Origin of the sequence: Pseudomonas sp. PDM31, from assembly GCF_019218965.1 — a bacterium.
Classification (GTDB): Bacteria; Pseudomonadota; Gammaproteobacteria; order Pseudomonadales; family Pseudomonadaceae; genus Aquipseudomonas.
In genome coordinates, this window is sequence record NZ_JAHUWS010000010.1 from 227043 (window position 1) to 269687 (window position 42645).

General features: G+C 59.6%; 46 protein-coding genes (1 of these 46 cut by a window edge). 15 read left to right on the top strand and 31 right to left on the bottom strand.

What is annotated here, in order from left to right:
- On the top strand, positions 1 to 644 hold the 3' portion of the coding sequence (gene glp / locus KW839_RS20565) for a gephyrin-like molybdotransferase Glp (protein WP_218425338.1). Its footprint begins 583 nt before the window's first position; the window shows 644 of its 1227 coding nt (coding positions 584-1227); the start codon falls outside the window, past its left edge; the stop codon is at positions 642 to 644.
- Positions 645 to 706: 62 nt separating this feature from the next.
- Here glp and KW839_RS27720 read toward each other — a convergent pair whose 3' ends face one another.
- Positions 707 to 1018 carry a hypothetical protein gene (locus tag KW839_RS27720; RefSeq protein ID WP_256352757.1) on the bottom strand — a complete coding sequence of 104 codons (312 nt, stop codon included), beginning with the start codon at positions 1016 to 1018 and terminating at the stop codon, positions 707 to 709.
- A gap of 226 nt (positions 1019 to 1244) precedes the next feature.
- Here KW839_RS27720 and yegS point away from each other — a divergent pair, with 226 nt between their 5' ends.
- Positions 1245 to 2150: a lipid kinase YegS gene (gene yegS / locus KW839_RS20575; RefSeq protein WP_060540975.1), complete on the top strand. Its 906-nt coding sequence runs from the start codon at positions 1245 to 1247 to the stop codon at positions 2148 to 2150.
- On the opposite strand, the gene KW839_RS20580 is transcribed toward yegS, so the two are convergent.
- The 3 genes from KW839_RS20580 to KW839_RS20590 all read right to left on the bottom strand — a co-directional run bounded on the left by KW839_RS20580 (position 2147) and on the right by KW839_RS20590 (position 4668).
- On the bottom strand, positions 2147 to 2806 hold the full coding sequence (locus tag KW839_RS20580) for a response regulator transcription factor (RefSeq protein WP_060540976.1): 660 nt from the start codon (positions 2804 to 2806) through the stop codon (positions 2147 to 2149). The genes yegS and KW839_RS20580 overlap by 4 nt on opposite strands.
- Entirely contained in the window at positions 2803 to 3696 is an 894-nt protein-coding gene (locus KW839_RS20585; protein WP_218425368.1) for a sensor histidine kinase, read from the bottom strand. The genes KW839_RS20580 and KW839_RS20585 overlap by 4 nt, the downstream gene beginning before the upstream one ends.
- Before the next feature lie 504 nt (positions 3697 to 4200).
- On the bottom strand, positions 4201 to 4668 hold the full coding sequence (locus tag KW839_RS20590) for a hypothetical protein (protein ID WP_218425339.1): 468 nt from the start codon (positions 4666 to 4668) through the stop codon (positions 4201 to 4203).
- A 458-nt stretch (positions 4669 to 5126) separates the two neighbouring features.
- On the opposite strand from KW839_RS20590, the gene KW839_RS20595 reads away from it, so the two are divergent.
- The gene (locus KW839_RS20595) at positions 5127 to 6062 is read left to right on the top strand and encodes a chemotaxis protein CheV (protein ID WP_060540979.1); all 936 of its coding nucleotides are present in this window, start codon (positions 5127 to 5129) and stop codon (positions 6060 to 6062) included.
- Positions 6063 to 6369: 307 nt separating this feature from the next.
- Positions 6370 to 7176, top strand: a complete 807-nt coding sequence (locus KW839_RS20600) for an MOSC domain-containing protein (RefSeq protein WP_218425340.1) — start codon at positions 6370 to 6372, stop codon at positions 7174 to 7176.
- Between the two features lie 72 nt (positions 7177 to 7248).
- Here KW839_RS20600 and KW839_RS20605 read toward each other — a convergent pair whose 3' ends face one another.
- The 8 genes from KW839_RS20605 to KW839_RS20640 form a co-directional block, all read right to left on the bottom strand.
- Positions 7249 to 7533, bottom strand: a complete 285-nt coding sequence (locus KW839_RS20605) for a pyrimidine/purine nucleoside phosphorylase (RefSeq protein ID WP_007943304.1) — start codon at positions 7531 to 7533, stop codon at positions 7249 to 7251.
- Between the two features lie 69 nt (positions 7534 to 7602).
- Positions 7603 to 8145, bottom strand: coding sequence for an exonuclease domain-containing protein (locus tag KW839_RS20610; RefSeq protein WP_218425341.1), 543 nt, complete (start codon positions 8143 to 8145; stop codon positions 7603 to 7605).
- A gap of 70 nt (positions 8146 to 8215) precedes the next feature.
- The gene (locus tag KW839_RS20615) at positions 8216 to 10177 is read right to left on the bottom strand and encodes an acetyl/propionyl/methylcrotonyl-CoA carboxylase subunit alpha (RefSeq protein ID WP_218425342.1); all 1962 of its coding nucleotides are present in this window, start codon (positions 10175 to 10177) and stop codon (positions 8216 to 8218) included.
- Between the two features lie 117 nt (positions 10178 to 10294).
- Complete coding sequence (locus KW839_RS20620) at positions 10295 to 11092, bottom strand: enoyl-CoA hydratase/isomerase family protein (protein WP_218425343.1); 798 nt, start codon at positions 11090 to 11092, stop codon at positions 10295 to 10297.
- Entirely contained in the window at positions 11089 to 12246 is a 1158-nt protein-coding gene (gene atuD, locus KW839_RS20625) for a citronellyl-CoA dehydrogenase (RefSeq protein ID WP_060540984.1), read from the bottom strand. The genes KW839_RS20620 and atuD overlap by 4 nt, the downstream gene beginning before the upstream one ends.
- A gap of 25 nt (positions 12247 to 12271) precedes the next feature.
- Positions 12272 to 13888 (bottom strand): geranyl-CoA carboxylase subunit beta, encoded by a 1617-nt coding sequence (atuC, locus tag KW839_RS20630; RefSeq protein ID WP_218425344.1) that lies wholly within the window; start codon positions 13886 to 13888, stop codon positions 12272 to 12274.
- Positions 13889 to 13891: 3 nt separating this feature from the next.
- Positions 13892 to 14776 (bottom strand): SDR family oxidoreductase, encoded by an 885-nt coding sequence (locus tag KW839_RS20635; protein ID WP_218425345.1) that lies wholly within the window; start codon positions 14774 to 14776, stop codon positions 13892 to 13894.
- Between the two features lie 12 nt (positions 14777 to 14788).
- Positions 14789 to 16591 (bottom strand): acyclic terpene utilization AtuA family protein, encoded by a 1803-nt coding sequence (locus KW839_RS20640; RefSeq protein WP_218425346.1) that lies wholly within the window; start codon positions 16589 to 16591, stop codon positions 14789 to 14791.
- Between the two features lie 176 nt (positions 16592 to 16767).
- Between KW839_RS20640 and KW839_RS20645 the strand changes: the two genes are divergently transcribed.
- The 3 genes from KW839_RS20645 (at position 16768) to KW839_RS20655 (ending at position 19264) form a co-directional block, all read left to right on the top strand.
- Positions 16768 to 17394, top strand: a complete 627-nt coding sequence (locus KW839_RS20645; protein WP_218425347.1) for a TetR/AcrR family transcriptional regulator — start codon at positions 16768 to 16770, stop codon at positions 17392 to 17394.
- Positions 17395 to 17484: 90 nt separating this feature from the next.
- The gene (locus tag KW839_RS20650; RefSeq protein ID WP_218425348.1) at positions 17485 to 18303 is read left to right on the top strand and encodes an ABC transporter substrate-binding protein; all 819 of its coding nucleotides are present in this window, start codon (positions 17485 to 17487) and stop codon (positions 18301 to 18303) included.
- Between the two features lie 148 nt (positions 18304 to 18451).
- Positions 18452 to 19264, top strand: a complete 813-nt coding sequence (locus KW839_RS20655; RefSeq protein WP_218425349.1) for an alpha/beta fold hydrolase — start codon at positions 18452 to 18454, stop codon at positions 19262 to 19264.
- Positions 19265 to 19344: 80 nt separating this feature from the next.
- Here the strand turns inward: KW839_RS20655 and dsbG are convergent, their stop codons facing one another.
- The 6 genes from dsbG to KW839_RS20685 form a co-directional block, all read right to left on the bottom strand.
- Positions 19345 to 20112: a thiol:disulfide interchange protein DsbG gene (gene dsbG / locus KW839_RS20660; protein WP_060540990.1), complete on the bottom strand. Its 768-nt coding sequence runs from the start codon at positions 20110 to 20112 to the stop codon at positions 19345 to 19347.
- Complete coding sequence (locus tag KW839_RS20665; RefSeq protein ID WP_060540991.1) at positions 20088 to 20954, bottom strand: TlpA disulfide reductase family protein; 867 nt, start codon at positions 20952 to 20954, stop codon at positions 20088 to 20090. The genes dsbG and KW839_RS20665 overlap by 25 nt, the downstream gene beginning before the upstream one ends.
- The gene (dsbD, locus tag KW839_RS20670; protein ID WP_218425350.1) at positions 20954 to 22690 is read right to left on the bottom strand and encodes a protein-disulfide reductase DsbD; all 1737 of its coding nucleotides are present in this window, start codon (positions 22688 to 22690) and stop codon (positions 20954 to 20956) included. Before dsbD ends, KW839_RS20665 begins: the two co-directional genes overlap by 1 nt.
- A gap of 99 nt (positions 22691 to 22789) precedes the next feature.
- On the bottom strand, positions 22790 to 23497 hold the full coding sequence (locus KW839_RS20675; protein ID WP_218425351.1) for a hypothetical protein: 708 nt from the start codon (positions 23495 to 23497) through the stop codon (positions 22790 to 22792).
- Between the two features lie 61 nt (positions 23498 to 23558).
- Positions 23559 to 24224, bottom strand: coding sequence for a hypothetical protein (locus KW839_RS20680; RefSeq protein WP_060540994.1), 666 nt, complete (start codon positions 24222 to 24224; stop codon positions 23559 to 23561).
- 157 nt (positions 24225 to 24381) lie between these two features.
- Positions 24382 to 25083: a hypothetical protein gene (locus tag KW839_RS20685; RefSeq protein ID WP_060540995.1), complete on the bottom strand. Its 702-nt coding sequence runs from the start codon at positions 25081 to 25083 to the stop codon at positions 24382 to 24384.
- 105 nt (positions 25084 to 25188) lie between these two features.
- Between KW839_RS20685 and KW839_RS20690 the strand changes: the two genes are divergently transcribed.
- From KW839_RS20690 to KW839_RS20700, 3 genes are read left to right on the top strand one after another with little or no spacing between them, the layout of a single operon-like run.
- Entirely contained in the window at positions 25189 to 25347 is a 159-nt protein-coding gene (locus tag KW839_RS20690; RefSeq protein ID WP_156465487.1) for a hypothetical protein, read from the top strand.
- A 41-nt stretch (positions 25348 to 25388) separates the two neighbouring features.
- Complete coding sequence (locus KW839_RS20695) at positions 25389 to 26069, top strand: response regulator (RefSeq protein WP_060540996.1); 681 nt, start codon at positions 25389 to 25391, stop codon at positions 26067 to 26069.
- Positions 26066 to 27391, top strand: a complete 1326-nt coding sequence (locus tag KW839_RS20700; protein ID WP_218425352.1) for an ATP-binding protein — start codon at positions 26066 to 26068, stop codon at positions 27389 to 27391. Before KW839_RS20695 ends, KW839_RS20700 begins: the two co-directional genes overlap by 4 nt.
- Before the next feature lie 62 nt (positions 27392 to 27453).
- Here KW839_RS20700 and KW839_RS20705 read toward each other — a convergent pair whose 3' ends face one another.
- The 9 genes from KW839_RS20705 to KW839_RS20745 all read right to left on the bottom strand — a co-directional run bounded on the left by KW839_RS20705 (position 27454) and on the right by KW839_RS20745 (position 34433).
- A complete protein-coding gene (locus KW839_RS20705; protein WP_218425353.1) occupies positions 27454 to 28365 on the bottom strand; it encodes a metal ABC transporter solute-binding protein, Zn/Mn family in 912 nt (303 codons plus the stop codon).
- A complete protein-coding gene (locus KW839_RS20710) occupies positions 28366 to 29265 on the bottom strand; it encodes a metal ABC transporter permease (protein ID WP_218425354.1) in 900 nt (299 codons plus the stop codon).
- Complete coding sequence (locus tag KW839_RS20715) at positions 29265 to 30110, bottom strand: metal ABC transporter ATP-binding protein (RefSeq protein WP_256352761.1); 846 nt, start codon at positions 30108 to 30110, stop codon at positions 29265 to 29267. Before KW839_RS20715 ends, KW839_RS20710 begins: the two co-directional genes overlap by 1 nt.
- Positions 30107 to 31033: a metal ABC transporter substrate-binding protein gene (locus tag KW839_RS20720; protein ID WP_218425355.1), complete on the bottom strand. Its 927-nt coding sequence runs from the start codon at positions 31031 to 31033 to the stop codon at positions 30107 to 30109. The genes KW839_RS20715 and KW839_RS20720 overlap by 4 nt, the downstream gene beginning before the upstream one ends.
- Before the next feature lie 35 nt (positions 31034 to 31068).
- Positions 31069 to 31641, bottom strand: a complete 573-nt coding sequence (locus tag KW839_RS20725) for a DUF6162 family protein (RefSeq protein ID WP_218425356.1) — start codon at positions 31639 to 31641, stop codon at positions 31069 to 31071.
- Entirely contained in the window at positions 31638 to 31967 is a 330-nt protein-coding gene (locus tag KW839_RS20730) for a hypothetical protein (RefSeq protein WP_060541003.1), read from the bottom strand. Before KW839_RS20730 ends, KW839_RS20725 begins: the two co-directional genes overlap by 4 nt.
- A complete protein-coding gene (locus KW839_RS20735; RefSeq protein ID WP_218425357.1) occupies positions 31964 to 32506 on the bottom strand; it encodes a thiamine pyrophosphate-binding protein in 543 nt (180 codons plus the stop codon). The genes KW839_RS20730 and KW839_RS20735 overlap by 4 nt, the downstream gene beginning before the upstream one ends.
- A complete protein-coding gene (locus KW839_RS20740; protein WP_218425358.1) occupies positions 32503 to 33705 on the bottom strand; it encodes a PepSY domain-containing protein in 1203 nt (400 codons plus the stop codon). The genes KW839_RS20735 and KW839_RS20740 overlap by 4 nt, the downstream gene beginning before the upstream one ends.
- 269 nt (positions 33706 to 33974) lie before the next feature.
- Positions 33975 to 34433 carry a VOC family protein gene (locus KW839_RS20745; RefSeq protein WP_060541006.1) on the bottom strand — a complete coding sequence of 153 codons (459 nt, stop codon included), beginning with the start codon at positions 34431 to 34433 and terminating at the stop codon, positions 33975 to 33977.
- Positions 34434 to 34688: 255 nt separating this feature from the next.
- Between KW839_RS20745 and KW839_RS20750 the strand changes: the two genes are divergently transcribed.
- From KW839_RS20750 to KW839_RS20765, 4 genes are all read left to right on the top strand, one after another.
- Positions 34689 to 34958 (top strand): hypothetical protein, encoded by a 270-nt coding sequence (locus KW839_RS20750; protein WP_060541007.1) that lies wholly within the window; start codon positions 34689 to 34691, stop codon positions 34956 to 34958.
- A 99-nt stretch (positions 34959 to 35057) separates the two neighbouring features.
- The gene (locus KW839_RS20755) at positions 35058 to 35672 is read left to right on the top strand and encodes a LysE family translocator (protein WP_218425359.1); all 615 of its coding nucleotides are present in this window, start codon (positions 35058 to 35060) and stop codon (positions 35670 to 35672) included.
- Positions 35673 to 35877: 205 nt separating this feature from the next.
- Positions 35878 to 37032, top strand: a complete 1155-nt coding sequence (locus KW839_RS20760) for an aminotransferase class V-fold PLP-dependent enzyme (protein WP_060541009.1) — start codon at positions 35878 to 35880, stop codon at positions 37030 to 37032.
- Between the two features lie 60 nt (positions 37033 to 37092).
- Entirely contained in the window at positions 37093 to 38901 is a 1809-nt protein-coding gene (locus KW839_RS20765; RefSeq protein WP_218425360.1) for an aminopeptidase P family protein, read from the top strand.
- Positions 38902 to 38960: 59 nt separating this feature from the next.
- Here KW839_RS20765 and KW839_RS20770 read toward each other — a convergent pair whose 3' ends face one another.
- Entirely contained in the window at positions 38961 to 39551 is a 591-nt protein-coding gene (locus KW839_RS20770) for a 2-hydroxychromene-2-carboxylate isomerase (protein ID WP_218425361.1), read from the bottom strand.
- 36 nt (positions 39552 to 39587) lie between these two features.
- Positions 39588 to 40316, bottom strand: a complete 729-nt coding sequence (locus KW839_RS20775) for an SDR family oxidoreductase (RefSeq protein ID WP_218425362.1) — start codon at positions 40314 to 40316, stop codon at positions 39588 to 39590.
- Positions 40317 to 40420: 104 nt separating this feature from the next.
- Here KW839_RS20775 and KW839_RS20780 point away from each other — a divergent pair, with 104 nt between their 5' ends.
- Complete coding sequence (locus KW839_RS20780; RefSeq protein WP_060541013.1) at positions 40421 to 40981, top strand: TetR/AcrR family transcriptional regulator; 561 nt, start codon at positions 40421 to 40423, stop codon at positions 40979 to 40981.
- Positions 40982 to 40990: 9 nt separating this feature from the next.
- Here KW839_RS20780 and KW839_RS20785 read toward each other — a convergent pair whose 3' ends face one another.
- The gene (locus tag KW839_RS20785) at positions 40991 to 41272 is read right to left on the bottom strand and encodes a hypothetical protein (RefSeq protein ID WP_060541014.1); all 282 of its coding nucleotides are present in this window, start codon (positions 41270 to 41272) and stop codon (positions 40991 to 40993) included.
- Positions 41273 to 41442: 170 nt separating this feature from the next.
- On the bottom strand, positions 41443 to 42330 hold the full coding sequence (gene rhtA, locus KW839_RS20790) for a threonine/homoserine exporter RhtA (RefSeq protein WP_060541015.1): 888 nt from the start codon (positions 42328 to 42330) through the stop codon (positions 41443 to 41445).
- Positions 42331 to 42645 lie beyond the last annotated feature (315 nt).

Here is a 42645-nt window from a genome sequence, read left to right on the forward strand (position 1 = left end):
AATTGATCGAACCGGGACAGGCGTTGGGGCCTGGGCAGATTTACAACAGCAATCGAGTGTTGCTCTGCAATTGGTTGCAGCGCCTGGGTTGTGAAGTCGTCGATGCGGGAATTCTTCCGGACGATCTGCAAACCACCCGTACCCGACTGGGTGAAATGCAGGACGTCGACCTGATTCTCTCGACCGGTGGCGTATCGGTAGGTGAGGCGGATTTTCTCGGCATCGCCTTGCGCGAGGAGGGGGAGTTGTCTCTGTGGAAGCTTGCCATCAAACCGGGGAAACCACTGACATTCGGGCATTTTCGTGGCGTACCGGTGATTGGGTTGCCGGGCAATCCGGCATCGACGCTGGTGACTTTTGCCTTGTTGGCCAGACCCTATCTCCTGCGCCGCCAAGGCGTAAACGACACCGAACCGCTCAAGGTGCGAGTGCCGGCCGGCTTTGACTGGCCGATTCCCGGCAATCGACGGGAGTATTTACGAGGGCGCATGGAAAACGGTCAGGCAATCATCTACAAAAACCAGAGCTCCGGCGTACTGCGCAGTGCCGCCTGGGCGGACGGTCTGGTTGAAGTACTTGAGGATCGCACGCTGGTGCAGGGCGATATCGTCAACTTCATTCCACTGAGTGAAGTCCTCAACTGATGGCTGCCGCCGCCTTTTCACGCAAGCCCGGTGATTGAACCGGGTTTAGCGTTTCTGGTCGCTCAATGACTCAGGATCAATGAAATGATCTGCTCGAATCGGCTATTGGCGATCCAGCCAAGGAGCCCGAGAACAACGGCGGTTCCGCCAGCGGAATAGGCCAGCCTGTATTTGATTGACTTGACGTCGTCATGGAACTCATCCACATCTCTGGATATGTATCTGAGTCGAGTTTCCAGTTCAACGATGCGAGGCTCCAGCGCTGTTTCTTCGATGGCTTTCACATTGTTGCCGGGCTGGTCGTGATGGTCGGGGCGTTTTTCTGCAGGTGTTAAAACTTGCATCACCGGTGACCTGTTGGTTTGGTTTTGCATTGCACATCCTTGTATTGATTTTGCTGATGACTAAAAACTTGGGCCCAAAGTGTACTAATCCCGATTTGTGGTCAATTGAGCCGATTCCTCACGTTTTGTAAGAAAAATCTCGACATCCATATTTCCACATTTACCCAAACGCAAATTATTGGTTTTTTTTGCAACTTTTATAGGGCGCTTCGTGGTCAACATTCTCCGGATGCCCTTCAAACCGGGAGCGACAATGATGAGCGAGCGCAAGGCCTTATTGATTCTGCATGGCAAGCAGGCGCTCAACGACGCGGTTCGTGAGGCGGTCGAAAGCAAGCGTGAGCAAGGTTGGGAGGTGGCCGTTCGATTGACCTGGGAGGCCGGGGACGCGCAAAGGCTGGTCGAGGAGGCCTTGGCTGGCGGATATCGACAGATCATTGCCGGTGGCGGTGATGGCACTCTGCGCGATATCGCCGAGGCCATGGCGTCGCAATCGACCAAGGCCAGCCTGGTGCTGATGCCTCTGGGCACTGCCAATGATTTCGCGCGCGCAGCGGGGGTGCCCCTGGAGCCCGATCAGGCCCTGGAACTTATGGACACCGCGCCCACTGCCATCGACCTTGGGGAGGTGGGCGGGCAGATCTTCCTGAACATGGCCACAGGTGGTTTTGGCAGTCTGGTCACGGCGAACACTTCCGAAGACTTGAAGAAAGTCCTCGGCGGCGCGGCCTATCTGTTTACCGGTCTTTCACGCTTCGCTGAGTTGCATGCCGCTTATGGTGAGCTGCAGGGGCCGGATTTCCACTGGAGCGGCGATCTGCTCGCACTCGGCATCGGCAACGGGCGTCAGGCTGGCGGAGGGCGGGTGTTGTGCCCGCAGGCGCTGGTGGATGACGGGTTGCTCGATATCAGTATCCTGCCTGCGCCGCAGGAAGTCGTCGGCACCTTGAAAAATCTGCTTTCCGAAGGTTTTGGCATCGACAGCATGTTTGTACGCGCCCGGTTGCCATGGGTTGAAATCAAGGTGTCGGAGGGGCTTTTCATCAATCTTGATGGCGAACCGCTGGAGGGCGACAGCCTGAGGTTTGCGGTGCGGCCGGCGGCGCTGCTCGTGCATCTGCCCGAGCGCTCGCCGTTGTTGAGTACGGGTGAGGCCGACTAGTCGTCCAGACTGATGATCTGTTCGCGTACTGCGAAAAGTACCAACCCGGCGACATCGAAAATCTGCAGGCGCTTCATGATCTGTGAACGGTGGGTTTCGACGGTCTTGACGCTCAGGTACAGGCCGCTGGCGATTTCCCGGGTGGATTTGCCGCGGACAATCAGGCGCAGGATTTCCAGCTGGCGCGCCGTCAGATTGTGCGAGTCGGCGGCCTGCGGCGGGTGTTTCTGATTGCGGATCAACGCCTGATTGATGACGGTATGGGCGATGGCCGGGCTCAGATAGCGCTCGTTGTTGCGCAGGGCCTCCAGCGCGTGCTCGAGTTCGGTGGCCGTCGTGTCCTTCAACAGGTAGCCATGGGCTCCGGACTCCAGTGCCTGCATGATGATCGCGGGATCGGTATGCATCGAAAGGATCAGCACCTTGCTCTGCGGGCAGATTCGTTTGAGCTGTAGCAGTGCTTCAAGGCCACCGGTCTGGCGCATGGAGATATCCAGCAGCACGATATCCGGGGACAACTGTTCGACCATTTCGAGCAGTTGCGCGCCGTCATTGGCTTCGCCGATGACCGCATAGCCGGGAAGATCCATTACCAGGGCACGCACGCCAGCCCTGATCAGCGAGTGGTCATCCACCAAAAGTAAATTACAAGTCAATGCATAACCTTATTCGGACTGGCCCGTTCGAGCGCACGAGGCGCCCAGGGAAATAGAGCTTCGATCTGAGTGCCTTTGCCGGGCTCGCTGATAACGGTCAGCGTGCCGCCCAGTTGATCAATCCTTTCCGTCATCCCGGCCATCCCGCGTTGTCCCTCACGGCCTGGGTCGATGGCAGGTGCAAAGCCTTGACCATCGTCGCTGATTTGTAACTTCAGGCCTTGTGGCAGGCGCTGCAGACAGACCAGCAGGTTTTTCGCCTCGGCGTGTCGCAGGATATTGGTAACCGCTTCCTGGGTGATCCGAAAAGCAGCGACGGCCATTTCTTCCGGTATACCGGTCAAGCGCTGCTGGCACTCCAGACTCCAGTGCACTGGCGTATTGGCCAGGGTCTTGAGCAGATGTGCGCGCAGACTGGCTTCCAGGCCCAGGCTGGCCAACTGGCGGGGATTGAGAATGGCCGATACATCGCGAACTTTGGCCAGTGTTTCCTCCAGCGTCTCGCACAGAAGCGAGCATTGCCCCTGAAGGTCCTCGGGCATCCGGCGTTTGAGCCATTCGCTTTGCAGCTTTGCCGCTGTCAGTAGTTGGCCAATATCGTCATGCAGTTCGCGGCTCAATCGGTGACGTTCGCTTTCCTGAACTTGCAGCAGCCGGTCGGCCAGTTCTTGCGGCTCAAACTTGATGGACTTGCGCGAAAGCAGGTATTGCACCCAGACACCGCCCAAGGCGGCAATGTCGAGCGACAGAAGCCCGAGGGGCAACTGCAATGACCGAATGTAGATCAGCAGGCTGCCGAGGCTCGAACAGATGCATAGAAAAAGCGTGAGCCTGCACGCATTTTCCCGGCTGGGCGGCCGCAGGGTTATTGACTTGAGGCTGGCGTGCATAGCGGTTGGAGCCATTGGGTGTTCGCTGACGGGCAGACCGGTCATGCTGATTGACGGTCTCTGTTTTTGTTAGGTGGAGCGTCGACTTCAACGGGGCACACTTTCTCGGCAGCAAATCAGCCATGAGCCTGGTTTGGGCTGTGCTGGCCTGAATTCACACTGCTAATAATTGGCGTCAACTAATAAGCGCCATAATAGCACTTAAGATACCGTCGGTCGCGGTGGGATAGTTGTTCAGATAGTCTGGCTTTTGGCTGGCCTGGATGCCGGTTCCAAAATGGAACGCATGACTGTGTGATGAGCTGGTTGGCTATTTGCGGTCTTTAGTAGTTGCTGCCAGGCAGAACCCTGGACGTTGATGGACACGCAACTACCGAAAGTAATAGTTGTTTGTTCACACATGTCGTTCATGGATATGAAGTATCCAATTGCGACATGTTCGAACGCGAATTTCATAGCAATTGCGACGTCCCGGATACACAACCATGGCGTAGCCGGGTTTGTTCAGGCGTGCAGTTCCGAGTAGGAAACGAGGGCGAGCGGTCTGGTGTTGACCGGTTGAAACCCGCTTTGTCCCACCTGAACGGCAAACGCTTCGATCAGGGTCACCTGTTCACTGTCGTCCAGACTCAACTGGCCAGTGGTCTGGTCAATGAGTTCGAGCTGCCAGGCAATCAGGGTCAGGCAGTCTTTCAGGGCGCTCAGCGCTTCGTCATGCAGGTTAATGTGATTCTGGGCGTGGTTGAGCAGGTCATGGATGTGCAGGGAAAACTCCGAAACGGCTGCCAACGCCAAGGCATCAGCCTTGTTGGCCAGCTTCAGGAGGGTGTTGAGCATGCAGTCGATGGCGTCCCTGTCGTTGCTGATCAATTGCAGGTGGCTGAGGCATTCTTCGGTTTTGGCCAGGAGTGTTTCAGCCTCGACGAGAAACTCCGGGAGCCGCTGAGCCCACTGTGTACGTTCGTTCGGCATACTTACCTCCACAACGTCATGTCAAATGAGGGGATGTCGTGTGTGTCGAGGAGGACGGTCGGGACCTCGCCGTTGTCAGTCAGACCAGGCAACGAGCTGCCGCCAGCCATGGAGCGGGCAGGGGAACACAAGAGGGTGCTAGGCCAATTAGCTGCGATCGCACACAAAAGCCTGACTCCGTTCATGCAATGAGAATGGCGTCACATTAATGGCAATTGGATATTGCGAATATCAGGTTGTAACTGATTGTGGCTAGGGGAATCCCCTACGCAGCGGAACCTGTCGAGCAATCGGTGGTCGCGCGACGGGGGCAGCCAATGAAATGTGCCGCTAGTAAAGCATGATGTCAAAGTGATATCAATGCTTGCGCGTGGCATTTTAGAGCGGATCAAGCTTCGGTGATAACAGCCGATAACCATCTTTAGTGAATTCACCCGAACAAGACCAGGAGCCCATTGATGGCTGGCATTCTCGACACGGTAGACCAACGCACGCAACTGGTGGGTGAGAATCGCCTGGAAATTCTCATGTTCAGGCTCGCCGGACGGCAATTATTCGCGATCAACGTCTTTAAAGTGCAGGAAGTCTTGCAGCTGCCGAAGTTGACCCTGATGCCGCAGCGTCACCCTTTCGTTTGCGGTGTGGTCAACCTGCGTGGCCAGACTCTGCCGGTCATCGATTTGTCCCAGGCCATCGGCATGCGTCCATTGGTTCCGGGGCCTGGCAGCACGATTATTGTCACCGAATACAACCGCTCCGTGCAGGCATTCCTGGTCGGGGGCGTGGACCGCATCGTCAATATGAACTGGGAGGCCATCCTGCCGCCACCCACCAGTGCTGGTCGCCAGCATTACCTGACGGCTATCAGCAAGGTCGATGATCAACTGGTGGAAATCATCGATGTGGAAAAAGTCCTCGCCGAAATCGTCCCCTACAATGCCAAGGTATCCCGGGAAAAGCTCGACGACCCGGTGCTGGAACGTGCCCGTGGCCGCGAAGTGCTGCTGGTCGATGACTCGAATGTGGCCTTGTCGCAACTGCGTGACACCCTGGGTCAGCTCGGGGTGAAGATGCATGTCGCCAGTGACGGCTTGAAAGCCTTGAACAGGCTCAAGGCCTGGGCCGACAGCGGGATCGATATGACCGAAAAACTGCTGATGGTGTTCACCGATGCGGAAATGCCGGAAATGGACGGCTATCGTCTGACCACCGAGATCCGCAATGATCCGCGTCTGCGCGGGTTGTACGTGGTGCTGCACACCTCCCTGTCCGGCAGCTTCAACGAATCGATGGTCAAGAAGGTTGGCTGCGACGATTTCCTCTCCAAGTTCCAGCCGGACAAACTCGTCGACGTAGTGCGCCAGCGTCTGATACTCGACGAAGTGCCAGCCTGATAACCCCGGCTTCTACAGGATAATGCTGTTCACTTAAGCTGGGGCGCACACTTGTGGCGAGGGGGCTCGCCCCCGTTCGGCTGCGGAGCAGTCGTAAAACCACTACACGCGGTATACCTGATACACCTCGGTGGCAGGTTTTGGGGACGCTTCGCGGCCCAACGGGGGCGAGCCCCCTCGCCACAAGGTGTGTGCCCGCTTAAGTGAACAGCATTAGCCTCCTACAGGGGACTTTGGCGCCATCCAGGCTTTGATTCGCCGCTGAAGCTCGTATAGGGTGACGCTTTTGCCTGACAAGGAGCTGGCCATGCTGCGTCTGAGCGCGCTTTATCGTTATCCGTTGAAATCGGGCAAGGGCGAGACATTGGCACAGATCAGTCTCGACAAACTGGGGCTGGACGGCGATCGACGCTGGATGCTGGTGGACGAGGCCAGCGGACGTTTCCTGACCCAGCGAGCGGTAGCGCAGATGAGCCAGCTGTCGGCATTGTGGAATGCTCAAGGGGGGCTGACCCTTGCGGCGCCCGATCATGCGCCGATCAATGTTGCCTTGCCCGGCAGTGCCGCTCAATTGCGCGGCGTGACGATCTGGCGCGACACCTTGCGGGTCCCCGATGCGGGTGATGAGGCCGCTGCCTGGGTCAGCGAGTTCATCGGCAAACCGACGCGGCTGGTGCAGGTGCCGCTCGATCGTGCGCGCACGACCCAGGCAGGCTACGGCAAGGATGACGATCAGGTGGCATTCGCCGATGGCTTTCCATTGTTGCTGATCGGCCAGGCGTCCCTGGAGGAGCTGTCGCAACGGGTCGGGCGTCCCCTGGAGATGTTGCGTTTCCGTCCCAACCTTGTGATCGAAGGCAGCGAAGCCTACGCCGAAGATGGCTGGAAGCGTATTCGCATCGGCGAGGTCGAGTTCCGGGTGGTCAAGCCCTGCTCGCGCTGCATCCTGACCACGATCGATCCGCAAACCGGGGAACGCAGCGATGATCGCGAGCCTCTGGCAACCTTGCAGAAGTACCGTTCCCAGGCGGATGGCGCAATGTTCGGCCAGAATCTGGTCAACGACAGCAATGGTCGACTCGAAGTCGGCATGCCGGTCGAGATCCTCGAGTAGTCCCCGGTAGAACGAAAAATGCCCGCGTTCAGGAACGCGGGCATTTTTTTGTCGCGGTGAAAATCCGCAGGTTTAGCCGCGGTATTCGCACAGGTAGGCAGTATCGACGGCAACCTTGAGCTGGAACTTGCTGTTGGCCGGCACGTTGAACTGGCTGCCGGCGGCGAAGGTTTCCCAGCCGTTGCTGTCCGGCAGTTTGACCGTCAGGGCGCCGCTAACGACGTGCATGATTTCCCGCTGGCTGGTGCCGAATTCGTATTCGCCCGGAGCCATGACGCCGATGGTCGCCGGACCTTCTGCGGTGCCAAAGGCGATCGACTTGACGGTGCCGTCGAAGTACTCGTTGACTTTAAACATGGGCGATTCCTCGAAAAGGGCTGAAAAGGGCCGGCCAGTATGCACAAGGCCCTTGGCGCCGTCACCTGTCTAAAGCGGAAGAACCAGCGGCAGCAGGCGTGCGGTATTGCGCGCATCCTCCAGCGCCCGGTGCTGCTGGCCGGTGAACTGCATACCGGCCAGTTGCAGGGCGCCATTGAGCCCCAGCGGCCGTTCCAGTCTTCGGGCCTTGGCGAAGCGTTGCTTGAGGTTCATGTGGGTCACCTGGGTCAGTACGCTGTCCAGTTGCAGCCGCTGCCATTCCAGGAGCAGCTGTTTGCGATCGTAGTCGCCCCAACTGGCCCAGCCTTCAAGGCGTGTGTGATGCTGGCCGAGCCAGCGCTCGAACGCAGGCCAGACCTCGCGCAGAGGTTGTGCGGCATCGATGCTGGCCTGGGTGATGTGGGTCAGCTCGCGGCAAAACGGGGTCAGCAATGGCCGGCGCAGCGGCCGGACAAAGCGCTGGAAGTGATCCAGCTCACGTCCCTTGCGATCGACCAGAGTGGCGCCGATTTCAATGATTTCCATATCTGTGATTGGCCAACCGCCCTCATCGGTGGTGGCCTCCAGATCAATGACCAGCCAGTGAGGCATCGCAGGGTTCCTGGTATCCGCGTCCTATAGGCGTTGAGCGTAGCTAAACCCGGCCGTTGCGCCTAGCGGCTTATTCGACCTCCAGCAGAATCTGACGGTTTTTCACCTGGTCGCCGACCTGAACTTGCAGCCGTTTGAGTACGCCGTCGATACCTGATTTCAGCGGATGCTCCATTTTCATGGCTTCCAGCACAACCAGCAGTTGCCCCTTGGTGACGGGGCTGCCTTCGCGCACGAGCACGTCGACGATCGCTCCGTCCATTGGCGCCTTGAGGGTGCCGGAGCTGACGTTGGCCAGGCTGCTGACCGGTGCCTGAGTGCGATCCACCAGGCGCAGGCTGCCAGGGCGGGTGAACAGCCAGAGTTGTCCGGCGTCCAGACGGTAGTGGTGGCGTTGGCGAATGCCGTCGATCTCCAGGGTCGCCTGGCGTCCATCGTCGTGGATGACCTGCAGGTCGAGCTGACGGCTGACGGCCTGAATCCGCAACGACCCGCCGGGTTGCGCATGCAATGCCACCGGCCAGACCTGATCTTCAAGACCGATACGGTAGTGCAGCGGTACGCTGGCGTTGTTGCGCCAGCCGGCCAGCGTGGTGTGATGAGTCTGCGCCGAGGCCAGATAAAAAAACGCGGCGGCGATGGCCAACTGTTCGGCGCTTGGTAGAGCCGGGTTGAGGCACTCATGCTCGACGAAATGCTGTGGGATAAAGCCGGTGCTGAATTCGCCACTGGCAAATTGCGGATGTTCCAGCAGGCTCGTGAGTAGACGCTGATTGCTGTGCAAGCCCAGCAATACACTGTCCTGTACTGCCCGCAGCAACTTGCGCCGTGCCTCTTCGCGTGTTGCGCCATGAGCGATGATCTTGCCCAGCATGGGGTCGTAGAAGGGGCTGATGTGCTGGCCTTCGATCAGGCCATGATCGATGCGGATGCCGTCCTGCAGTCCCGGTTCCCAAGCCGTGACTTGCCCGGTTTGCGGCAGGAATCCCTGCGCGGGATCTTCGGCATACAGGCGCACTTCCATGGCGTGTCCGTTGAGCTGTACCTGCTCCTGGCGCAACGGCAGGGGATGCCCTTCGGCGACGTGCAGTTGCCAGGCCACCAGGTCCAGTCCGGTAACCAGTTCAGTCACCGGGTGTTCCACCTGCAGCCGGGTGTTCATTTCCAGGAAGTAGAACTGTCCTTGGGCATCGAGCAGAAACTCCACCGTACCGGCACCCACATAACTGACGGCACGTCCGGCCTTGAGCGCGGCTTCGCCCATGGCCTGGCGCAACTCGGCGGTCATGACCGGGCAGGGCGCTTCTTCGATGACTTTCTGGTGGCGGCGCTGGATCGAGCAATCACGCTCGCCGAGGTAGACCAGGTTGCCATGCTGGTCGCCAAACAACTGGACCTCGACATGGCGAGGGTCGATCAAGGCCTGCTCGAGGATCAGCTCGGCGCTGCCAAAACCATTGAGGGCTTCGGAGCGCGCGGTACGAATCTGCTCGAGCAAATCACTTGCCTCGTGCACCAGGCGCATGCCGCGACCACCGCCACCGGCACTGGCTTTGATCATCAGCGGATAGCCGATGCGTTCGGCTTCGCGGGTCAGGGTCGTATCGTCCTGTTCGGCGCCTTGATAGCCTTTGATGCAGGGCACACCGGCGTCGATCATGGCGATTTTCGACAGGCGCTTGCTGCCCATCAATTTGATGGCTGCAGGGCTTGGGCCGATGAAGGTGAGACCGGCATCCTGGCAGGCGAGGGCGAAGCCGGCGTTTTCCGAGAGGAAGCCGTAGCCGGGATGGATCGCATCGGCGCCGGTGCGGCGGGCGGCGTCGATGATCGCCGGGATGTTCAGGTAGGACTGTTGCACCGGGGGCGGGCCAATGTTGACCGCTTCGTCGGCCATCTGCACATGCAGGGCGTCGGCGTCGGCATCGCTGAATACGGCGACTGTGCGGTAGCCCAGAGCCTGGGCGGTGCGCTGGATGCGGCAGGCGATTTCACCGCGGTTGGCGATGAGGATTTTCTTGATCGCGGGCATGGGGTGGCTCTCTAAATTTGCGATGACTGTTTGGGCCTCATCGCGAGCAGGCTCGCTCCCACATGGGATTTTTGTCGTTCACAAAACCTGTGGGAGCGAGCCTGCTCGCGATGCTTTTTAAGAGGCCCACCCCGGTTTACGTTTCTGCATGAAAGCCATGGTCCCTTCGACACCTTCAGGCCCCGTCACCGCCTCGCTGAACCACTGCGCTGCTTCATCCAGCAGCGCATCGGACGGTTGTCCGGCACTGGCCAGCAACAGCTTCTTGGTCGCCGCATTGGCTTGCGGCGCGCAACACAGGACATGGGCCAACACCTCGTCCAGACGCTCGGCCAATGCTTGCGGGTCGTGTTCGACAAAATGCACCAGCCCCAGGCGCCGGGCCTGGGTGCCATCGAAACGGGCCGCTGTCAGGGCCAGTCGGCGGGCCTGGGTCAGGCCGATTCGCTGCACCACGAATGGCGCGATCTGCGCCGGCAACAAACCCAGGCTGGTTTCCGGCATGCCGAACTGCGCCTGATGGTCGGCCAGGGCAATATCGCTGACGCAGGCCAGGCCGAGGCCACCGCCGAGCACTGCGCCTTGCAGCACCGTGATGACCACTTGCGGCGCGTGTTGAACTTCTTGCAGCAGCGCACCGAATACCCGGTTCAAATCGCGATGTGCGTTCGAACCCTGCGCGCGGGCGTTGGCCATGTCCTTGATATCGCCACCGGCACAGAAATGCCCACCGACACCGCCGATCACCAGTGCGCGAACCCCTGGTTTATCGCGTACCGAGGCCAGCACCGAGCGCAATTCGGTGACCATCTGCAAGCTCATCGCATTGCGGCATTCCGGGCGGTTGAGGGTGATGTGCAGCACGCCGTTGTGCAGCTCCAGCAGCAAGGTCTGACAAACCGGCAGATTGTTCATTTCTTTTTCCCCGGCAGGATGCCCATGAGTTTGCAGATGATCCCCAGCATGATCTCGTCGGCGCCGCCGCCGATCGACACCAGGCGCACGTCCCGGTAGGCCCGGGCCACCGGGTTGTCCCACATGAAGCCCATGCCGCCCCAATACTGCAGGCAACTGTCGCTGACCTCGCGGCCCAGCCGCCCGGCCTTGAGCTTGGCCATGGATGCCAGGCGCGTGACGTCCTGGCCTTTGATGTATTGCTCGGTGGCCTGATAGACCAGCGCGCGCAGGCATTCGATTTCGGTTTGCAGTTCGGCCAGGCGGAAGTGGATCACCTGGTTGTCGATCAGCGCATTGCCGAAGGTCTTGCGTTCCTTGCAATACTCGATGGTGCTGTCGACGCAGTATTCCAGGCCCTTGATCATGTTCGCCGCGCCGAACAGGCGTTCTTCCTGGAACTGCAGCATCTGCATCATGAAGCCCGCGCCTTCATGGCCGATGCGATTGCGCTGCGGCACGCGTACGTTGTCGAAAAACACCTGGGCGGTTTCCGAGCTGCGCATGCCGAGTTTGTCCAAGTGCGAACTCAGGCTGATACCCGGGGTGTTCATGGGCACCATGATCAGCGACTTGTTGATGTGCGGTTTGTCGTCCGAGGTGTTGGCCAGCAGGCAGATGAAATCGGCGCTTGGCGAGTTGGTGATCCACATCTTGCTGCCATTGATCACATAGTCGTCGCCGTCCTTTCGCGCGGTGGTTTTCAGTCCGGCGACGTCGGAACCGGCCCCGACTTCGGAGACGCCGATGCAGCCGACCTGCTCGCCGCTGATGGCCGGTCGCAGAAATTCTTCGCGCAAGTCATCGGAGCCAAAGCGGGCCAGTGCCGGGGTGCACATGTCGGTCTGCACGCCGATGGACATCGGAATACCGCCGCAATGAATGGTGCCGAACTCTTCGGCAGCGACGATCGAATAGCTGTAGTCCAGCCCCATGCCGCCGAACTTTTCCGGTTTCGAGATCCCCAGCAGGCCGAGGTCGCCAGCCTTGCGAAAGATCTCATGGATCGGAAAGCGCCCGGCCTTTTCCCATTCTTCGACATGAGGGTTGATCTCGTGCTCGACGAATTGGCGGACGGTGCGACGCAGTGCTTCGTGTTCCTGGGTGAAGATCATTTTTATTGTTCTCCTTTGATCGCCCTCAGAAGCGGGCTACACCAAAACTGTTGGCTTGCAGCGGCCGCACTTGGGCCTCGTGACAGATATCGAGCAAGTAACCGAGCAAGGTCCGGGTATCGCGCGGGTCGATCAAACCGTCGTCCCACAGATTGGCGCTGCCATAGAGCGCCGTGGACTGGCTGTCGAGTTTCTGCGCGGTGACCTGTTCAAGCATGTCGAGCATTTTCGGGTCGGGCACCAGGCCGTCCTTGGCCTGCTTGGCTTCGGTAACGATGCGCAGCACCTTGCCTGCCTGCGCGCCGCCCATGACGGCGGTGCGGCTGTTGGGCCAGGCGAAGATGAAGCGCGGGTCCAGACCGCGGCCGCACATCGCGTAGTTGCCCGCACCGTAGGAGCCGCCGACCACCACAGTCAGTTTCGGCACCCGTGCATTGGCCACGGCCTGAATCATCTTGGCGCCGTGCTTGATCACGCCTTGCTGTTCCGACTCGGTGCCGACCATGAAGCCTGTGGTGTTGTGGAAGAACAGCAGCGGTGTCTTGCTCTGGTCGCACAGCTGGATGAACTGTGCGGCCTTGCTTGCCCCCTTGGGGGTGATCGGGCCGTTGTTGCCGATGAAGCCGCAGGCGCGGCCCTGAATCCGCAGGTGACCGCAAACGGTCTGTTGATCGAACTCGGCCTTGAATTCGAGAAAGTTCGACGCATCGGCGATGCGGGCGATGATTTCGCGTACGTCATAGGGCTTTTTCGGGTCGTCCGGAATCAGCCCCAACAGTTCGTCGATGGGGTACAGCGGTTCCTCCCAGTGCCGTTGCGCCAGGGGCGGCAGCTGTTCGTTCCACGGCAGCAGGCTGACGATCTCGCGCACCTGGCGCACGCCGTCGGCATCGTTTTCGGCAAGGTATTCGGCGGTGCCGGCCGTCTGTGCATGCATCTCGGCGCCACCGAGTTCCTCATCGCTGGCGACCTCACCGGTGGCGGCCTTGAGCAGCGGCGGGCCGGCGAGAAACAGCTTGGCCTTGCCACGCACCACCACCACGTAATCCGACAAGCCCGGCTGATAGGCGCCACCCGCCGTGGCCGAGCCGTGTACCACGGTGATCTGCGGCAAGCCCATGGCAGACATGCGCGCCTGATTGGCAAAGCTGCGCGCGCCTTCGACGAAAATCTCCGCCGCGTAATTGAGGTTGGCGCCGCCGCTTTCGGCGAGGGTAATTACCGGCAGGCGGTTTTCCATGGCGATCTGTTGCAGGCGCAGGGATTTTTTCAGGCCACTGGGAGAGATGGTCCCGCCCTTGATCGCGCTGTTGTTGGCCACCACCAGCACGCGCACACCGGACACGTAGCCGATCCCGGCGATCAATCCACCGCCGGCCGAGCTGCCGTCCTTGTCGTCGTGCAATTTGTAGCCGGCCAGGCTCGCCAGTTCGAGGAACGGCGCGCCGGGATCCAGCAGCAGGTTGAGGCGCTCTCGCGGCAACAACTGGCCGCGCTTTTCGAATTTAGGCCGGGCTTGCTCCGCTTTGTTCAGCTGGTTCTGCTCCAGCTCGCGGACTTGCTCGATGGCGCTGAGCATTGCCGAGCAATTGCGCGCGAACTGTTCGCTGAAAGGGTCCACTTGCGACTCAATCACCGTCATGGGTTATTCCTTGTTCTGGCGGCCATCAGGCTGCAGCACATCCGGTAAATAGGCACGGTGGAAACCGTTGTACGACTCGCTGTTTTTCGCCTTGTGAAGCGGCCAGGCGCGCCCGCCGAGGCTGGCGGCACCGTCGATGCGTAACGTACTGCCACTGACAAAGGCCGCCGCCGGGCTGAGCAGGAAAACGATCGCGGCGCTGACTTCCGATTCGGTGCCGATGCGCTTGAGCGGTACATGTTCGCGCAAGGTCGGAATCACCGCCTTGAACGCACCTTCGTAGGTGTCCATGCCGCTGGACGCGATCCAGCCCGGCGCCACGGCGTTGACCCGAACCCCGGCATAACCCCACTCGAACGCCGCGGTCTTGGTCAGGTTGTCCATGCCCGAACGGGCGGCACCGGAGTGGCCCATGCCGGGCATGCCGCCCCACATGTCGGCGAGCATGTTGACGATGGCCCCACCGTGTTTGCTCATGGACTGGTTGAACACTTCCCGGGCCATCAGGAAACCGCCGACCAGATTGGTGCGCATCACGGTTTCGAAGCCCTTTTGATTGATCGAGGCCAGGGGTGACGGATACTGGCCGCCGGCGTTGTTGACCAGGCCATGGATGAGGCCGTGTTTGCCGATCAGTTCGCTGACCAGATGTTTGACCGGCTCTTCCTCGCGAATATCGCAAACGGCCCAATCGGCCTGGCCGCCGTCTTCGGCAATTTCAGCCGCGACGTTCTTAAGCTTGTCGGCGTTGCGCCCGACCAGCAGCACGTGGGCACCGAGGGCCGCCAGCTCATGGGCGGTGCAGCGGCCGATGCCACTGCCGCCGCCGGTGACGATGATGTTTTGGCCGGCAAACAAATCGGCTTTGAAAATCGAATCGTAGGCCATGGCGGCAGTCCTCTACTTGACTTGGTCGGCGATGCTTTGTGGCACCGGAATCTGGATTTCCAGCAGTTGCTGGGCGAAGGCCTTGCCCTGTGGATCAATCCGCAGGCTGGCGATACCGCCACCGCCGAGGGCGTTCTCCAGGAGGAAATTCAGGCTGTGGCTGGCAGGCAGATACCAGCGTTCCACCCGTCCGTGGACCGGATCGAGGACGTGATTCATCCAGTCGACGATCACCTCCGGGGTCAACGCTTCGGCGATCCACGGCAGGTATTCGGGCTCGCGGGCCATGACACCTATGTTGCTGTGATTGCCCTTGTCGCCGGAGCGCGCGACGGCGAGTTTGACCAGGGCCACGCTGGCGTCGGCCGGCCCCGCGGGCTTTGGCGGTGCGAAGGGTGCGGGCAAGTCGTTGCTGTCGAGCACATCGAGGGCGGGCAGGGCGCACGGATAGCGCTCACCGCCGAGGTCGATTTCCAGCTGGCAGGCGTTCTTGTCGATCAGGAACGAGAACAGCCGGATCAGCGGATATACCGTCGGCCGGCCACCGACAATCCCGGTCAGCCCCGGCGCCATGCCAGTGGCCGCTTGGGCAATTTCCCGGGAGAACAGGATCAGCGCCTGTTTACTGGCATGGCGCACTGCGATCTTGATCACCACTTCGCGGCTGTCCTGGCGCTGGCCGTGGGGGCCGTAGGTGGCTTCGCTGCCCAGCAACTCGATGTTCACCTCGCTGTACGGCGCCCAGCCGCGTTGACTGAACATTTGCGAGGTCTTGTTGATGATGGCTTCGCTGACCCGGCGTGCCTTGTCGACGGCATCGATACCGGCGATCAGGCAACTGGCCGTGCAGCGAAAACCGTCCGGGCAGGTGGCGCTGACCTTGTATTGGGCGGTAGGTGGCAAGCCTTTGGCACCGTGTACCTGCACCGCGTTCTTGCCCTGTTGCACCAGCCTGACCTGAGTGAAGTCGCACACCACATCGGGCAACAGATAGGCCCGAGGATCGCCAATTTCATAGAGCATCTGCTCACCCACCGTCAGCGGCGTGACCAGGCCGCCTGTGCCTGCGGGCTTGCTGACGATGAACTGACTGTCGGCGCTGACTTCGACGATGGGGAAGCCGATGTGTTCGTAGTCCGGAACATCGCGCCAATCAGTGAAGTTGCCACCGGTACATTGGGCGCCGCATTCGATGATATGACCGGCCAGGGCCGCCTGGGCCAATTTGTCGTAGTCGTGCCACGACCAGTTGAACTCATGCACCAGGGCGGCGCTGACCACGGCGCTGTCGACCACGCGGCCGGTGATCACAATGTCCGCACCCAGGCGCAGGGCTTCGACGATGCCTGGCGCGCCGAGGTAGGCGTTGGTCGAGACGCACAGGGGCGGCAGTGGTGCGCCGCTGAACATTTCCTTGATACCCAGGTTGCCCAGCCGTTTGAACTGCGGTTGCAGGTCATCGCCCAGCAGCACGGCGATTTTCAGCACCACGCCAGCCTTGTCGCAAGCTGCCTGCAAGGCCGCTGCGCAAGCCAGGGGATTGACGCCGCCGGCGTTGCTGATGACGCGGATTTTTTGTTCTACGAGCTGCGCCAGCAAGGGCGCGAGGACTTCTATGAAGTCGCCTGCATAGCCAGCCTGGGGATCTTTCATGCGTGCGCCGGCCATGATCGACATGGTGATTTCGGCCAGGTAGTCGAACACCAGATAATCCAGATGCCCGTGCTCGACCAGTTGCGCGGCGGCGGTCGAGGTGTCACCCCAGAAGGCGCTGGCGCAACCGATGCGAATAGTTTTTGGCGCAGTCCTTTCCATAGCTACCTCCCACCGAAGTGCATTGACATTACCAAGCAAGCGCTTGGTTTGTAAATGGCTGGATTTTCTTCTGCCAAGCGCTTGCTTGGTTGCACCGGTCAGCTTAAATTGCCGGCGCAACCCCAGAGTTTCCGGGGATCCGGCGTCATTGGTTGATCGACTGTAGGAGATAATGGGTGGACGAGCAAAAAGCCCTGAAGGTCATGCGTGAATTGGTGGACAACGGCCAACTGACCGACCCGGACAGCGCCCGCGGCAAGCTGTTGCAAGTGGCCGCCCACCTGTTTCGCAACAAGGGCTATGAGCGCACCACCGTACGCGATCTGGCCGGCGCCGTGGGCATTCAGTCCGGGAGTATTTTTCATCACTTCAAGAGCAAGGACGAGATCCTGCGCGCGGTGATGGAAGAGACCATTCGCTACAACACCGCGTTGATGCGTGCCGCCATCGCCGAGGCCGGCAATGTGCGCGAGCGCGTGTTGGCGCTGATCCGCTGTGAATTGCAGTCGATCATGGGGGGCAGCGGCGAAGCCATGGCGGTACTGGTCTACGAGTGGCGTTCGCTGTCCGAAGAGGGCCAGGCCAAGGTGCTGGCACTACGAGACATCTATGAAGACATCTGGCTTGAGGTGCTGGGTGAGGCCAAGACCGCCGGTTTCATTCATGGCGATGTGTTTGTCACTCGCCGATTCCTCACCGGTGCGTTGTCCTGGACCATCACCTGGTTTCGCCCTGACGGCAGTATGAGCGTCGATCAATTGGCCCAAGAGGCTTTGATTCTGGTGATGAAGGATCAGCAATAGGCTTGTATTGGCCGGCAGGAAACTGGCTAACTGGGCAAAACCGCCTGGCTTGAATGCATTGATGCTGTTTTATTGAGGAGTGGGTTGTTGATGGGTTCGCCATTTCGGCCGGCCGCACGGCTTTTGCTGGCGACGCTAGGGGTGTTCTCACTGGTGCCGACGCATGCTGCGCAATTGGTGCGCATTGGCGCTGCGCACTTTCCGCCCTACACCGTGCGCCCGGAGTCCGGCGTCGACACCGGCTTGTTGCCGCAACTGGTCGAGGCACTCAATACAGTACAAAGCGATTATCGCTTCGTCCTGGTCCCCACCTCTATTCCCCGGCGCTTCGGTGACCTCAGGCAGGGCCGGGTCGACATGGCGATCTTCGAGAATCCTGCCTGGGGTTGGGAAAATATTCCCCATGTCGCCGTTGATATGGGGCTCGAAGATGCGGAAATCTTCGTCGCGCAACGTCTGCCCGAGCGCCAGCAAAGCTACTTTACCGACCTCACCGGCAAGCGCCTGGCACTGTTCAGTGGCTACCATTACGAGTTCGCCAACTTCAATGCCGACCCCCAGCTCCTCGCGAAGAATTACAATGGCACGCTGACCTATTCCCACGACAGCAATCTGCTGATGGTGTTGCGTGGCCGCGCCGACATTGCCCTGGTCACACGCTCCTATCTGAGCGACTACTTGTTGCGTAACGAAAAAGTTGCCGACGAGTTACTGGTGTCCCAGCGTGTCGATCAGATCTATCACCACTACGCCATTTTGCGTCCGTCCGGGCCCATCAGCGGCGAGGCCTTTGCCAAGGTGTTGCAAGACTTGCGCGAGAACGGCCAGATACTGAGGATTTTCCAACCGTACAAGATTGCGCTGGTGCCGGTCCCCCCGATCGAACCTGCGGCTCAGCTCGCGAAGTGACAGCCTTTTCCTGAAACTCTCCTTGTGGCTCACGTCCCATCTGATGGCGGGCTTGCGGTGAACTGTCTTTGTACATCCCCATACACTTGCAGCGTTGACGGTGGAGCGTCGGCGGCTCAGCCTGCTCCATCCAGGTAAGGAGCCACCTATGGCATTCGTGATAATAGATGGACAGCCGCTGCATTACATCGATCAAGGTACTGGCCCGGCAGTGCTGCTTGGCGGCAGCTACTTGTGGGACCTGACGATGTGGGCACCGCAGATTGCGGCGCTGTCACAGCAGTATCGGGTAATCGCTTTGGATTTGTGGGGCCATGGTGAGTCCGGGGCGTTGCCCGCCGGTACGACGTCGCTTGAAGATATTGCACGGCAAGCATTGGCCTTGCTCGATCATCTGGATATCGAGCGCGTCACACTGGTCGGACTGTCGGTCGGCGGGATGTGGGGCGCGCGCCTGGCCTTGTCCGCTCCAATGCGGATCAACGGGCTGGTGATGATGGATACCTATGTGGGCATTGAGCCCGAGCCCACTCGCCTGTATTACTTCTCGCTGTTGAAGCAGATCGAAGAGGCAGGAGTCATCACCCCGCAACTGCTGGATATTATAGTGCCAATCTTCTTCCGACCCGGGATCGATCCACAGTCGCCGCTGTATCAGGGTTTCCGAGCGTCGCTGGCGGCACTGCCGGCCAATCGCTTGCGTGAAAGTATCGTGCCGATGGGGCGCATTACTTTTGGCCGGGCGGATCTGTTACTACGGCTGAGCGAGTTGAACCCGCAAACAACCCTGCTGTTGTGCGGCGATCAGGACACACCGCGGCCACCCCATGAAACCCGGGAAATGGCCGAGTTGATCGGTTGCCCTTATCAGTTGGTACCGGGGGCAGGGCACATTTCCAATCTGGAAAACCCCGAGTACGTGACCGCGGCGCTATTGAAGTTTCTGGCTCGAAAAAACTAGTCGCTGTCTCCAACCCTATCGTCGCAACGCTGCTCGGAGCGGTCGGCTCCAGGTGCTGTTGCGACGATGGGCGTGTGGGATCACTTCGGCCCGAGAATCTCCACCAGCTTATCCGGTGATGGTGCCCCCTGCTGCTGTTGCAATTCACCCTTGGCGTCCATGTAGAAAATCGCCGGAGTGGCCGACAGCTCCAGTTCTTCCATCAGTTGCATGTTGGCTGTGAGTTTCTCCTGAATTTGCGGTGGCACTTCTTTCAAGGCCTTGAGCGAGCTGCTCTTGCCGGCTTTTTCGTGTTCTTCCAGGGCCTTTTGCGGGTCCTTGGCGGCAAGCAGCGCGGCGGACTTGCCGGGGCTGTCCTCACGGATGATGCCGACCATGATGTGCCGCAGTTGCACCTTGCCGGCCTTGACCCAGGGCCGCGCCTGCTCCCAGAACATGTTGCAGTAAGGGCAGTTCGGATCGCTGAACAGGTACACCACGCGCGGCGCATCCTTGTTACCGTCGCCGATCCAGTTGCTCGCTTCCATCTTGGCCCAGACTTCCTTGGACATTGGCGCGTACACCAGCTTTTGCAGGGGGGCGCTGCTCAGGTCGTTCCCTTCGGCATCGTAAAGATTACCCAGCAGTACATGCTTGCCATCCGGCGTCAGGTACAGCGCCATGCCGCGGTTCTGGTATTGCGCGGCATAACCGCGCAACCCGTCCGGTGCGTCGAACTGGCCGACGATTTTCGCGCCTTTGGCTTCGATCTTCTTGATCGCGTCGGGCAACTCTTCGGCCTGCAGCGATGGCAGGTGCAGCAGGGCTGCACCGAGGCTCAGGGTCAGCAGGTGGCGGAGGCGGGACATGGCAGTTTCCTTGAGGTATTGGCCGGTGTGGCAGAATTTGGGGTGTCGAAATTTTCCAGGGCGCGGGCCAGGCTGGCATCCGACAATTCGCCCAGGTGGCTGGCCAGCAGGCGGCCCTCGGGACTGTAGAACAGCGTGGTCGGCAATGCCATGGAGCCAACGGCCTGGCCCAGGCGACCGCCGCCGTCGAACAGCACGTTGGACAGGCTCAGGCCCTGGGTTTCCAGGAACGTTGCGACGCTTTGCATGCTTTCAGCCTGATTGACGAACAGGAATGTCAGGTCCGGCCGCTGTTGCTGGGCGTTTTCCAGCACGGGCATTTCCCGGCGACACGGCGGGCACCAGGTGGCCCATAGATTGATCACCAACGGGCCGCCCTGATAGTCGGCCAGTTGCACGGTTTGTCCGGCAGCATTTTTCAGGGTGACTTGCGGTAGACGGGTGCCTTGCTCGTAAATGCTCAGTGAGAAAGTGGCCAGCAACCAGAACGCCAGTCCGCTGGCCACGCCAAAACCCAGCGGGCGGCGCAGGCCCGGGCGTCGCCAGCCGCGATACAAGGTGGCGAGCAGCACGGCGATGACTCCGGGCCAGGCGAGGAAACCGCCATCGCGCAGATCGATGATTTGCCACGGGTCGCTACGATAGTGTGCCCAGTAAACGGCCACGAAACCGATGCGAGCGGCCAGCATGCCCAGCAGAAAAAGGCTGAACAGCGCCGACTCGGGATTTTCGCCGCCGCGCTTGGCCACTCGCCAACCGACAAAAGTTGCCAGCACCAGCGCACTGATCAACAACAGGTGATTAAGCGCGATGGCAAAGGTGCCGAGGGTAAAGGTCAGCATTAACGGGCGTCTCGGGTAGTGGTCCAGCGTTGCAGGAAAGTAGCGGCATCGACCTCACCGGTGATGCGCTGACTGCGGCGCTCCTCGCCATCGGCGCCGATCCACAGCAGGCTCGGCGGCCCCGGCACCTTGTAACGGCCGAGCAGCTCACGGCTGGCGGCATTGTCGGCGGTGACATCGAGTCGCAGCAAGCGCACATCGCTCAAGGCGTCGAGCACCTCGGCTTTGCCGAATACCCGTTTTTCCATGACTTTGCACGACACACACCAGTCGGCATAGTAGTCCAGCAGCACCCATTGGCCCTGTGCCCGTGCCGCGTCGAGCTCCCGTTGCAGCGCTGCCGGGTCCTTGATCGTAGTGAAGGCGTCGTGGCCGACGGGGCGGGCGACACTGCTCTCGTTCGAGGCACTGTAGACCTGCAATGGCTTGAGCAGATCGTCGCTGCCGCCAGCGGCACCGATCATCAGCAAGCTGCCCCACAACCCCAGCAACAAAGAACCGGCACCGAACACGTGGGCGGTTCGACTGAAACCCGAGGCCTGACGCCAGCTGCTGTACGCGGCGATCACCAGCAAGGCGCCGCACAACCCGATCCACAGGGATTCATCCAGCACCGGGCGCAGCATCAGCAATGCGGTGGCCAGGAACAGGAAGCCGAATACGCCTTTGAGCAGGTTCATCCACGCGCCGGGTTTGGGCAGGAAGCGATTGCCTACGGTTACCAGCAACAACAGTGGCACACCGATGCCGACGCCCATGGCGAACAGAATCAGCCCGCCGTGCAGCGCATTGCCGCTTTGCGCGATATAGAGCAACGCGCCGGCCAGAGGGGCGGTCATGCACGGGCCCACCAGCAAACCGGAAACGGCTCCCAGCACACCCGCACCGACCAGACTGCCACCGCGCTGATTGCGCGAGACATTCTCCAGGCGATCACGAACGGCCACTGGCAATTGCAGTTCGAAGAAGCCGAACATCGGCAACGCCAGTAACACGAACACCGCGGCAAAAGTGCCCAGCAACCAAGGATTTTGCAGCAGCGCCTGAAGGTTGGCACCGAGCATCGCCGCCAGCACACCCATCGCCGCGTACACCAGTGCCATGCTCACGACATAGCTGGCCGCCAGCGCAAAACCACGTTTGGGCGTGGCGCCGCTGCCAACGATCAAACCGGCCAGAATCGGCAACATCGGCAACGTGCAAGGCGTGAAGGCCAGCAACAGGCCCAGACCGAAAAATACCAGCAGACTCCAGCCCAGCGCCCGTTGCTGCAGGCCACTGGCCAAGGCCTGGTCCGGCGCTTCGTCTAGCGCGGAGGTGGCGGCTATTCCACCCAGATCCACGACCTGGGTTTGCGGCGGATAACACAGACCGGCATCGGCACAGCCCTGGAAACCCACCTTGATTTGCCCGGTGGCGCCCGCCGGAATTTTCAGCTCCAGGCCCTGGCGATAGACCTGCTGTTCACCGAAGAACTCATCGCTGTGGGATTCGCCCTCGGGCAATGCCGGCTTGTGCTGCGCGGGTAAACCATCAAATTTCAGGCGCTGCTGGTACAGGTAGTAACCATCGGCGATCTGCCAATAGAGTTGTGTTTCGCCGGAGTCCAGGCGTTCGGAGGTGAAAATGAAGGCTTTTCCGACGGGAAGAAAGTCAGGTTTGGTTTCGAACGGGTTTGTCCCCGCATGGGCCAGACCCGAGATCAGGAGAACAAAAAATAAAAAGAATCGACGCATGGTTGAGGCTTGTCCGTGTGCATGTGAGGTGCACGATGGAGGGTGGCGATTAACCGGTGATTAACCGCCACGCAAGTCTGCCATGGTCTGTGATGAAGCTCAGTCGCGCAGCAGGCCGGGCCATGTCTCGTCGTTGACCGGGTAACAGCCCATGACTCTGTTTTCCGGCATGTTGTAGACGAGGTATTCGTCATTGGTCAGGAAAATGTAGAAGTGACTACTGGCAAGTGTCCGATCATTTTGTGCTGCGGTAATCATTCGATGCTTGTAAGGCTCCAGGCCTCGCCAAGTCATTTCGTTGATGGTTTCAACCGTCAAGTTTCCCCTTTGAAGACTCAGGGAATATCCATTGTCCATAAGGAATCGTATTGGATTAGGTTCTCCTATCCATTCAACGGTGATATCCCACCATGTGCCTGCGATAATGTGATCGAAATACGGAAGAATTGGGTGCCAGTGAGTATCGGCAAGCTTGCGGTCGCTCCATACTTTATCAGTTTCTTGATCGTACTCGCAGACCCGGGGTGTGGTGCCTTGATAATAAAAGAGCCAAAGAATGTCGCGGGATTTGGTTATGTATGGAGTAAGTAGTATGTCAAGTTTAGTGGTAAAGCCAAAGCGCAGGTTTTTTGCATTTACGTGAAAATCATGCCAGGTACTATGGTTGATGGCTTTAGGGAAGCCCATGGCTGCCCATCCCTGTGCAATATCAAATCGAGTGTACGTATTGGTATCTTTGAAGAAGAAATAAATTTTGTCCTTTCCTGAGCGCCAGTCAAAGGCAACAAACTTTTCAAGTTTTGACATGGTCTGATTCCTTTCAGGTGTGGCGAATAATCGAAATGGCTGAGTGAAGGGTTGCCCGTATTCAGTTTGATCTCAGGCCAGGCCAGTTACCTTCATTTACATCGAATGGGCCAGTCAAAGCATCGATGCTCTGGTGCCTGAAATATTGGCCGTTGGTGAGGAAAATGTAGAAAGTGCTGTGGAAAGCAGGGGTGTCGTCCAGCACCGCAGTCATCAGGCTATCCTTGTATTTTTCTAGCTTCTCCCAGCCGGCTTTTTGAAGTGATAGCTTTGTGAGACGATTAAAGAGCACGTTGAAGTCAAGCACAAAATTATCTCTCAATAGCACCCGAAATTGGTTTGGTTCAGATATCCATCTGACTCCAACAATTCGATCGAAGTGAGGATGCAGTGCTGCCCATTTGGTTTGGGAAACTGGTTTACTGGATACAACGCTGTCACTATCCTGAGAATACTCGCATACCATCGGAGTGTTATCCTGGTAATAGAATAGCCAAAGTGTATCTTTTGCATGGCCGTTGCCTGCACCCGTGAATCCAAAACGCAGGTTTTTTACGTGTGGCGCGAATTCCCCCCAGTTGCCGTAGACGCTTTTGGGGTACTCGGGAAGAATCCCATTCGCAGCTATATCAAAGCGAGAGTAAGTTTCGGTGTCTTTGAAGAAGAAGTAAATCTTGTCTTTTCCGTCTCGCCAGTCGACGGCGACGGTGTTCTTCAGTTTTGGCATGGTTTAGTCCGTTTGATTGGGTTATGGGCGGGGTTAATAGTTCAGTAAAGTCAATCAACTCCAGGTTCGTCGTGTTGAGGGTTGTTTGTTTTTGTTTGATAACTGATTGACCCACTTCGTACTTTCCTTTGGTCGACCACTCGTAAAGGGGCAGCCTTCAAATTTGTGGCAGGCCTGGCCAATTCGTGTCATCGACTTTCATTGGGCCGGCCTCCAGGGCGTTGTTCCAAAGGTCGTATCGTAGATATTCATTCTGGGTCAGAAATACGTAGAAATGGCTGTTGGCTAAACTGCGGTCGTTCTGCACGGCGGTAATGATCCGGTGTTTATAGGGTGCCAGTCCGGGCCAGGTCTTTTCACTGATGGCATGATGGATCAATTGTTTTCTAAGTAAATCCAGTTCTATGGCATTTCCGTCGTTCAGGATGAATCTGAATGAGCGCCGATTGAGCGCGCTCTCCCGCCATGTGCCGGCTACGATGCGATCAAAGTAAGGAAGTAACAAGTGCCAGGATGAGTCGGCGACACGATCTGTTCTATTGACCTGACGGGCATCCTGATCGTACTTGCACACCATGGGTACGCCATTGTCAAAGTAGAACAGCCACAATATGTCCGAATCCATTCCAAAATTCCGGGTGGGTTCGAAACCCGTTGTGGTGAACCCGAAGCGCAGGTTTTTCGCATGGGGATGGAAGTCGTGCCAGTCCGCGGCGGTCACTTCCCGAGGGAATCCGTCGGCGACTTTGTCTTCGGCGATATCGAACTCGGAATATGTATTGCTGTCCTTGAAAAAGAAATAGATTTTGTCTTTTCCTGCACGCCAGTCGACGGCGACAAAGTTTTTAAGAATTAGCATGGGTTGAATCCTTTCTTTGATTGGTTGTTGTTGGTGATTGAGTGGGCTGATTGTCAGATGTGCTGAGATGAATAAAGATTAACGCTGAAAGGAACGGTTTTAATAATGTCTTTGTTGGATATTTTATTTCCAATGGCATCAGGCATATTGCGAATGGATGAGACGGTTAAAATGCTTCGTGGTAGTTTCATTGGTAATGCATCATTTGTCGGTATTGATTACGCCTTTTCGCCGGCCATAGCCCTTGCCATAATTGAGGCTTAATCTTCACCTGTTTCACTGATGTTTTCGCTCAGGGAGCTCCCATGCACGTACTGGTTTGCGAAGACGATGAGCTGATTGCCAGTGGAATCGTCGCCGGGCTGAGCGCCCAGGGCCTGACGGTAGAGCATGTGGCCACTGCCTCTGCTGCCCGGGCCATGTTGAAGGTGGCGCAGTTCGACGTCATGGTCCTCGATCTCGGCTTGCCGGACGAAGATGGTCTCAAGTTGCTGCAGCAGCTGCGTCACAACGGCCTGGAGTTGCCCGTACTGATACTGACGGCCCGTGACTCGGTCACTGATCGTGTCGATGGCCTGCAGGCTGGCGCCGACGATTATCTGCTCAAGCCGTTTGATCTTCGCGAGCTCGCCGCGCGTCTGCACACGCTGTTGCGGCGGGTGGCGGGGCGCAGTGTCAACCTTATCGAGCACGGTGCCTTGACGTACGACCCCAGTAGTCGTGAAACCAGGCTCGGCGGCAAAGCGGTGGACCTGTCGCGCCGCGAGCAGTCGCTGCTGCAGGCACTACTGCATAACCGAGGGCGGGTGCTATCCACCGAGCAACTAAAGGACAGCGTCTACGGCTTCAACGACGAGCTGGAAAGCAACGCCCTCAACGTCCATATCCATCACCTGCGGCGTAAACTCGGCAATGGCATTGTCGAGACGGTGCGCGGCCTGGGCTATCGCCTGGGGCCGGCCAATGGCGGAGAAGAATCGAAGTGATGAGCCTGCGTTTGCGCCTGAGCCTGACGCTCGGCGCCGCCTTTGCGTTAATCTGGGCCCTGGCTGCGGCCTGGATGCTCAGCGATCTGCGTAATCAGATGATGTTTTCCCTCGACCAGCGGCTGGTGGCTTCGGCGCGCATGGTCGCCGGCTTGATGGAGCAGTTGCCGCCCGTGTCGAGCAAGGGCGAAGGCACCCATTTCAGTGCCGAACAATTGAACATTCCCGGTGGCATGGCCTGTCAGGTCAGTTCCTTGCGCGGTGAAATCCTCGCGCGCAGCCATATGGATCCGCAACAAGCCCTGGAAGCCGAGAAAATGGGCTTTCACGATCAGATGATCGACGGTGCGCCATGGCGCAGTTTCACCCTGGCCCGTGGCGATCTGCGCATCACCACTGCCGACCGGCAGATCGAACGTGAGGCGTTGAACATGTCGATCCTGCTCGCTGCATCGGTGCCGGTCGGCGTGGCGCTGCTCGGTTGCTTGTGCCTGCTCTGGCTCGGAATTGGCCAGGGGCTGGCACCGCTCAACCGCATGCGCGATGCCTTGATGCGCCGTAGCGCCGACTCCCTGGAGCCGTTGCAGATCCAGCCGCTGCCCAGCGAATTGCAATCCTTGCTCGAAACCCAGAATCAGTTGCTCCAGCGGATCGGCAAGGCCATCGAACGCGAGCGTCGCCTGACCGGCGACGCGGCCCACGAACTACGCAGCCCGTTGACAGCCATCAAGACCCACTTGCAAGTGGCGCGGATGACTGACGGCGCGGCGCGGGATCAGTCCCTGGCCCGGGCTGAAGAGGGCGCGGACCGCATGCACCGGACCCTCGAGCAATTGCTGTTGTTGGCGCGAGTCGAAGGCAGCCTGTCGTTCGATGACGGTGTGCAGTGCAACGCCGAGCAGGTGGCAAAACTGGCGATCCAGGATGCGGCAAGTGGTGACCGCCAGCGCATCAGGTTCCAGTCGCCGAACAAGGTTTCGGGTGCACCGGTGCAAATGCCCGCGGTGTTGTCGATTGCCGCGTTGCGCAACTTGCTCGATAACGCGCTGCGTCATACACCAGCCGACAAGTCTGTCGAGTTGAGCGTGGAAACTGCCGGCAATCGTGTGCAGTTCGTGGTACGCGACCACGGCCCGGGTATCGCTGAGGAAGATCTGCAAAACCTGACCCAGCGCTTCTGGCGCAACGGCCAGAGCACCGGCTGCGGCCTGGGGCTGGCGATTGTGCAGGCCATCGTCCAGCGTTGCGGTTGCACCCTGCGTTTCGATAGTCGCCCGGATGGGTTGCGCGTCGAGCTGACGATGCCGCTGCAGCCCATCTGACAACCACATTTCCCTGCAGGAACTACCGCAGGCTCGGGCTGTGTTCGGATGATCTTTTGATCTTATGTTGCGGGCTTATCGCTAAGCCCCTTGATCAGTGAGTCCACATTTCCTTCCAGCTCCACCACCGGATCTTCGGCGTCGATACTCAACACCATCAACTGACTGCCAGACTCGGCAATCACCGCTTTCACCGCATCCGACGGCTGCCGATGATGCAGCACCACGGCCACCTCATTGTCCTTGAGCGTCGCGCCCAGTTGCTTCAATGCTTCGGGCGTCCATTCGGCATCCGGCCGCGCGTCCAGACCGGCCAGTTCCAGGTTGAGCCCGCCGATCAAGTAGCCGAAGTGATCGCTCAGGCTCATCACGCTGAGGTTGTCTGCCGCAGCCAGCCGCGCCTCGCTGTCGGCGCTGAGCTTGAGCAAGCGCTGCTTGAGCGCTGCCAGGTTGGCATCGATTTTCGGTTTGGCTGCGGGGCTCAGGCGTACCAGATCCGCTGCCATCACATCGGCCATACGCCCCATGTTATTGCTGGAAAGCCATGGCTGGCTGTTCAGGCCATCAACCTGGTTGCCGGGCTGCACGGCAATGCCGGGCAGGGCGCCGTCGACCGGGCGAGCCGCGTCGATTTCGACGATACGGATATTGCTACGGCGCGAGATCGGGTACAGCGGATCATCCGGCCACAGCGAGCGCACGCCGATCACGGCATCGGCGTCGCTCGCCAGTTTCGCCAGCGCCGCCGCGCCACGCCCGGTGAAGTAGGCGGTCTGGCGGCTGCCGGGCAGGTTGGCCGGGGCCGCGCGTTCGAGGCTGACATCGGTGCCCTTGAGCAGCACTTCACCCAATCCATAGGTAATCGGCAACGAGGCCAGCACGCGCAGCGGTTTGCCGCTGTCGGCGGCGCCTGTCGTTGTCGCCAGCCCGCACAGGGCAAGGGCCAGGGTCAGTTTACGAAGAGAAAATGACATTTATCCAAGGTTCCCTTTCAGGCTGGGGACGACACCGCGCGCAATGGCGGCCAGGGCGAAGGCAATACCGGCCACCAGAATGATCGCGGCGCCGGACGGAATCGGCAGGTCGAAGATGATCGGTGCGAGAATTCCGCACAGGGTGCTGACCGTGGCGATCAGTACCGAGCACCAGAAAAAGCCTTTGAGCGACTGGCTGAGCAAGCGTGCCGCCGCGGCCGGAATTACCAGCAGGGCGCCGACCAGAATCGCGCCGATGACTTTCACTGCTGCGACGGTGATCAGAGTCACCAGGATCACGAACAGATAGTCCAGGGACTTCACCGCCACGCCGCGTACCGCCGCCAGTTGCGGATTGAAGCTGGCGAGCATGATGCGGTTGTACAGCGGCAAGGCCAGGGCCATGACCAGCGAGCCGACGATGGCCAGTACCAGCAGATCATTGCCGTTGACCGTCAGCACCGAGCCGAACAGCACGTTTTCCAGAATGTGCACGTTGATCTTGCCCGCCAGAATCAGCAGCAGGCTCGCGCCGAGCGCCAGGGACACTGAAAGAAACACGCCGATCAAGGTATCCGGCGCCAGCCCGGTGCGGTTGCGCAGGTAATTGAGCAGGATGCCGAACAGCAGGCAGTAGCCGAACAGACTGCCGTAAGTACCCGTGTAAGGCTCGCCGAGCAGAATGCCGATGGCCACGCCGGTCAGTGCGGCGTGACCGACCGCTTCGGAGAAAAACGCGAACCGCTTGACCACCACCAGGGTGCCGAGGCCGCCCAGAACAGGGCCGATCAACAGTCCGGCGAGCAGGGCGTTGACCACAAATCCATAGGCCAGCGCCTCGGGCAGATAACCCGACGACGCCCAGCCCTGGACCATCAGACGAAAAGCTTCGTAACTCATCAGGCAAGGCTCCGTGGATGGGTCGAGAACAGCGTCAACAGCCGCTCCGGGGTCAGCGCCTGTTGCGGTGTGGCGTCGAACAGCACCCGGCGATTGAGCCCGGTGACGTGATCGGCCAGGCGTCCTACCGCCTCCAGATCGTGTTCGATCCACAGCACGGTGATGCCCGCCGTTCGCCAGTGCGCAAGCAATCGTTCGAACACCTGGATGCCCGCCTCATCAAGGGCCGACATCGGCTCGTCGAGCACCAGCAATTGCGGCGACGGGATTAGCCCCTGGGCCAGCAACACCCGCTGGCGTTCACCGCCGGACAGCGCGCCCATGCGCCGCTTGCGCTTGTCCTGCATGCCGACCCGCTCCAGGGCCTCGCCGATGGCGGCCGCGTAGTGCTTGCTCAAACCAAGGAACGCCGGGCGCCGCTGGCACATCGCGGCCATAAAATCGTCGACGGTCATCGGCAGGCCCCGGTCGAACTCCAGGGCCTGGGGTACGTAGCCGATGGTGCCAGGCTCGCCGGGCCACTGCAGGCTCAAACGGCCCTGATGCGGCATCTGCCCGAGCAAGGTCTTGATCAGCGAGCTCTTGCCACCGCCGTTGGGGCCGACCAGCGCATGCACACTGCCTGGCCGGACCTGGAAGGTCACCTTGTCGAGGATCGTCGTGCGCCCGAGGGTCAGACTGACGTCGGCAAAGTCCAGGGTCGGACCCGAAACCTGTAGGCGCGGGCTTGCTCGCGAAAGCGGAGTGTCATTCAACGATGTTGCCGACCGACCCACCGCATTCGCGAGCAAGCCCGCTCCTACAGGGGGTTCGGCGTTGGTCAGGATGGTCTCTTTCGACGTCATGCCCCAGACTCCTGAATCGCCCGCACCACAGTGTTGAGGTTGCCGGTCATCTCTTTTTCGTACTTGTCAGCGGTGTATTCGCCGTAAGAAATGTGCGACAGCGGATACAGCTTCACACCGGATTCGCGCTGAATGGTATCGACGTAGGAGGACGGGAAATCCATCTCCGAGAAAATCACCTTCACGTCCAGCTCACGCAGCTGATCGATGGTCTTTTTCAACTGGCTCGGGCTCGGCTCGATACCGTGGGCCGGCTCCACCACGGCGGTCACTTCCAGGCCGAACTCGCGCAGAAGGTAGTCGTAGGCCGCATGCACCGTGGCCACCCGCAGTTCGGCGTTCGGTGCCTGGGTCAGTTTGGCCAGGGCGTCGGCGCGCATCTTGCGCAGGCGCTTGCCGTAGGCGCGGGCGTTCTCGGTGTAGGTCTTGGCGTTGGCTGGATCGAGCTTGCCCAGTTCCCGGGCGATGTTGTTGACCTGGGCAATGGAAGCGCTGATCGACAGGAAGGTATGGGGATTGACCACCTTGCCTGCCCCACGGGCGGCAACGCCAGTGGCGGCCAGCAGGGGCACGTTTTCGTTGGCTTCGATCACCGGGACCTTCGGGGTATCGCTGGCGGCGATCATGCGGTCGGCGAAGTCGTCATGGCCGACGCCGTTGAGCACGACTACATCGAGCCCGCTGATGCGCTTGATGTCTTCGGCGCGGGGTTCGTAGGCGTGCGGGTTGAAACCGGCCGGAATCAGCGGCACCACCTCGGCCTTGTCGCCGACGATGTTGGCCACGTAGCTGTAATAAGGGTGCAGGGTGATGCCGATGCGCAGGCGCTTGGCTTCGTCGGCGCTGGCCTGGGGGGCCAGTACAAAGGCAAACATGCCGGCCAGCAACAGGCGCAGGAAAGAGCGTTGAGATGAATTGGGCATTGGGAAGCGGTCTTCTCTCGGATAAAGGCGGGGGGTCAGTGCCGGTGCTGGCGGGTCACGCCGGCATCGAACTGCGCGACAATCTGCTTCCAGCCGGCGCTTTGCAGAGCGGCGTCGCTGAGGTCTTGCGGTGCAGTGGCCTGGCTGTCGCGGTTGAGCCAGATGTCCGGTGCGACATCGGCTGCAGTCAGGCGCATCAGAAACGAACCGGCGACATCCTGCACTTGGCTACGGCCGAAGTAGGCCCTGGCCTCAATCAACTGCCAGGCATGACCGCCCCGGCTGACGGAGCTGGCATCCTGAGCGAACGGGGCAAAACCTTCCCCGGCGAGGACCTCTGGAGTCGGCAGTGATTGCTGTTCCTGGCGCAGCAGGTGGATTTCGTCGAGCGTCACACGCAGATCGGCGTAGATGCCTTGCTCGGAAGCACTGAGGTCGCGACGGGCATCCAGTTGGTGGCTGCTGACGCTGCTCACCTCATGGATCTCACTGCGCCAGAGCACCACGGAACCTGCGACCGCGAGGATCAGCAGGCACAGCAGCAGGACGTAGAGGGTTTCATGGCCGGCTCCGGCCGGTCGGATCACCTGGGTGGTTGGAGTACTCATGGTGCCTCGATGTCCGCTTGGTCAATCTCGACGACGTGACCGGGACCTGCGTCGAACAACACATAGAACTCGGCGCCGGGTTTTTTGAAGGTCAAGGTCGAGTCGGCGCCGAGCTTGCCCGGCACGAGGATGGTTTCGTCGTAGCCGATCACATCGAGGGTCACCCCTGGCGCGCCGCTGCCGTCGGAGAAGCCGCCGGTGCATTTGATCTGTTCGGCGTCGATAGCTTTGCATTCGCACATCGGGTTGTGGGCCAGGGCCGTGGCGCTGAAGCCGGCGCTGAGCACCAGCAAGATGGCGTGCAGAGGGCGAAAGGTCTTGCTCATGGTTTGCTTCCTTGTTTGTTCAGCCAGGCGATGGTGGCCGGGGATGCCTGGCTCAAGGGAATGGAGGCCTGATGCATGGCGCCGTCCCAGCCTTCCATAGTGATCCACAGCTCGGCATCGGCCGTGGTCTTTTCCGGGACGGGCAACGAGGCGCCCATGCGATAGGGCGTGCCGAAGAAAATCACCCCGGCGGCGCGCAGGCTGCGGGGTTTGCCGATGCGCAGGTAAGTGGCCTTGACCTGTGCGATACAGCTATCACAAAGCGCTGCGTTGAAGCCCTTCATGTAACCGGCCGGGCCATCGAGCGTGGGAGCCGCGTTACGCAACTCCGCCAGGCGCAGGCTCCAGGGGCCGACCTGAATGTCGCCGACCTCCCGTTCGCCCAGGCCACTGTCACCGCGCATCAACGCCTCGTCGGCGAAGTACTTGGGCATGAAACCCAGGGGGATCAGCAACAACAGAATGTTCAGGTGAAACCGCCATTTGCGCCAGAACACACTGAGGCGCGAGGGCTGTGGGGCGGTGTTGACTTTGCTCACAGGTTAGCCTCCGACGTTTCGTTGCTGGTGACCGGTTGCGCCTTGGCGCCCTTGTGTTTTTTGTTGCTGCGCTTGAATGCGTTGGCGGTGGCCAGCGCTGTGCGCTTGGTCCAGATCAGCAAGCCGCTGAACACCATCATGCTCAGCAGCAGGCCGAAAAACGCCCAGATCAACTTGATCCACAGGCCACCGAAGTCCCCGGTGTGCAGCGGGCGCATGGACTCGGTGACGAATTCCAGCGCCGAACGGTCCGAGATCAATCGTGAAGCAGCGATTTCGCCGGTGTAGGGGTTGAGGGTGGCGGTCTGGAACATCAGCGGATACCAACCGCGTCCACCGACGTCCATATGGCTGTACGCATTGCCCGGCAGGCTGACGAAACTGGCCTCCAGCCCGGAGATTTTCTGCGAGGCGATTTCAATCGCACGATCAAGGTCGATGCGTGGCGGTGGCGAACCATCGGCCGATTGCGGCACGGCTTCGCGGGACATCGACGGGATGATCTTTTCGGTGGAAATGGAAATCTGGTTATCGAACAGCAACGCCTGGATCAGGAACCAGGTGCCGGTAATGGAAATGACCGCGATGAACCAGATCGACCAAATGCCGCTCAGCCGGTGAAAGTCGCCCCAGAAAATCCGTGCGCCGTGGCGAAAACGCAGGGTCGGGCTGAAAAAGCCCTTCCAGAAGCGTTTATAGACCACAAGCCCGGTGACCAGCGAAGCCAGCAGTGGCAATCCGAGAAACGACACCAGGTACCAGCCCCAACTGTATCCATTGGTGAACGGCACCAGCCACCAACCGTGCAACGCGCGGGTGAACGCGCGGAAGTTGAAGGCGGGGGCGACGCCCTGGATGACACCGCTATAGGGGTTGACGTACACCACCACCGAGCGCCCATCGGGATAGCTGACTTTGACATCGAGGGCGAAGTGCGACTCGTCGGGACGACTGATGCTCTGCACCACGGTCTGTGGCTCGGCTTTATTGATGGCCTCGATGACCTGCTGATAACTGAGCAGCGGGGCGTCGTTTGTTGGCTGGCTGGCGCGCATCGGCGGGTTGGCCAGCCAGACGATTTCCTGGCTAAGCACCGCCAGGGTGCCGGTCACACAGACGATCAGCACGAAAAACCAGATTGGCAGTGCCAGCCAGCTATGAACCAGAAACCAGATTTTTGAACGGGACTTCGTTGACATGATGAGCGGTCTTGCCTGGATGAGTGGGTCACTGCTGTGGGTTGCACAGCATCAAGGCCCATGAAAGGTACGGTCGTGGCTTTTGCCGACGCGACCGACTGCATCTAGATAAGACGTATGAGGACTGGAAAACCCGAACGGTAATATGAAAGAAAATGTTTCTCATTACAATAAAAAATCGCAACCGTCGGCAGCTCCTGCAGGTGAACGCTGTTTGCAGGAGCTGCCGAAGGCTGCGATCTTTTGATTTTTTCGATGCGCAGCAGCAATCAACCCTGGCTGAACATTTCCTTCGCCCGCTGCTCGATCTGCTCCTGGGTCAGGTCTTCCTTGCGCGTGGCCAAAAACCACAGATGCCCGTAGGGGTCCTTCAAAGTTCCTGAACGGTCGCCATAGAACTGATCCTTGACCTCGGACACCGACGTCGCCCCGGCATCGATGGCTTGTTTGAAGGACTTGTCTACGTCTGTCACATACAGATGCAGACCCACGGAGGGTGAGTTGTCCGGATTGCTTAGCGGCCCTTGATCACAGGGTGTGCCGAGCATGATCGGGCAATCGCCGATGCGTAGTTCAGCATGGCCGATGCCGCCGTCGGGCATGGCCAGGCGCATGACTTCGATGGCGCCGAAGGCTTTTTTGTAGAACTCGATGGCCTCGGCGGCTTTTTGAATGCCCAGATAGGGCGTGATGCTGTGGTAGCCCTCTGGAATGGGTTTGACGCTCATGATGGGTCTCCCTGTTCTCTTGTAGTGAGTGGAAGAGGTTCCTTGGCCGTTACCGGCTGGATAAATATAGGCCAGCCCCCTTAGTGCCACCGAACGCCCGACGAGCAGCAGCGTCGCAGCTGTGCAATCGAGTGAGCAGGTCGCGTCACGATTGCCCAAGCATGATAGCCACTATTGAAAGCGTTGATTTCTGTCCCTTCGGACGCGCGGGTAGCCTGTGTTCATTGCCCCGAACAAGATGCCAGGACGCCGAAAATGAAAACCCTGATCGCCAGTTTGCTGCTGCTCGCCAGTGCTGTACTTGCCGGATGTGCCGGCCATGTTTCTCCAGAGTTGCGGCCCTACACCACCGAAGAAAGCCAGGAGTTGGCGCTGGAGGCGTTGAACCGTCGTGGCTTGTCTTTCGATGAATACCACGCAAAAAAGGCCGAACTGCTCGGCGAGCCGCGCAAACGCTTCAAATTTGATAGCCGTGGCGAAATGAACGCCGAGCGATCTGTACAGCTACACGGTCGCCCAAGCTGAGCGAAACTGTACTGGCAGAAGTTTTGCCAAACTGTCCGTGGGTTTCGCCCGGGGTGTGCGATAGGGTCACTACCTGACTGACCCAGATGGACACCACCCATGACGCTCTCACTCGACCTGCTGCTGGGCTTCGCCCTGTTCGCCCTCGTCACTTCGATCACGCCCGGCCCGAACAACACCATGTTGCTGGCATCCGGCGTGAACTTCGGCTTCAACCGTACCATTCCACACATGCTCGGCATCAGCTGCGGCTTTTTCCTGCTCGTGGTGGCCGTCGGTTTCGGACTGGGCGCGGTGTTCCAGACTTATCCTCTGTTGTATACCGTACTGCGTTATGTCGGCGCGGCGTATTTGTTGTACCTGGCATGGAAGATCGCCCATTCCGGGCCGGTCTCGGACAGTGACACAGGTGAGGCCAAACCGATCAGCTACCTGGGTGCCGCGGCGTTTCAGTGGGTCAACCCCAAGGCCTGGATCATGGCCATCGGTGCTATCAGCACCTACACGCCGATGCAGGGCTATTTCACCAACGTGATCGTCATCGCCGCCGTTTTCGCCGTGATCAACCTGCCAAGCGTCGGACTCTGGGCCGCTTGCGGCACGCTGCTGCGCAATGTCCTCAAGGACCGCCGCTGGCTGCGCCTGTTCAACTGTGGCATGGCAGCGCTTCTGGTGGTTTCTTTGTATCCGTTGCTGCTCGAAAGCTTTAGCTGACGCATTGCTTCAACCGGTTGCCCGATGCCTGTTAAGCTCACTTTTCAGGAGCGTTCCTACGCACTTTTAAATGAAGTTGTACTTCTTTAACGGCATCCGATCAGGTATTGGTAACGTTCTGAAAATCGCACGCAGCTCACAAAGCTGCGTCTGCGGTTTGCAGTCACGAGCTTCCTGATCCCGGAACACGCTCTGCGAGTCCTTTATGAATAAACGTCCGTTGTATTTCGATTACGCCGCCACCACGCCGGTGGATGAGCGGGTCATCAAGGTTATGGTCGAGTGTCTGGGTTTTAACGGCAACTTCGGCAATCCCGCATCCAGCTCCCATGCCTTTGGCCAACAGGCTCGGCAATCGGTCGAACAGGCGCGGCGTCAGGTCGCCGAACTGGTCGGTGCGATGCCTGAGCAAATCGTCTGGACCTCCGGCGCCACCGAGTCGAATAACCTCGCACTCAAAGGTGTGGCCCAGGCTCGCACGGCTGCCGGCGGTCACATCATCACCAGCCAGATCGAGCACAAGGCGATACTCGACACCGCCCGGCAATTGCAGGAGGCCGGTGTTGCGGTGACTTATCTTGTGCCTGACGCCGAAGGTCTGATCACCCCGCAAGCGGTCAGCGAAGCCATGCGCGAGGACACCTTCCTCGTCTCGCTGATGCTGGTCAACAACGAACTGGGTACGCTCAACGACATTCCTGCAATCGGCCAGGTGGTGCGCGGCAGCGGTGCGTTATTCCATGTCGACGCAGCGCAAGGCGCGGGCAAAGTGGCAATCGACCTGGCGCAGTGGCCGGTGGACCTGATGTCGTTTTCGGCGCATAAACTCTATGGCCCAAAAGGTATCGGCGCGTTGTATGTCGGCCCGCGTGCGCAGCAGCGTCTGCAGGCGCAGATCCACGGCGGCGGTCACGAAGGTGGTTTGCGTTCCGGCACCCTGGCGACCCACCAGATCGTTGCCATGGGCGAGGCCTTCACCTTGGCGGCAGGCTGTTTTGACGCAGAGAAAGTCACGATCGTGCGCCTGCGCGAACGCTTGCTCGAACAACTGCTGAGCCTGCCCGGCGTGCGCCTCAATGGCAGCCCGAACCAGCGCATTCCACATACCCTGAGCCTGACCTTCAATGAAGGCGAGTTCAATTCGGCGGCGTTGGGCCATTCGATCGCGTTTTCCGCGACCTCGGCCTGCAACTCCGCCAGCAATGCTCCATCCCACGTGCTGCTGGCCCTGGGGCATGACGCCCGTTCAGCCAGTCGCACCATCCGCTTGAGCCTGGGACGTTTCACCACCGAGCAGGATATCGATCAAGCGGCAGAACTGATTAAAGCGGCCGTCGCGAGCGCTCCGGCGTTCTGGTAGGTGCGAGCTAGCTCGCGATCGGCGTCGTACAAAAATGAATAGTGGTTAGCAGGAGTCACGATGAATACGCAGTTTTCAATTAACGGATCGGTGCCCCAGCGCCTGGCACAAACCCGCGAGCTGATGAGCCGGGAGGGCATTCATGCCCTGCTGGTGCCGTCGGCCGACCCGCACCTGTCCGAATACCTGCCAGGCTACTGGCAAGGGCGGCAATGGTTGTCGGGTTTCCATGGTTCGGTCGGCACCCTGATCGTGACCGCCGATTTCGCCGGTGTCTGGGCAGACAGCCGGTATTGGGAGCAAGCGACCAAAGAACTCAATGGCAGCGGCATCGAACTGGTCAAGCTGCAACCGGGTCAGCCCGGCCCGCTGGAATGGCTGGCCGAGCAAACGCCGGAGGGTGGTGTGGTCGCCGTCGATGGCGCGGTCATGGCGGTGGCCTCGGCACGTACCCTGGGTAGCAAGCTCGAAGAACGCGGCGCGCGTTTGCGCACCGATATCGATGTGTTGAACTCGGTCTGGAGCGATCGTCCGAGCCTGCCGAACGAGCCGATTTATCAGCACTTGCCGCCACAGGCGACGGTCAGCCGTGGGGAAAAACTCGCCAAACTGCGTGAAGCCCTGCAGACCCGTGGTGCCGACTGGCATTTCATCGCCACCCTCGATGACATCGCGTGGCTGTTCAACCTGCGCGGCGGCGATGTGTCGTTCAACCCGGTGTTCGTTTCCTTCGCCCTGATCAGCCAGCAGCAAGCCACCTTGTTCGTGGCTTTGAGCAAAGTCAGCGCCGAACTGCGTGCGATTCTCGAGCGGGACGGCGTCACTCTGCGCGACTACAGCGAAGTGGCTGGCGCTCTGCAGGCGGTGCCTGATGGTGCGAGTCTGCAAGTCGATCCGGCGCGGGTCACCGCGGGCTTGCTGGATAACCTCGGCAGCGGCGTCAAACTGATCGAAGGCCTCAATCCGACCACTCTCGCCAAGTCGCAGAAAAGCCAGGCCGATGCCGGGCACATTCGCCAGGCCATGGAGCAGGACGGTGCGGCACTGTGCGAGTTCTTCACCTGGCTGGACGGCGCCATGGGCCGCGAGCGCATCACCGAGCTGACCATTGATGAAAAGCTGACTGCCGCCCGTGAGCGTCGACCGGATTATGTGTCGCTGAGTTTCAATACCATCGCCGCGTTCAACGCCAACGGCGCGATGCCGCACTACCATGCCACCGAAGAAGAACACGCGGTAATCGAAGGTGACGGTCTGTTGCTGATCGACTCCGGCGGCCAGTATCTGGGCGGCACCACTGACATCACGCGGATGGTGCCGGTCGGCACACCAACCGCCGAGCAGAAGCGTGATTGCACCCGCGTGCTCAAGGGCGTGATTGCCTTGTCCCGCGCGCAGTTTCCGAAGGGTATTCTCTCGCCATTGCTCGACTCCATCGCCCGTGCGCCGATCTGGGCTGAAAGCGTCGACTACGGTCACGGCACCGGCCACGGTGTAGGCTACTTCCTGAACGTTCACGAAGGTCCGCAAGTAATCGCCTATCAGGCAGCCCCGGCACCGCAAACCGCGATGCTGCCGGGCATGATCACTTCCATTGAACCGGGTACCTACCGTCCTGGCCGTTGGGGTGTGCGCATCGAGAACCTGGCGATGAACCGTGAGGCAGGCAAAAGCGAATTCGGCGAGTTCCTCAAATTCGAAACCCTGACCCTGTGCCCGATCGACACCCGCTGCCTGGAAACCTCGCTGCTGACCGAGGACGAAAAGCAGTGGTTCAACGCCTACCACGCCGAAGTGCGTGAGCGCTTGAGCCCGTTGCTCGACGGTGCAGCTCTTGAATGGTTGAACACCCGCACCGCGGCTATTTGACCGGCTGACACCCAGGCGCTATGGCCGGCGCCTGGGTGTCGACATCCAACGGTCAAGATTCAGCTCAGGGCCTCAATGACGAAATCCAGTCGATCCTGGCCGAAGAACAGCTGATTATCGACAAACATGCTCGGTGCGCCGAACACCCCTCGCTGCACGGCCTGCTCGGTGTTGTGCTTGAGGATGGACTTGATTTCTTCGTCGCAGGTTAAGGCCAGCACCTCTGTTGGATCGAAAGCGTTTTCGCTCAGGACAGCCGCCACGGTTGTCGGCTCATCAAGGCTGCGGCCGTCGACCCAGAGGGCCTTGAACAGGCAATCGATGAAGGCGCCGAAGCGTTCCGGGTGGCGCAATTGAATGCCGGTTACGGCACGCATGAGCATCAATGTGTTGATCGGGAAGTGCGGATTGAATTTCAGCGGCACGCCGTAACGTCTGGCGTAGCGATCCAGGTCCTGAAACATGTAGCGGCCTTTGGCTGGAACGGTCGCCGGGGAGGCGTTGCCGGTGGCTTTGAAGACACCGCCCAGCAGGATCGGAATGTAGATCAGCCGGGCATCGGCCTCGGCGCAGATCTTTGGTAGCTGGGTGTAAGCCAGGTAGGTGGCAGGACTGCCGAGATCAAAGTAGAACTCCACGGTTTTGCTCATATTCGGTGTGCTCGTCTTGTTGTTATGGGGATGGGCTTACCAGCGTTCGCTCCAGGGGCGCAGGTCCAGCTCGAAGGTCCAGGCGTCGCGAGGCTGGCTGTGCAGGTACCAGTAGTTCTCGGCAATGTGCTCGGGATTGAGGATGCCGTCCTGGTCCTTGGTTGCGTACTTCTGCGGGAAGCTGTCGCGAATGAAGTCGGTATCGATGGCGCCGTCGACCACCACATGGGCGACATGAATGTTCATCGGTCCAAGTTCGCGGGCCATGCTCTGCGCCAGCGCACGAATCCCGTGCTTGGCTCCGGCGAATGCGGCAAAGCCGGCGGCGCCACGCATACCTGCGGTGGCTCCGGTAAACAAAATGGTGCCCCGTTGACGCTTGGCCATGCGCTTGGCCACTTCACGCGCGTTGAGAAAACCCGAAAAGCAGGCCATTTCCCAAATCTTGAAATACTTGCGCGCAGTTTCTTCGAGAATGCTGCATGGCACATTGGCGCCGATATTGAAAACGAAGGCTTCGATAGGGCCGATCTGGCTTTCAATCTGCTCGACCAGGGCAATCACGTCTTCTTCTTTACGGGCATCGCAGGCAAAACCGTGGGCTTCGCCGCCACGGGCGTGGATGGCATCCACCAGCGGCTGGAGTTTTTCCGCGCTACGGCGGGTCACGCAAGCGACAAAACCTTCTTCGGCGAAGCGCTTGGCAATGGCGCCGCCCGTGGCGTCACCTGCGCCGACAACCAGTACGACCTTCTTGTTATTCATGCTTGTTACTCATGGATGTATCCCTTTGGTAAACGATCGTTAACTAAACGAACGTTATGCTATGATTCGACAAGCGTCAAGGCGATATAATTCGGGAGAAGGGCATGCGTTATTCGGCCAGTCACAAGCTGGAGACCAAAGAGAAACTGCTGCAAAGCAGTGCGTTATCAGCCAAGAAATCCGGCTTCTCGACGGTGGGAGTCGATGGCCTGATGAAAGCGATCGGTTTAAGCGGCGGGGCGTTTTACAGTCATTTCTCGTCGAAAGACGAGTTGTTCGCCAATATTGTCGAGCGCGAGTTGGGTCAAAGCCTGGAGCGCCTGGGGGCGGATGGCAACCGTGAAAAACTGCAGCGCTGCCTGAAGCTTTACCTGAGCATGTCCCATGTCGAGCACCCCGACACCGGTTGTGTATTGCCGGCCTTGGGGGCGGAAATTGCCCGCGCTGACGTGGAGATTCGGCAACAGGCAGAACACTGGATCTGTCGGCTTCAGGAGAGCTGGGCGCAGATCCTGCAAAGCGACAGCCTGGCCTGGGCGATTCTATCGCAGTGCATCGGTGCGCTGGTCGTGGCGCGGATGCTGGCTACACCGCAGATCCAGCGTGCGGTGTTGCAGTCCAGCTACGATGAGATTGGCCGTCAGATCGCAGGCCCGGGGGGCTGACGGGGCGGCCTATTTGCAGATGACGATCATGCTGCGACTGGTATAACCGGCAGGGTTGAGGCCAAACGGATAGTCGCCCGGCTCTTCCACCGTGTCCCCCGACTTGGCAATGACCTTGTACCCCTTGGGAGCGCAGGCGTTGGTGGCGGTGGCGTTGCACTTGTCCCAGGATGATGACAGGCCGGAACAGTTGATGTGCAAGCCTTTCTTGCCGTGTTTGACCTGGGACTTTGACGTCGCCGCGCAGCCCGCAATTGCAAGTACGGCGATGAGTAGCAAAATTCGTTTCATTACTGTCCTTAAGCGTTCCCGAGTCTTGTGCCCGGGTCTGGCTGCATTCGCTCGCGCTTGAAGCGTTCTGATACATCCCTATCCTGAATGTCCATGGTCTGACTTTATGCGCGCGGGTTTAAACATGGCCTAATTGAGCGTCAAATGCCAGACCTTCGTCATATCTACTCTCAATCCGCTGCTATTGCTGGCTTGGCAGTGCTGCCCATGGTCATGGTGGCGCCGACGGAAGCCAGGATGATGCACAGGATGGCCATCCACTGTGAAAACGACAGGTATTCTTGCAAAAACAGCAGCCCCGACAGCGCACCGATTGCGGGCTCGATGCTCATCAATGTGCCAAAGGTTCTGGCCGGCATGCGCGTCAGAGCGACCATCTCCAGTGTGTAGGGCAGGGCGGTGGACAAGATGGCAACCCCAAGCGCTACCGGGATCAGCGATGGGGTCAGCAGGGCAGAGCCTGCATGGACAATACCGATAGGGGCCACGAAGAGCGCTGCGATCATCACCCCGAGCGCAGCGGTCTGCACGCCATTGTCGGCGCCGGCCTTTTGCCCGAAGAGAATGTACACGGCCCAGCAGACCCCAGCGCCCAAGGCGTAACAGGCACCGGTCAGATCAATCCCCGCGCTCGCTTCTCCCATGGGTATAAGCAATAACAAGCCGGCAGCAGCCAGGGCGATCCACAGAAAGTCGATCGCGCGACGGGAGGCGTAGATAGCAACCGCCAATGGTCCGGTGAACTCCAGCGCTACCGCGATCCCCAGGGGGACTGTCTGCAATGACATATAAAAGAGGAAGTTCATGCCGCCCAGCGCCATTCCGTAAACGACAACGGTGCGCAGGGATTTTGCCGTGAGTTTCGCGCGCCATGGCCGCAGGATCAGCATCATGATCACGCTGGCGAACACCAGGCGCATCGTAGTTGTCCCTTGCGCTCCGATAACGGGAAACATGCTTTTGGCCAGGGAGGCACCGGACTGGATCGATGCCATGGCTATCAGCAATAGTCCAACCGAGAACAGGGTGGAGGCCAGGGGGCGTGGCTGGTCATTCATTGCGCGGCATCGTCCGAATCAGGATGTGAAGAGGGGGGTTGCTTGGCTTTGGGCAATATACTGCGCATTCCCTGCGGGCTCGTCTATATATAAGCAGCGTTTTTAGCTATCTCGATAGAAAACCAAATCAACCCTTGACGGCAGATTCTGGAGGCCTATAATTCGCCCCACTTCCGGCGCAGTCGAAACGGAAAACTCCTTGGTAAACAATGAGTTACGCAGTTTTCGACAGCAAGTTGCTTCAGTTCATCGAAGCCGAAAGGGAGTTGAAAAAGAGGTGTTGACAGCAGCGTGTAACGCTGTAGAATTCGCCTC

Bases quoted from the DNA above. Each gene is read 5' to 3' on its own strand.
- KW839_RS27720 (WP_256352757.1), bottom strand. From the start codon at position 1,018: ATGCAAAACCAAACCAACAGGTCACCGGTGATGCAAGTTTTAACACCT.
- yegS (WP_060540975.1), top strand. From the start codon at position 1,245: ATGAGCGAGCGCAAGGCCTTATTGATTCTGCATGGCAAGCAGGCGCTC.
- KW839_RS20585 (WP_218425368.1), bottom strand. From the start codon at position 3,696: ATGCACGCCAGCCTCAAGTCAATAACCCTGCGGCCGCCCAGCCGGGAA.
- KW839_RS20590 (WP_218425339.1), bottom strand. From the start codon at position 4,668: ATGCCGAACGAACGTACACAGTGGGCTCAGCGGCTCCCGGAGTTTCTC.
- KW839_RS20595 (WP_060540979.1), top strand. From the start codon at position 5,127: ATGGCTGGCATTCTCGACACGGTAGACCAACGCACGCAACTGGTGGGT.
- KW839_RS20600 (WP_218425340.1), top strand. From the start codon at position 6,370: ATGCTGCGTCTGAGCGCGCTTTATCGTTATCCGTTGAAATCGGGCAAG.
- KW839_RS20605 (WP_007943304.1), bottom strand. From the start codon at position 7,533: ATGTTTAAAGTCAACGAGTACTTCGACGGCACCGTCAAGTCGATCGCC.
- KW839_RS20610 (WP_218425341.1), bottom strand. From the start codon at position 8,145: ATGCCTCACTGGCTGGTCATTGATCTGGAGGCCACCACCGATGAGGGC.
- KW839_RS20615 (WP_218425342.1), bottom strand. From the start codon at position 10,177: ATGCCCGCGATCAAGAAAATCCTCATCGCCAACCGCGGTGAAATCGCC.
- KW839_RS20620 (WP_218425343.1), bottom strand. From the start codon at position 11,092: ATGAACAATCTGCCGGTTTGTCAGACCTTGCTGCTGGAGCTGCACAAC.
- atuD (WP_060540984.1), bottom strand. From the start codon at position 12,246: ATGATCTTCACCCAGGAACACGAAGCACTGCGTCGCACCGTCCGCCAA.
- atuC (WP_218425344.1), bottom strand. From the start codon at position 13,888: ATGACGGTGATTGAGTCGCAAGTGGACCCTTTCAGCGAACAGTTCGCG.
- KW839_RS20635 (WP_218425345.1), bottom strand. From the start codon at position 14,776: ATGGCCTACGATTCGATTTTCAAAGCCGATTTGTTTGCCGGCCAAAAC.
- KW839_RS20640 (WP_218425346.1), bottom strand. From the start codon at position 16,591: ATGGAAAGGACTGCGCCAAAAACTATTCGCATCGGTTGCGCCAGCGCC.
- KW839_RS20650 (WP_218425348.1), top strand. From the start codon at position 17,485: ATGGGTTCGCCATTTCGGCCGGCCGCACGGCTTTTGCTGGCGACGCTA.
- KW839_RS20655 (WP_218425349.1), top strand. From the start codon at position 18,452: ATGGCATTCGTGATAATAGATGGACAGCCGCTGCATTACATCGATCAA.
- dsbG (WP_060540990.1), bottom strand. From the start codon at position 20,112: ATGTCCCGCCTCCGCCACCTGCTGACCCTGAGCCTCGGTGCAGCCCTG.
- KW839_RS20665 (WP_060540991.1), bottom strand. From the start codon at position 20,954: ATGCTGACCTTTACCCTCGGCACCTTTGCCATCGCGCTTAATCACCTG.
- dsbD (WP_218425350.1), bottom strand. From the start codon at position 22,690: ATGCGTCGATTCTTTTTATTTTTTGTTCTCCTGATCTCGGGTCTGGCC.
- KW839_RS20675 (WP_218425351.1), bottom strand. From the start codon at position 23,497: ATGTCAAAACTTGAAAAGTTTGTTGCCTTTGACTGGCGCTCAGGAAAG.
- KW839_RS20680 (WP_060540994.1), bottom strand. From the start codon at position 24,224: ATGCCAAAACTGAAGAACACCGTCGCCGTCGACTGGCGAGACGGAAAA.
- KW839_RS20685 (WP_060540995.1), bottom strand. From the start codon at position 25,083: ATGCTAATTCTTAAAAACTTTGTCGCCGTCGACTGGCGTGCAGGAAAA.
- KW839_RS20690 (WP_156465487.1), top strand. From the start codon at position 25,189: ATGTCTTTGTTGGATATTTTATTTCCAATGGCATCAGGCATATTGCGA.
- KW839_RS20695 (WP_060540996.1), top strand. From the start codon at position 25,389: ATGCACGTACTGGTTTGCGAAGACGATGAGCTGATTGCCAGTGGAATC.
- KW839_RS20705 (WP_218425353.1), bottom strand. From the start codon at position 28,365: ATGTCATTTTCTCTTCGTAAACTGACCCTGGCCCTTGCCCTGTGCGGG.
- KW839_RS20710 (WP_218425354.1), bottom strand. From the start codon at position 29,265: ATGAGTTACGAAGCTTTTCGTCTGATGGTCCAGGGCTGGGCGTCGTCG.
- KW839_RS20715 (WP_256352761.1), bottom strand. From the start codon at position 30,110: ATGACGTCGAAAGAGACCATCCTGACCAACGCCGAACCCCCTGTAGGA.
- KW839_RS20720 (WP_218425355.1), bottom strand. From the start codon at position 31,033: ATGCCCAATTCATCTCAACGCTCTTTCCTGCGCCTGTTGCTGGCCGGC.
- KW839_RS20725 (WP_218425356.1), bottom strand. From the start codon at position 31,641: ATGAGTACTCCAACCACCCAGGTGATCCGACCGGCCGGAGCCGGCCAT.
- KW839_RS20730 (WP_060541003.1), bottom strand. From the start codon at position 31,967: ATGAGCAAGACCTTTCGCCCTCTGCACGCCATCTTGCTGGTGCTCAGC.
- KW839_RS20740 (WP_218425358.1), bottom strand. From the start codon at position 33,705: ATGTCAACGAAGTCCCGTTCAAAAATCTGGTTTCTGGTTCATAGCTGG.
- KW839_RS20745 (WP_060541006.1), bottom strand. From the start codon at position 34,433: ATGAGCGTCAAACCCATTCCAGAGGGCTACCACAGCATCACGCCCTAT.
- KW839_RS20750 (WP_060541007.1), top strand. From the start codon at position 34,689: ATGAAAACCCTGATCGCCAGTTTGCTGCTGCTCGCCAGTGCTGTACTT.
- KW839_RS20755 (WP_218425359.1), top strand. From the start codon at position 35,058: ATGACGCTCTCACTCGACCTGCTGCTGGGCTTCGCCCTGTTCGCCCTC.
- KW839_RS20760 (WP_060541009.1), top strand. From the start codon at position 35,878: ATGAATAAACGTCCGTTGTATTTCGATTACGCCGCCACCACGCCGGTG.
- KW839_RS20765 (WP_218425360.1), top strand. From the start codon at position 37,093: ATGAATACGCAGTTTTCAATTAACGGATCGGTGCCCCAGCGCCTGGCA.
- KW839_RS20770 (WP_218425361.1), bottom strand. From the start codon at position 39,551: ATGAGCAAAACCGTGGAGTTCTACTTTGATCTCGGCAGTCCTGCCACC.
- KW839_RS20775 (WP_218425362.1), bottom strand. From the start codon at position 40,316: ATGAATAACAAGAAGGTCGTACTGGTTGTCGGCGCAGGTGACGCCACG.
- KW839_RS20780 (WP_060541013.1), top strand. From the start codon at position 40,421: ATGCGTTATTCGGCCAGTCACAAGCTGGAGACCAAAGAGAAACTGCTG.
- KW839_RS20785 (WP_060541014.1), bottom strand. From the start codon at position 41,272: ATGAAACGAATTTTGCTACTCATCGCCGTACTTGCAATTGCGGGCTGC.
- rhtA (WP_060541015.1), bottom strand. From the start codon at position 42,330: ATGAATGACCAGCCACGCCCCCTGGCCTCCACCCTGTTCTCGGTTGGA.